50 protein-coding genes and 1 riboswitch (1 of these 51 cut by a window edge) are annotated in these 57,671 nt (G+C 60.6%); of the genes, 37 read left to right on the top strand and 13 right to left on the bottom strand.

The annotated features are described in order from the left end of the window. A protein-coding gene (gene aceE / locus HNQ83_RS04025) for a pyruvate dehydrogenase (acetyl-transferring), homodimeric type (RefSeq protein WP_175387778.1) crosses the window boundary here: on the bottom strand, positions 1-481 show its beginning. Its footprint begins 2,165 nt before the window's first position; only the first 481 of its 2,646 coding nucleotides appear in the window; its start codon is at positions 479-481; its stop codon lies off the left edge, out of view. 383 nt (positions 482-864) lie between these two features. Between aceE and glnE the strand changes: the two genes are divergently transcribed. The 16 genes from glnE to HNQ83_RS03945 all read left to right on the top strand — a co-directional run bounded on the left by glnE (position 865) and on the right by HNQ83_RS03945 (position 19,929). Continuing rightward, complete coding sequence (gene glnE / locus HNQ83_RS04020; protein WP_175387777.1) at positions 865-3,804, top strand: bifunctional [glutamate--ammonia ligase]-adenylyl-L-tyrosine phosphorylase/[glutamate--ammonia-ligase] adenylyltransferase; 2,940 nt, start codon at positions 865-867, stop codon at positions 3,802-3,804. A 308-nt stretch (positions 3,805-4,112) separates the two neighbouring features. Then, the gene (waaF, locus tag HNQ83_RS04015; RefSeq protein WP_175387776.1) at positions 4,113-5,147 is read left to right on the top strand and encodes a lipopolysaccharide heptosyltransferase II; all 1,035 of its coding nucleotides are present in this window, start codon (positions 4,113-4,115) and stop codon (positions 5,145-5,147) included. Between the two features lies 1 nt (position 5,148). Then, positions 5,149-6,210: a lipopolysaccharide heptosyltransferase I gene (gene waaC, locus HNQ83_RS04010; RefSeq protein ID WP_175387775.1), complete on the top strand. Its 1,062-nt coding sequence runs from the start codon at positions 5,149-5,151 to the stop codon at positions 6,208-6,210. Then, entirely contained in the window at positions 6,210-7,331 is a 1,122-nt protein-coding gene (locus HNQ83_RS04005; protein ID WP_175387774.1) for a glycosyltransferase family 4 protein, read from the top strand. The genes waaC and HNQ83_RS04005 overlap by 1 nt, the downstream gene beginning before the upstream one ends. Beyond that, positions 7,332-8,138: a lipopolysaccharide core heptose(I) kinase RfaP gene (gene rfaP, locus HNQ83_RS04000; RefSeq protein WP_175387773.1), complete on the top strand. Its 807-nt coding sequence runs from the start codon at positions 7,332-7,334 to the stop codon at positions 8,136-8,138. After that, complete coding sequence (locus HNQ83_RS03995; protein WP_175387772.1) at positions 8,138-8,872, top strand: lipopolysaccharide kinase InaA family protein; 735 nt, start codon at positions 8,138-8,140, stop codon at positions 8,870-8,872. The genes rfaP and HNQ83_RS03995 overlap by 1 nt, the downstream gene beginning before the upstream one ends. Further along, on the top strand, positions 8,869-9,621 hold the full coding sequence (locus HNQ83_RS03990; protein WP_175387771.1) for a lipopolysaccharide kinase InaA family protein: 753 nt from the start codon (positions 8,869-8,871) through the stop codon (positions 9,619-9,621). Before HNQ83_RS03995 ends, HNQ83_RS03990 begins: the two co-directional genes overlap by 4 nt. Then, entirely contained in the window at positions 9,621-11,072 is a 1,452-nt protein-coding gene (locus HNQ83_RS03985) for a lipopolysaccharide kinase InaA family protein (protein WP_175387770.1), read from the top strand. The genes HNQ83_RS03990 and HNQ83_RS03985 overlap by 1 nt, the downstream gene beginning before the upstream one ends. Positions 11,073-11,305: 233 nt before the next feature. Then, positions 11,306-11,641: a YceK/YidQ family lipoprotein gene (locus HNQ83_RS03980; RefSeq protein ID WP_175387769.1), complete on the top strand. Its 336-nt coding sequence runs from the start codon at positions 11,306-11,308 to the stop codon at positions 11,639-11,641. A gap of 165 nt (positions 11,642-11,806) precedes the next feature. Continuing rightward, entirely contained in the window at positions 11,807-13,564 is a 1,758-nt protein-coding gene (locus HNQ83_RS03975) for a carbamoyltransferase (RefSeq protein ID WP_175387768.1), read from the top strand. After that, positions 13,548-14,678 (top strand): glycosyltransferase, encoded by a 1,131-nt coding sequence (locus HNQ83_RS03970; protein ID WP_175387767.1) that lies wholly within the window; start codon positions 13,548-13,550, stop codon positions 14,676-14,678. The genes HNQ83_RS03975 and HNQ83_RS03970 overlap by 17 nt, the downstream gene beginning before the upstream one ends. Then, positions 14,678-15,574, top strand: a complete 897-nt coding sequence (locus HNQ83_RS03965) for an antimicrobial resistance protein Mig-14 (protein WP_175387766.1) — start codon at positions 14,678-14,680, stop codon at positions 15,572-15,574. Before HNQ83_RS03970 ends, HNQ83_RS03965 begins: the two co-directional genes overlap by 1 nt. An 8-nt stretch (positions 15,575-15,582) precedes the next feature. Beyond that, positions 15,583-17,013: a PIG-L deacetylase family protein gene (locus HNQ83_RS03960; protein ID WP_175387765.1), complete on the top strand. Its 1,431-nt coding sequence runs from the start codon at positions 15,583-15,585 to the stop codon at positions 17,011-17,013. After that, positions 17,010-17,966 (top strand): glycosyltransferase, encoded by a 957-nt coding sequence (locus HNQ83_RS03955; RefSeq protein ID WP_175387764.1) that lies wholly within the window; start codon positions 17,010-17,012, stop codon positions 17,964-17,966. Before HNQ83_RS03960 ends, HNQ83_RS03955 begins: the two co-directional genes overlap by 4 nt. A 39-nt stretch (positions 17,967-18,005) precedes the next feature. After that, positions 18,006-18,773, top strand: a complete 768-nt coding sequence (locus tag HNQ83_RS03950) for a glycosyltransferase family A protein (RefSeq protein ID WP_175387763.1) — start codon at positions 18,006-18,008, stop codon at positions 18,771-18,773. Continuing rightward, entirely contained in the window at positions 18,763-19,929 is a 1,167-nt protein-coding gene (locus tag HNQ83_RS03945; protein WP_175387762.1) for an O-antigen ligase domain-containing protein, read from the top strand. Before HNQ83_RS03950 ends, HNQ83_RS03945 begins: the two co-directional genes overlap by 11 nt. 41 nt (positions 19,930-19,970) lie before the next feature. On the opposite strand, the gene HNQ83_RS03940 is transcribed toward HNQ83_RS03945, so the two are convergent. Further along, entirely contained in the window at positions 19,971-20,612 is a 642-nt protein-coding gene (locus HNQ83_RS03940) for a toluene tolerance protein (protein WP_175387761.1), read from the bottom strand. A 116-nt stretch (positions 20,613-20,728) separates the two neighbouring features. On the opposite strand from HNQ83_RS03940, the gene msbA reads away from it, so the two are divergent. From msbA to hldE, 4 genes are all read left to right on the top strand, one after another. After that, a complete protein-coding gene (gene msbA, locus HNQ83_RS03935) occupies positions 20,729-22,528 on the top strand; it encodes a lipid A export permease/ATP-binding protein MsbA (RefSeq protein ID WP_218585526.1) in 1,800 nt (599 codons plus the stop codon). A gap of 189 nt (positions 22,529-22,717) precedes the next feature. Then, positions 22,718-23,422, top strand: coding sequence for a sulfotransferase family 2 domain-containing protein (locus tag HNQ83_RS03930; protein WP_175387759.1), 705 nt, complete (start codon positions 22,718-22,720; stop codon positions 23,420-23,422). Continuing rightward, positions 23,415-24,020 carry an adenylyl-sulfate kinase gene (gene cysC / locus HNQ83_RS03925; RefSeq protein ID WP_175387758.1) on the top strand — a complete coding sequence of 202 codons (606 nt, stop codon included), beginning with the start codon at positions 23,415-23,417 and terminating at the stop codon, positions 24,018-24,020. Before HNQ83_RS03930 ends, cysC begins: the two co-directional genes overlap by 8 nt. A gap of 102 nt (positions 24,021-24,122) precedes the next feature. Next, positions 24,123-25,547, top strand: coding sequence for a bifunctional D-glycero-beta-D-manno-heptose-7-phosphate kinase/D-glycero-beta-D-manno-heptose 1-phosphate adenylyltransferase HldE (hldE, locus tag HNQ83_RS03920; RefSeq protein WP_175387757.1), 1,425 nt, complete (start codon positions 24,123-24,125; stop codon positions 25,545-25,547). Between the two features lie 139 nt (positions 25,548-25,686). On the opposite strand, the gene HNQ83_RS03915 is transcribed toward hldE, so the two are convergent. The 4 genes from HNQ83_RS03915 to HNQ83_RS03900 all read right to left on the bottom strand — a co-directional run bounded on the left by HNQ83_RS03915 (position 25,687) and on the right by HNQ83_RS03900 (position 29,179). Then, positions 25,687-26,655 carry a metal ABC transporter ATPase gene (locus tag HNQ83_RS03915; protein ID WP_175387756.1) on the bottom strand — a complete coding sequence of 323 codons (969 nt, stop codon included), beginning with the start codon at positions 26,653-26,655 and terminating at the stop codon, positions 25,687-25,689. 33 nt (positions 26,656-26,688) lie between these two features. Continuing rightward, positions 26,689-27,501: an aldo/keto reductase gene (locus tag HNQ83_RS03910; RefSeq protein WP_175387755.1), complete on the bottom strand. Its 813-nt coding sequence runs from the start codon at positions 27,499-27,501 to the stop codon at positions 26,689-26,691. Beyond that, complete coding sequence (locus tag HNQ83_RS03905; protein ID WP_175387754.1) at positions 27,498-28,673, bottom strand: FAD-binding oxidoreductase; 1,176 nt, start codon at positions 28,671-28,673, stop codon at positions 27,498-27,500. Before HNQ83_RS03905 ends, HNQ83_RS03910 begins: the two co-directional genes overlap by 4 nt. Positions 28,674-28,846: 173 nt before the next feature. Continuing rightward, entirely contained in the window at positions 28,847-29,179 is a 333-nt protein-coding gene (locus tag HNQ83_RS03900) for a multidrug efflux SMR transporter (protein WP_175387753.1), read from the bottom strand. Between the two features lie 102 nt (positions 29,180-29,281). Here HNQ83_RS03900 and HNQ83_RS03895 point away from each other — a divergent pair, with 102 nt between their 5' ends. Further along, on the top strand, positions 29,282-30,202 hold the full coding sequence (locus tag HNQ83_RS03895; RefSeq protein ID WP_175387752.1) for a LysR family transcriptional regulator: 921 nt from the start codon (positions 29,282-29,284) through the stop codon (positions 30,200-30,202). Next, on the top strand, positions 30,195-31,472 hold the full coding sequence (gene waaA / locus HNQ83_RS03890) for a lipid IV(A) 3-deoxy-D-manno-octulosonic acid transferase (RefSeq protein WP_175387751.1): 1,278 nt from the start codon (positions 30,195-30,197) through the stop codon (positions 31,470-31,472). Before HNQ83_RS03895 ends, waaA begins: the two co-directional genes overlap by 8 nt. A gap of 108 nt (positions 31,473-31,580) precedes the next feature. Here waaA and HNQ83_RS03885 read toward each other — a convergent pair whose 3' ends face one another. Further along, on the bottom strand, positions 31,581-33,014 hold the full coding sequence (locus tag HNQ83_RS03885; RefSeq protein ID WP_175387750.1) for a TolC family outer membrane protein: 1,434 nt from the start codon (positions 33,012-33,014) through the stop codon (positions 31,581-31,583). A gap of 192 nt (positions 33,015-33,206) precedes the next feature. Then, positions 33,207-33,312: riboswitch (TPP riboswitch) on the top strand. Between the two features lie 163 nt (positions 33,313-33,475). Between HNQ83_RS03885 and thiC the strand changes: the two genes are divergently transcribed. Then, the gene (gene thiC, locus HNQ83_RS03880; RefSeq protein WP_175387749.1) at positions 33,476-35,365 is read left to right on the top strand and encodes a phosphomethylpyrimidine synthase ThiC; all 1,890 of its coding nucleotides are present in this window, start codon (positions 33,476-33,478) and stop codon (positions 35,363-35,365) included. 140 nt (positions 35,366-35,505) lie between these two features. Next, the gene (cytX, locus tag HNQ83_RS03875) at positions 35,506-36,798 is read left to right on the top strand and encodes a putative hydroxymethylpyrimidine transporter CytX (RefSeq protein WP_175387748.1); all 1,293 of its coding nucleotides are present in this window, start codon (positions 35,506-35,508) and stop codon (positions 36,796-36,798) included. Here cytX and HNQ83_RS03870 read toward each other — a convergent pair. Next, positions 36,767-37,513 (bottom strand): RsiV family protein, encoded by a 747-nt coding sequence (locus tag HNQ83_RS03870; protein WP_175387747.1) that lies wholly within the window; start codon positions 37,511-37,513, stop codon positions 36,767-36,769. The two genes, cytX and HNQ83_RS03870, sit on opposite strands and share 32 nt — an antisense overlap. A gap of 206 nt (positions 37,514-37,719) precedes the next feature. On the opposite strand from HNQ83_RS03870, the gene HNQ83_RS03865 reads away from it, so the two are divergent. The 9 genes from HNQ83_RS03865 (at position 37,720) to HNQ83_RS03825 (ending at position 47,146) form a co-directional block, all read left to right on the top strand. Further along, positions 37,720-38,337: an NUDIX domain-containing protein gene (locus tag HNQ83_RS03865; RefSeq protein ID WP_175387746.1), complete on the top strand. Its 618-nt coding sequence runs from the start codon at positions 37,720-37,722 to the stop codon at positions 38,335-38,337. Further along, on the top strand, positions 38,328-38,780 hold the full coding sequence (locus tag HNQ83_RS03860) for a DUF1249 domain-containing protein (RefSeq protein WP_008063540.1): 453 nt from the start codon (positions 38,328-38,330) through the stop codon (positions 38,778-38,780). The genes HNQ83_RS03865 and HNQ83_RS03860 overlap by 10 nt, the downstream gene beginning before the upstream one ends. 99 nt (positions 38,781-38,879) lie before the next feature. After that, the gene (gene cpdA / locus HNQ83_RS03855) at positions 38,880-39,695 is read left to right on the top strand and encodes a 3',5'-cyclic-AMP phosphodiesterase (RefSeq protein WP_175387827.1); all 816 of its coding nucleotides are present in this window, start codon (positions 38,880-38,882) and stop codon (positions 39,693-39,695) included. A 187-nt stretch (positions 39,696-39,882) separates the two neighbouring features. Next, complete coding sequence (locus HNQ83_RS03850) at positions 39,883-40,491, top strand: YqiA/YcfP family alpha/beta fold hydrolase (protein ID WP_175387745.1); 609 nt, start codon at positions 39,883-39,885, stop codon at positions 40,489-40,491. Positions 40,492-40,569: 78 nt separating this feature from the next. After that, positions 40,570-42,474 carry a DNA topoisomerase IV subunit B gene (gene parE, locus HNQ83_RS03845; protein WP_175387744.1) on the top strand — a complete coding sequence of 635 codons (1,905 nt, stop codon included), beginning with the start codon at positions 40,570-40,572 and terminating at the stop codon, positions 42,472-42,474. Beyond that, positions 42,474-43,463 carry an esterase-like activity of phytase family protein gene (locus HNQ83_RS03840; protein ID WP_175387743.1) on the top strand — a complete coding sequence of 330 codons (990 nt, stop codon included), beginning with the start codon at positions 42,474-42,476 and terminating at the stop codon, positions 43,461-43,463. The genes parE and HNQ83_RS03840 overlap by 1 nt, the downstream gene beginning before the upstream one ends. After that, a complete protein-coding gene (locus HNQ83_RS03835) occupies positions 43,460-43,984 on the top strand; it encodes a TIGR02281 family clan AA aspartic protease (protein ID WP_175387742.1) in 525 nt (174 codons plus the stop codon). Before HNQ83_RS03840 ends, HNQ83_RS03835 begins: the two co-directional genes overlap by 4 nt. A 7-nt stretch (positions 43,985-43,991) precedes the next feature. Continuing rightward, entirely contained in the window at positions 43,992-46,256 is a 2,265-nt protein-coding gene (gene parC / locus HNQ83_RS03830; protein ID WP_175387741.1) for a DNA topoisomerase IV subunit A, read from the top strand. A gap of 176 nt (positions 46,257-46,432) precedes the next feature. Further along, on the top strand, positions 46,433-47,146 hold the full coding sequence (locus HNQ83_RS03825; protein WP_175387740.1) for a membrane integrity-associated transporter subunit PqiC: 714 nt from the start codon (positions 46,433-46,435) through the stop codon (positions 47,144-47,146). Positions 47,147-47,399: 253 nt separating this feature from the next. Here HNQ83_RS03825 and HNQ83_RS03820 read toward each other — a convergent pair whose 3' ends face one another. Further along, complete coding sequence (locus tag HNQ83_RS03820) at positions 47,400-48,908, bottom strand: AhpA/YtjB family protein (RefSeq protein ID WP_175387739.1); 1,509 nt, start codon at positions 48,906-48,908, stop codon at positions 47,400-47,402. A 135-nt stretch (positions 48,909-49,043) separates the two neighbouring features. Between HNQ83_RS03820 and serB the strand changes: the two genes are divergently transcribed. Beyond that, on the top strand, positions 49,044-50,258 hold the full coding sequence (gene serB / locus HNQ83_RS03815; RefSeq protein ID WP_175387738.1) for a phosphoserine phosphatase SerB: 1,215 nt from the start codon (positions 49,044-49,046) through the stop codon (positions 50,256-50,258). Positions 50,259-50,388: 130 nt separating this feature from the next. Here the strand turns inward: serB and asd are convergent, their stop codons facing one another. From asd to HNQ83_RS03800, 3 genes are read right to left on the bottom strand one after another with little or no spacing between them, the layout of a single operon-like run. Beyond that, on the bottom strand, positions 50,389-51,249 hold the full coding sequence (asd, locus tag HNQ83_RS03810; protein ID WP_175387737.1) for an archaetidylserine decarboxylase: 861 nt from the start codon (positions 51,247-51,249) through the stop codon (positions 50,389-50,391). 18 nt (positions 51,250-51,267) lie between these two features. Beyond that, positions 51,268-52,083, bottom strand: coding sequence for a rhodanese-like domain-containing protein (locus HNQ83_RS03805; RefSeq protein WP_175387736.1), 816 nt, complete (start codon positions 52,081-52,083; stop codon positions 51,268-51,270). 42 nt (positions 52,084-52,125) lie between these two features. Beyond that, positions 52,126-53,664, bottom strand: a complete 1,539-nt coding sequence (locus HNQ83_RS03800; protein WP_175387735.1) for an HDOD domain-containing protein — start codon at positions 53,662-53,664, stop codon at positions 52,126-52,128. A gap of 166 nt (positions 53,665-53,830) precedes the next feature. Between HNQ83_RS03800 and motA the strand changes: the two genes are divergently transcribed. Together motA and motB are read left to right on the top strand one after the other, a co-directional pair. After that, positions 53,831-54,682, top strand: a complete 852-nt coding sequence (motA, locus tag HNQ83_RS03795) for a flagellar motor stator protein MotA (protein ID WP_175387734.1) — start codon at positions 53,831-53,833, stop codon at positions 54,680-54,682. A gap of 3 nt (positions 54,683-54,685) precedes the next feature. Next, positions 54,686-55,708: a flagellar motor protein MotB gene (gene motB, locus HNQ83_RS03790; RefSeq protein WP_175387733.1), complete on the top strand. Its 1,023-nt coding sequence runs from the start codon at positions 54,686-54,688 to the stop codon at positions 55,706-55,708. Between the two features lie 181 nt (positions 55,709-55,889). Here motB and rsgA read toward each other — a convergent pair whose 3' ends face one another. Beyond that, on the bottom strand, positions 55,890-56,921 hold the full coding sequence (gene rsgA, locus HNQ83_RS03785; RefSeq protein WP_175387732.1) for a small ribosomal subunit biogenesis GTPase RsgA: 1,032 nt from the start codon (positions 56,919-56,921) through the stop codon (positions 55,890-55,892). 107 nt (positions 56,922-57,028) lie between these two features. On the opposite strand from rsgA, the gene orn reads away from it, so the two are divergent. Next, on the top strand, positions 57,029-57,571 hold the full coding sequence (orn, locus tag HNQ83_RS03780; RefSeq protein WP_175387731.1) for an oligoribonuclease: 543 nt from the start codon (positions 57,029-57,031) through the stop codon (positions 57,569-57,571). Positions 57,572-57,671 lie beyond the last annotated feature (100 nt).

The following is a 57,671-nucleotide window of genomic DNA, read 5'->3' as shown; positions in this document are numbered from 1 at the left end:
GGAAGTTGTTCATCTGGTCTTCGGTGATGCGGCCTTCCATGAACGCACGGGCGTAGACGCCTGGCGAGGTGTGGCCCTGGAAGTAGATCAGGTCGCCGCCGTGTTCGTCGGTCGGGGCCTGGAAGAAGTAGTTGAAGCCGATGTCATACAGGGTCGCGCTGGAAGCGAAGCTGGAGATGTGACCACCCAGGTCAGAATCTTTCAGGTTCGTACGCATTACCATGGCCATCGCGTTCCAGCGTACCAGCGAGCGAATGCGGCGTTCCATGAACAGGTCGCCAGGCATGCGTGCTTCGTGGGTAACAGGGATGGTGTTGCGGTAAGGCGTGGTGATGGCGTAAGGCAACTGCGAGCCGCTGCGGGTCGCGAGTTCGCCCATACGGGTCATCAGATAGTGAGCACGGTCTTCGCCTTCTTTGTCGAGAACCGATTCCAGGGCGTCCAGCCATTCCTGGGTTTCGACGGGATCGAGGTCTTGCATGGCTTGCTCCAGGGCGGAAAGGCTACCAGAATCGGTTGCCTGAGTTAGCGACTGGCCTTGTGGGCAGACGTTATGAATTCTTGGATTGCCGATAGGTTGTTCCGGCGGTGTGTAGTTTTACTACAAATCATCCGGCATTTCAGCCTTACTAATGTATATACGAGTAGTAAAACTACAGATGAGCGGCTTGTGGCCCCCGGCTGCGTTGTGAGAATAATCGTTAAGGTTGGTCTTTTACCAACCCGAAAAGGTGAAAGTTTGATGTTGGCTGCCAAAAATGAAGAGATTACAGCTATTTCTAACTTTTGTTCGACAGTCCTCCAGGTAGTGCATTCCTGTAAATCACTACATTCGGCCCAATACACGCCGATCAAGGATAGACCATGAGCCTTCCTTCGCTTGCCGAACTGCCCTCCATCCTGCTGCCGTTTGTCACCCGCGCCGAACAGTCGTTCCGTGCCGCCGTTGCTGCCCTGGATGATGACCATGGCTTGTCCGCCTGGACCCCGGAGCGCTGGGCACAATTTGCCCGGGTGACGGCCGCCAGCGACTTCGTGACCGAGCAAAGCGTGCGCGATCCGGTGATGTTGCTGGAGCTGGTGCGATCCGGCGAACTGGACCGCGCCTTTGCTCCCGGTGAGTTGTGTGCGCAGATTGCGGCGGTGGCGACCATTGCCGAAACCGATGATTTGCTGGGCCGCGCCTTGCGTCGTCAGCGTGCCCGGCACCAGGTGCGCATCATCTGGCGTGACCTGACCCGCCAGGCCGATCTGATCCAGACTTGCCGCGACCTGTCGGACATGGCCGATGCGAGCATCGATCAGGCCTATCAGTGGTTGTACGCGCGGCATTGCCAGCAGTTCGGCGTGCCTACGGGGCGCCGCAGCGGCGAACCGCAACAGATGGTCATTCTCGGCATGGGCAAGCTGGGCGCGGTGGAGCTCAATCTGTCGTCGGACATCGACCTGATTTTCGCCTACCCCGAGGGCGGCGAAACGGTCGGTGCGAAACGCCCGTTGGATAACCAGGAGTTTTTCATCCGTCTCGGCCAGCGCCTGATCAAGGCGCTGGACCCGATGACCGTCGACGGATTCGTGTTCCGGGTCGACATGCGTCTGCGCCCCTATGGATCGTCGGGTGCGTTGGTCCTGAGTTTCAATGCGCTGGAGCAGTACTACCAGGACCAGGGCCGCGACTGGGAGCGCTACGCGATGATCAAGTCGCGGGTGGTCGCTGGCGATCAAGTGGCCGGCGCGCAACTGCAAGAGATGCTGCGGCCGTTCGTTTATCGACGTTATCTGGACTTCTCCGCCATCGAGGCGTTGCGGACCATGAAGCAGCTGATCCAGCAGGAAGTTCGGCGCAAGGGCATGGCCGACAACATCAAGCTCGGCTCGGGCGGCATTCGCGAGGTGGAGTTTATCGCCCAGGCCTTCCAGCTGATTCACGGCGGTCGCGACCTGAGCCTGCAACAACGTCCGCTGTTAAAGGTGTTGAGCACGCTGGAAGGGCAGGGCTATCTGCCGCCGGCGGTGGTCAGCGAGCTCCGTGAAGGTTACGAATTCCTGCGTTACACCGAACATGCGATCCAGACGATTGCCGATCGTCAGACCCAGATGTTGCCAGATGGCGCTCAGGATCAGGCGCGTATTGCATTCATGCTGGGTTTCGCCGATTGGTCGGCCTTTCATGAGCAGTTGATGTACTGGCGCGGGCGCGTGGCCTGGCACTTCGGTCAGGTGATCGCCGATCCCGACGAGGAGCAGGGCGCCGAGAGCGAAGTGGTGGTTGGCGGTGAGTGGCTGCCGTTGTGGGAAGAAGCCCAGGATGAAGAAGCTGCCTGCCGTCAGTTGCAGGAAGGCGGTTTCACCGATGCCCCCAAGGCGTTGAAAGCGCTGGCCAGCCTGCGCGGCAGTCCGCAGTTGCGTGCCATGCAGCGTCTGGGGCGCGAGCGTCTCGATGCCTTTATTCCGCGTTTGCTGGCCCAGGCGGTGGAGCACGCCAATCCGGATCTGGTGCTGGAGCGGGTGCTGCCACTGGTGGAAGCCGTGGCGCGTCGATCTGCGTACCTGGTGTTGCTGACCGAAAACCCCGGCGCGCTGCGACGCTTGCTGACCTTGTGCGCGGCCAGCCCATGGATCGCCGAACAGATCACGCGTTTTCCGTTGTTGCTTGACGAATTGCTCAATGAAGGCCGGTTGTTCAAGCCGCCCCTGGCCCCGGAACTGGCCGCCGAATTGCGCGAGCGCCTGACGCGGATTCCCGAGGACGACCTTGAGCAGCAAATGGAAGCCTTGCGCCATTTCAAGCTGGCGCACCGCTTGCGGGTAGCGGCCTCGGAAATCGCCGGCAGCCTGCCGCTGATGAAAGTCAGCGATTACCTGACCTGGCTGGCCGAGGCCATTCTGGAGCAAGTGCTTGCCCTGGCCTGGCGCCAGACCGTGGCCAAGTACGGTACGCCGCTGCGCACCGACGGCACCTTGTGCGATCCCGGCTTCATTATTGTCGGTTATGGGAAAGTCGGTGGCCTGGAGCTGGGGCATGGCTCAGACCTGGATCTGGTGTTCATCCATGATGGCGACCCGCAGGCGGAAACCGATGGGCCTAAACCTATCGATGGCGCGCAATTCTTCACCCGGCTCGGGCAGCGGATCATTCATTTGCTGACGGCCCAGACCAACTCCGGTCAGCTCTATGAAGTGGACATGCGCCTGCGGCCGTCGGGAGCGTCGGGGTTGCTGGTGAGTTCACTGGGGGCGTTTGCCCGTTATCAGGAGAACGAAGCCTGGACCTGGGAGCACCAGGCGCTGGTTCGGGCACGAGTGTTAGTGGGCAGCGAGGATGTTGGCCGGGCTTTCGAGCAGGTGCGTGCGGGGATTCTGGGCAAGGCGCGGGATTTGCCGACCTTGCGCCAGGAAGTGAGTGAGATGCGTGCCAAGATGCGCGATAACCTCGGCAGCAAGAGCACCGCGGCCGGCACCGGGGCGAATGCCTTCGAGGCCACGGCGCCATTCGATCTCAAGCAAGACGCCGGAGGTATCGTCGATATTGAATTTATGGTGCAATACGCGGCCCTGGCGTGGTCCGAATCACACCCGCCATTGCTGCGCTGGACTGACAATATCCGCATTCTGGAAGAGCTGGAACGCGAAGGGCTGATGCCCGCCGAAGATGCCAGCCTGTTGCGTGAAGCCTACAAAGCTTACCGCTCCGCCGCCCATCGGCAGGCCTTGCAGAAGGACGCCGGGGTGATACCAGGCGACCAATTCGCGGACGAGCGGCGACAGGTCATGCGAATCTGGCGTGAGCTGGGGCTAAGCTGAAACGCGCCAGTTCAAGCGATAAGATACAAATGTGGGAGCGAGCCTGCTCGCGAAGGCGAAGTGTCAGCCAGCATGAATGTTGGAAGTAATGGCCCCTTCGCGAGCAGGCTCGCTCCCACAATGGATTTGTGGTGATTTGTAGATTCAGGCAATACGAACAAACCATGTTGGAGCGAGCTTGCTCGCGATAGTGGAGTGACGATCGACAGAAATGTTGAAGGTGATGACCCATCGCGAGCATGCACGCCCCTACAGAGATTCTCGAGGCGGGGAGGCGTATGCCTCCCCGGTTCGTTTATGGAAACCACATGAAAATTCTGATCGTTGGGCCCAGTTGGGTCGGTGACATGGTGATGGCGCAGACACTGTTTCAGTGCCTCAAGCAGCGCCACCCGCAATGCGAGATCGACGTGCTGGCACCGGAGTGGAGCCGGCCGATTCTTGAGCGCATGCCCGAAGTACGCCAGGCCTTGAGCTTCCCGCTCGGCCACGGCGCACTGGAGCTGGCGACGCGTCGGCGCATCGGCAAATCCCTGGCCGGCCAATACGACCAGGCAATCCTCTTGCCCAATTCCCTGAAATCGGCGCTGGTGCCGTTTTTTGCCAGCATTCCCAAGCGCACCGGTTGGCGTGGCGAGTTTCGCTATGGCCTGCTCAACGATGTGCGCACGCTGGACAAAGAACGTTATCCGCTGATGATCGAGCGCTTCATGGCATTGGCGTACGAGCCTGGCTTCGAAATGCCCAAACCGTATCCGCGACCGAGCTTGCAGATCGATCCGGTGACCCGAGAGGCGGCACTTGCCAAGTTCGGACTGGTCCTCGATCGTCCGGTGCTGGCGCTCTGCCCCGGCGCTGAATTCGGCGAATCCAAGCGCTGGCCGTCGGAGCACTACGCCAAGGTCGCCGAAGCGAAGATTCGTGAAGGTTGGCAAGTCTGGTTGTTCGGTTCGAAAAACGACCATGCCGTGGGCGAAGACATCCGTTCGCGGCTGATTCCCGGCTTGCGTGAAGAGTCGGTGAACCTCAGTGGCGGCACCTCGCTGGCCGAGGCGATTGATTTGATGTCGTGTGCCGATTCGGTGGTGTCCAACGATTCCGGCCTGATGCATGTCGCCGCCGCGCTTAACCGCCCGCTGGTGGCGGTTTATGGCTCAACGTCGCCGGGCTTCACGCCGCCGCTGGCCGAGCATGTGGAGATCGTGCGCCTGGGCATCGAGTGCAGCCCATGCTTCGACCGCACGTGCCGTTTCGGTCATTACAACTGCCTGCGCCAGCTGATGCCGCAAGCGGTGAACGAAGCCTTGCAGCGTTTGCAGGGCACTGTGGTCGAGGTCAAATAGTTTGCGGGTACTGCTGATCAAGACTTCATCGCTGGGCGACGTGATTCATGCGTTGCCGGCGCTGACCGACGCGGCGCGGGCGATTCCCGGCATCACCTTCGACTGGGTGGTGGAAGAAGGCTTCGCCGAAATCCCCACCTGGCACCCGGCGGTAGGCAAGGTGATTCCGGTGGCGATCCGTCGCTGGCGCAAGAACATCTGGCAAACCATCAAGAGCGGCGAGTGGAAGCGCTTCAAGCAAAGCCTTCGCGCCACGAAATATGACCTGGTCATCGATGCCCAGGGCCTGCTGAAAAGTGCGCTGCTGACCCGCTATGTCAAAGCCCCGGTTGCCGGGCTCGACAAAGACTCTGCCCGCGAACCGATTGCCTCACGCTTCTATTCCCGACGCCTTGCCGTGGCCCGTGGGCAACATGCGGTGGAACGGGTGCGCCAGCTGTTCGCCGTGGCCCTGGGGTATGACTTGCCCAAAGGCTTGGGCGACTATGGTCTGAACGTCGAGCGCCTGGTGGAGTTGCCGCGCAAGAATCCGTACGTGTTGTTCCTGCACGGCACCACTTGGGACACCAAGCACTGGCCCGAAGCCTACTGGCGCGAGCTGGCCGAGCGGGTCGGTTATCTGGGTGTCGGGGTGAAACTGCCCTGGGGCAATGCCATCGAGAAGGCCCGGGCCGAGCGCATCGCCAAGGACATGAAACACGTCGAGGTGCTGCCGAAATTGAATCTGGCCGGTGTCGGCAAAGTGCTGGCTGGCGCACAGGCCTGCGTGGCGGTGGACACCGGCCTCGGGCACCTGGCCGCCGCGCTGGACGTGCCAACCCTGTCGCTGTTCGGCCCGACCAATCCCGGCCTGACCGGCGCCTACGGCAAATCGCAGATTCATCTGGCCAGCGACTTCCCTTGCGCGCCGTGCCTGCAAAAGAAATGCACCTATCAACCGACGGCCGAAGATGCCCGTCTGTTCGACCTGAAGCGCGAGTGGCCTTTGTGCTTCACGCGCCTGAATCCCGAGCGTGTCGCGACTCGACTGAGCACGTTGTTACTGGCTGAGGAGCTGCGCTGATGCAATTGGCATTTGTCCTGTACAAGTATTTTCCCTTCGGTGGCTTGCAGCGCGACTTCATGCGCATTGCCCTGGAGTGCCAGAAGCGCGGCCACCAGATTCGCGTGTACACGTTGATCTGGGAGGGCGACGTGCCACCGGGTTTTGAAGTGTTGGTGGCGCCGGTCAAGGCGTTCTTTAACCATCGGCGCAACGAAAAGCTCAGCGAGTGGATGGAAGCGGATCTGGCCAAGCGTCCTGTCGACCGTTTGATCGGTTTCAACAAAATGCCTGGCCTGGACGTGTACTACGCCGCCGACGGCTGTTTCGAGGACAAGGCGCAGAACCTGCGCAACTCGCTGTACCGCCGCTGGGGTCGCTACCGCCATTTCGCCGAGTACGAGCGCGCGGTGTTCGCCAGGGATGCCAAGACCGAAGTACTGATGATTTCCGAAGTGCAGCAGCCGCTGTTCATCAAGCATTACGACACGCCGCTCGAACGCTTCCATCTGTTGCCGCCGGGTATCTCCCAGGACCGTCGTGCACCTGCTAATGCCGCCGAAATCCGGGCTGAATTCCGCCGCGAGTTCAACTTGAAAGACGATGATCTGCTGCTGGTTCAGATCGGCTCCGGCTTCAAGACCAAGGGCGTGGATCGCAGCCTCAAGGCACTGGCCGCGTTACATGCGGAATTAAAGGCACGTACCCGCCTGTTTGTAATTGGCCAGGATGACCCCAAATTATTCCAGATGCAGAGCGCCGCATTGGGGCTTGGCGACAACGTGACGTTCCTCAAGGGCCGCAGCGATATTCCGCGCTTCCTGTTGGGGGCCGATCTGTTGATCCACCCGGCGTACAACGAAAACACCGGCACCGTGCTGCTTGAAGCGCTGGTGGCCGGGTTACCTGTGCTGGTGAGTGCGGTCTGTGGTTATGCCCATTACATAGCGGAGGCCGATGCCGGCCTGGTGTTGGACGAACCCTTTGACCAGGCGCAACTGACGCAGTACCTGACCGGCATGTTGAACGACGCTCAAGCGCGGGCGGCCTGGAGCCGCAACGGTCTGGCCTTCGCCGAGACGGCCGACCTCTACAGCATGCCGCAGCACGCGGCCGATGTGATTCTGGCGGAGCACGCTTAAATGAAGGTGATGTTGGCTGAACCGTTCAAGAGCCTCTGGGCCGGTCGCGACCCGTTCGCCGAGGTCGAAGGGCTCAAGGGCGAGGTGTACCGCGAACTTGAAGCTCGCCGCACCCTGCGCACCGAGGTGAATGGCGACGGATTTTTCGTGAAAATCCACCGCGGCATCGGCTGGGGCGAGATCTTCAAGAATCTGCTGACGGCCAAGTTGCCGGTCCTCGGCGCTGGCCAGGAGTGGAAGGCCATCCAGCGCCTGCAGGAAGTCGGTGTGCCGACCATGACCGCCGTCGCGTATGGCGAGAAAGGCAGCAACCCGGCGGACCAGCATTCGTTCATCGTCACCCAGGAGCTGGCACCGACCGTCAGCCTCGAAGACTTCAGCATCAATTGGGTCAAGCAGCCGCCCGAGCCAAAACTCAAGCGGGCACTGATCGCTGAAGTGGCGCGTATGACCGGCATGATGCACCGCGCTGGGGTCAACCACCGCGACTGCTATATCTGCCACTTCCTGCTGCACACCGACAAGCCGGTGACCGCCGACGACTTCAAGCTCTCGGTGATCGACTTGCACCGTGCCCAGACCCGCCCGGCCATCACCCAGCGCTGGCGCAACAAGGATCTGGCGGCGTTGTATTTTTCGGCCCTGGACATCGGTCTGACTCGCCGCGACAAACTGCGCTTTCTCAAAGGTTACTTCCAGCAGCCGCTGCGGCAGATTCTCAGTGAAGAAGCCGGGCTGCTGAGCTGGCTCGAAGGCAAGGCCAATAAACTCTACGACCGCAAACAGCGATACGGGGACGCGCTCTGATGGCGGGTTGGACACTGGAACCGGCTTACAGCGATCTGGTCGAAGACTTCGGCAGTCTTGACGCTGTATTTGCGCTTCAGGGCGAGCGCCTGACCCACGACCCGCTGTCGGAAGTCATTCGCGTTCAGCGCAATGGTGTCAACTATTACGTCAAGCGCTACGTGGGCGCCGGCAAGGGCTTGCGTCGTTACATCGGCAAGCCACGGGTGAAAATGGAGTGGCAAAACCTCAAGCGCTTCGCCAAATGGGGCATTCCTACCGCCGAAGTGGTGGCCTGGGGCCTGGAGCGTCGAGGGGCGGCCTATGCTCGCGGGGCGATGATCACCCGTGAATTGCCGCATACCGAAGATTTGTCGGCCTTGGCCGAGCGGCACGACCCGAAGCTGACGGACCGCGCCTGGGTCGACAAGGTCAGCCGTCAGTTGGCCAGCCACACCCGGACCATGCACGAGCACCGTTTTACCCATAACGATTTGAAGTGGCGCAACCTGCTGATCGACGATCAGGCCAAATTGTTCCTGATCGACTGCCCCAACGGTGATTTCTGGAGCGGATTCTGGCTCAAGTACCGCATCACCAAGGACCTGGCGTGTCTGGACAAGGTCGCCAAGTATCAATTGTCGGCCACCCAGCGCCTGCGCTTTTACCTGCAATACCGCCAAAGGACCCGCCTTACGGCCGCTGACAAAAAACGGATCCGGCACGTGGTGAGATTTTTCGAGGGGCGCGAATGACTGATTTTCTGGCCGCTGAAGACCGCGCGCTGCTTGAGCGACACGGCCTTGGCACGTTCGACGCGCTCTGGGCCCGTCAGCTCGATGCCGTGGACGAGCCCAACACCCTTCGCGGTGGCTGGAGCAGCGTGTTTCGACTGGATCTGGAAGGTCGTGGCTTCTACCTCAAGCGCCAGAGCAACTACCAGATGCGTACCTTGCACGCCCCCTTTGGCGAGCCGAGTTTTGCCCGGGAGTTTCGCAATATCAGCCGCTATGAAGCGCTTGGCATTCCGGCGCTGAAAGCTGCATTTTTCGGTGAGCGCAAGGTCGACGGCGAAGTCCGGGCGATTTTGCTGACCCGTGCCCTGGATGGTTGCGACGATCTGGATTCGTTGTTGCAGCGCTGGTCGGACCTGAGCGAAGCGCAACACACCGCGATTCTGCAGGCCTGCGGAAAACTGGCGCAGCGTCTGCACGGCAAGCGACAGGTACATGGCTGCTTTTATCCCAAGCACATTTTTCTGTGCGCCACCGGCGATGGCTATCAGGCTCAACTGATCGACCTGGAAAAGACCCGGCCTTTGCTTTTCGGTCAGCGCGACCGGGTCAAGGATCTGGAGCCACTGTTGCGTCGTGCGCCTGAATGGAGCGAGACGCAGCTGCGCATTTTGTTGGCCGCCTACCTGGATCAGCCGCAGGACAGTTCGTTGATCGACAGCTGGCTCGATCGCTTGACCTCGCGGCGCAGCTACAAGGAGAAGCGCTGATGCGTTTATCCGAACTGAAGAACGCAGGTCGTAGTCCGACATTGCCGTTGAGCTTTTCGCTGGCCGATGCCGCAGGCCCGGCCGATTTACAGTTGCTGAGCCTGTTGCGGGTGCTGCCCGGGCAGCGTTATGTCGGTGCCGGTGTCTGGCGGGGTCGCCCGGTGCTGGCCAAATTGCTGGTTGGCAGCAAGGCGGCGCGACATTTCAAGCGCGAGCTGGACGGCGTGCGCCTCCTTGCGGCGCAAGGCTTGACCACGCCATTGCTGCTGGCCGATGGGCTCAAGGACGGCGAGGGCGGCTGGCTGCTGTTCGAGTTTCTGGAAGGCGCTGCAAGCCTGGGCGATGACTGGAAGCAGGTCGAACACTTGCCGGCGTTGGCCGATGAGCAAGTGGCGGTTCTGGCCGAAGCCTTGGGCGCGATCGGTCAGATGCACCGCAAAGGCTTGTGGCAGGAAGACCTGCACCTGGACAACCTGCTGCGCCAAGGCAGTCGACTGTATTTGATCGATGGCGCCGGCATCTGTGCCGAAACGCCTGGCCAGCCACTGTCGCGGCAAAAAGTCCTGGAAAACCTCGGGGTGTTTTTCGCTCAATTGCCCAAGGCGCTGGAGCCGTTCACCGAAGAGTTGCTGGTGTACTACCTGCTGAGCAATGGCGAGCATGCCTTGCCCATGGAAGCGTTGCAGAAGCAGATCGACAAGGTACGCAGCTGGCGGCTCAAGGACTTCCTGGTCAAGGTCGGCCGCGAGTGCACGCTGTTCAGCGTCCAGCGCGGCGCGTTCGGTCTGCGGGCCATTCGTCGCGAGGAAGAAGCGGCGATGCTGCCGGTGTTGGCGCAGGCCGACGCCTTGCTCGATCAGGGCCACCTGTACAAGACCGGTGGCGCGGCCAGCGTCGGCAAGGTCGAGGTGGACGGTCGTACGCTGGTGATCAAGCGCTACAACATCAAGGGTTTTGCCCACTGGCTCAAACGCTTCTGGCGCCCGAGCCGGGCCTGGCACTCCTGGCGTGAAGGCAATCGCCTGGCATTCCTCGGCATTGCCACGCCCAAACCCTTGGCGTTGCTGGAGAAGCGTTTCCTCTGGTTGCGCAGTCGGGCTTATCTGATTACCGAGCATTTGCCGGGGCCGGACATCATCGAACGTTTTGCGCCGTACGTAGAAAGCGGCAATGCGCCAGAAGCCGAATTGCTGGCACTGGATCACCTGTTCGCAGAACTGATTCACGAGCGAATCAGCCATGGCGATTTCAAGGGGCACAATCTGTTCTGGCAGGATGATCGCTGGGCGTTGATCGATCTGGATTCGATGTGCCAGCACCACTCTCCGGGCAGCTTTGCCCCGGCCTATAAGCGGGATCGGGCGCGGTTCATGCGCAACTGGCCGGAGAGCAGTGCGCTGTACCAGGTCATTGATCAGCGTCTGCCCAAAGACATTTCCAGCGCTGCCTGAATCGTTTTCGCGAGCAGGCTCGCTCCCTCATGGGATTTATTTCGCGCACATATTTTGTGAGCGAGCGCCGTCTTCTGTGGGGGGGGGCGAGCTTGCTCGCGAAGAGGCCGGAACAGTCGATCGAGTGAAAGAGACAAGATCTTGTGATCCGTCCTACACGATCTTGGGAAGCCATGAACTGTGGCCTGAATGATCGCAATGCTAGTTTGCCTGACGTTCTCGGAGGGCAGACTTTGACAATCAGAATGGCCGTCGCATCAGGGGTAATCTCGCTGGCTTTGATCGGCTGCGGGACCGTCGCAACCGTGTTGCAGGACGATGCCGATGCCGCTCAGGGGCTTCGCCGGCAAAAAACCTACTGTCAGTCCATCCCTCGGGTCTACAGCGGCCTGGCCTACGATTTTTGTGTATTGAACGCGCCGCCGGATCCCACGGGAATTCTCGTGCCACTCGTTTTGCTGGACCTGGCCCTGTCTGGCGCACTGGATACCGTGGTCTTGCCGTACACGGTTTATCGGCAGGGAGCGGATGGCAATATCCGTATTTACTGGCGGTCTGCGCGAGGATAAACAGGCCCGCATCAACGCCGTGCGCGCTTGCCGCTTGCAGCTAGAGGCTTGAAGCTGCTTTTAAGCTATAATCCCGCCCTTTAGCTGCCTCGCGCTCCTTGCGAAGGCACATCATTTTTTGAGGCGCCACTGCGCCTGCATGCAGACTAAAGAGGCTAGACCCCTGTGGCATTGACGATTCTTGGCCTGTCCGGCGCCCTTAGCCATGATCCTTCCGCAGCCTTGTACATCGACGGCAAGCTGGTCGCGGCAGCTGAAGAAGAGCGCTTCGTACGCGATAAACATGCAAAGAACCGCATGCCCTACGAATCGGCGAAGTTCTGCCTGGAACAGGCCGGTATCAAACCTTCCGACGTTGACGTGGTAGCGATTCCTTTCGCTCCGATCAGCCTGTTCGGCAAGGCTCGCTGGCAGTACGCCAAGCGTTACTGGTACGCCCCGGACCGTGCACTCGACGCGATCCTGATGGGCAACCGTCGCTACAAGCGCTATCGCAACAAGATCGTCTGGTGCCTGGAACAACTGGGTTTTGATCCTAAGAAGATCAAGATCGAACCGGTCGAACATCACTTGGCCCATGCCTCCAGCGCTTATCACTGCTCCGGTTTCAAAGAGAAAACCGCGATCCTCGGGATCGACGGCAAGGGTGAGTACGCCACGACCTTCTTCGGTTATGGCGTAAACGGCAAGATCCACAAGATCAAGGAATTTTTCGACCCGGACTCCCTCGGCGGCCTGTACGGCGCGATCACCGAGTTCCTCGGTTTCGATATGCTCGACGGTGAGTTCAAGGTCATGGGCATGGCGCCGTACGGCGACGCCAGCAAATACGATTTCTCACGCCTGGCTTCGTTCGAAAACGGCGAACTGGTGATCAACACCGATTACGCCAACGTCATCGGCCTGCGTCGCTACAAAGAGAAGGGCAAGGGTTACTACTTCTCGCCGAAGCTGATCGAGTGGCTGGGTCCAAAGCGCGAAGGCGACATCGCCGACGAGCCTTACATCCACTACGCCGCCAGCATTCAAGCGCTGTTCGAAAAAATTGCGCTGCAGATGATCGATTACTACCTGGGCGACGTGCTCAAGGAAACCGGCAAACTGGCCTATGCCGGTGGCTGTGCGTTGAACGTCAAGCTGAACCAGAAAATCATCGCTCGCGATGACGTCAAAGAGCTGTTCGTACAGCCTGCATCCGGCGACGCCGGCACTGCGGTCGGTGCTGCGGCCTATGTGTCCCACGCCCGTGGCGTACCGGTCGAGAAGATGGAACACGTCTACCTCGGCCCGTCGTACAGCAACGAAGACGTGATCGCGGCCTGTGCCCGTCACGAGAACAAGCCAACGTGGCGCAAGCTCGACAACATGCCGGAGCAGATCGCCAAGATCATGGTCGATGGTAACCCGGTAGCCTGGTTCCAGGGCCGCATGGAATTCGGTCCGCGCGCGCTGGGCGGTCGTTCGATCATCGGTTGCCCGAGCGTGGCCGGTGTGGCTGACCGCATCAACCACCAGATCAAGTTCCGCGAGCGCTGGAGGCCTTTCTGCCCGTCGATGCTCGACACCGTCGCGCCACAGATGATCAAGATCGATCACCCGGCCCCCTTCATGACGTTCACCTTCGAAGTGGCTGAAGAGTGGAAAACCCGCGTGCCGGAAGTCGTTCACGAAGACGGCACGTCCCGCGCCCAGGTGCTCAAGCGCGAATACAACCCGCGCTACTACGACATGATGAAGGCACTGGAAGTCCTGACCGGAAACGGCGTGTCGCTGAACACCTCGCTCAACCGTCGTGGTGAGCCGATGATCTGCTCGCCGACGGACGCCCTGAACATGTTCTTCGGTTCCGACCTACAGTATCTGATCATGGAAGACATCCTGGTGGTCAAAGAGGGTGCCAACGCTTATGACACGCTCGGCTGAACGCCATGTGCTGCAGTTCTGTCACGGCTATGACGGGCCGTTCCTGGACTGTGCCCGGCAGTACGCCAGCCTGTTCGCGGGGACCGGTTATCGAGTGACCACGGTGTTTTTGACCGGGGTCGCCGATGCCGAAGTCGCCGCGCAATGCGCTAGCGATGAAGTGCTGTTCATGGAGTACAGCTCCAAGGCCATTCGTGGCCTGAAACTGGGTGCCATTGGCGATCTGCGCAAGATCGCCGCCTCGCGCAATTTCAGTTTCTGCATCGCTAATCGCTCCAAACCCATCTACATCGCCTTGCTGGCCACCTCGCTACCGGTGATTGGCGTGCACCATGCGTTTGACGATTACAAGCGCGCCACCCGCAAACTGTTCGCGAATATCTTCCGCAAGCGCCTGAGTTTGCTCGGCGTGTCCGATGCCGTACGCGACGACATACGCCGCTGTTTGCCAAAATGGCCGGCTTCGCGGATTCAGACGCTGTACAACCGTATTGACGTCGATAGCTTGCAGGCTTCGCAGGTGTCGGTTCGTGAGGCTCGGGAAACCCTTGGCCTGGCGGAGGATGCCTGGATTGTCGGCAACGTCGGGCGGCTGCATCCGGACAAGGATCAGGCCACGCTGCTGGATGGATTTTCCGCGGCGTTGCCGGGGTTGCCGGCCAATAGCCAGCTGGTGATTCTCGGTAGCGGTCGCCTGGAGCAGGATCTCAAGGCGCAGGCTCGCGAACTGGGCATTGGCGACCGTGTGTTGTTTCTCGGTCAGGTGCCCGAAGCGCGGCGTTTTTTCCGTGCCTTCGACGTGTTTGCGCTGAGCTCCGATCACGAACCGTTTGGCATGGTGTTGCTCGAAGCCATGGCGGCGGGTGTGCCGTTGCTCGCTACCGCGTGTGGCGGGGCGAAGGAAGTGGTCGAAGGCGTTGGCATATTGTTCCCGCTGGGCGATGCCGAACACTTGGCTCAAGGGTTGCAACATCTGGCCGCGATGGACGCTCAGCAACGTCACCAATGTGCCGAGCTGATGCTCGACCGCTTGCGCGAACGTTTCTCCGACCGCGCGGTGCGTGATGCTTTCTGGCATTTGCCACACGTTATCGAACTGGCACCGAGGGGCTGATGCTCAACCGATTTCAAGGCTGGCGCGAACGTGGCTGGTCGGTAGCCGATGCCTCGACTTATGCCGATGCCTGGCAGCGTTATGGTGGCAGCGTCGCGACCCATCCGATGGTGGTCGAGCGGTTGGCGCAGTTGGCCGATATTCCGGTGCGTTACCTGGCCTGGGAGCAAAATGGCGAAGTCAAAGCGGCGATCCCGACCTGGGGCCGCGACCTCGCCTTGTCCAAGGACGTGCTCAAGCGCCGTGGCAAGAAGGGCCTCTACGATCTTGGCAACGCCGAGATCATCTTGCCGGCCGCAGACGATGCCCAGGCCCCCTTGCGCCATCGCGGTCGTTATTTGTCGGCGCTGAATGAACGCCGTTTCACCGGCATCAAATTGCAGGCCGAACAACTGGCCATGGCGCGCGCACCTGAAGACTTGTCCAAGAAATTTCGCTACAACCAGCGCCGCGAACTGCGGTTGCTGGAAGAAGCGGGTGGCGTGGTGCGACCGGTATCCGAGTTCTCCAGTGCTGAGTTGGCGGCAATTTACTGCGATCTGTTCCAGCGTCGCTGGGGGTTCCCGGCCACAGGTGCCGAGCGCATGGCCGAGGTCATCGAACTGTTGCGTGAGTTGCTGATCGGCTCAGTGATTTTCCTCAACGATGCGCCGATTGCCATTCAACTGGTATACCGGGTCGAAACACCGCGCTGGATCAGTGTCGAGTACATCAACGGTGGCGTCGATCCCGAAACCCGTGAATTCAGCCCCGGCAGCGTACTGAGCTTTCTCAACACCCAAAGCGCCTGGGAACATGCTCGGGCGCTGGACAAACCCTTGCGTTTCTCCTTCGGTCGCGCCGACCGTGAATACAAGGACCGCTGGTGCAATCCCGTTCCGGTCTTCACCGTATGAGGCAACCCATGAGTCGCAAGCAGCAATTGCTCAAGCGCCATCGGCGCAACAAACGAATCGGCCTGTTTATCGCGCTGGTGGTGCTGATTGGTATTGGCGTGATGGTGTCGTGGTGGATGCGCCTGGTGCTCGCGATACTGACTTGGGTTGCCCACGAAGCCTGGTTTGCCGACCATCTGTTCTACTCGCCCAAAGGCGATTACAAGTACAAATTCCCGCCCTACACCCCGCAACCCAAGGTTCATCTGAGCGGCGATCGCTTGCGTCTGGATGAGGGTGTCATGCTGGTTGACGACGCGACGCTGGTGTTGGCGTTGCAGATCAAAAGCACGTGGTTGGGGCGCTTCCTCGATCCGGTGGTCGAGTTGTCCGGGGGCGATAACCCGGATCGACAAACCTTCGAGCGTGGCGTGAACGGTCTGCGGTACCTCAACCTGAGTGGTCAGGCAGAGGTGCTGTCGCGAGGCGAGTTGCGTCTGCGTGGGCGTTTTTGCCGACTGCTCGGCGAGCCCGTGCTGTGGGCATTCGAGCATCCGGATTACAGTCGTCAGAGGGTGATGGTGATTGCACCGCATGCCGACGACGCGGAACTGGCTGCATTCGGGCTATACAGCAGTGCCAGTCAAAGCTGGATCGTGACCCTGACCGCCGGTGAGATCGAAGCCGAGCATTATCAGCAGATGGGACTTGCAGGTGTCGAGGCGTCGCGTTTGAAGGGTTCGCTTCGTGCCTGGGACAGTATCAGCGTGCCGTTGTGGGGCGGCGTTCCTCAGGAGCGTTGCATCCAACTGGGTTATTTCTGTCTGCAATTGCCTACGATGCAGGGTGCACCGGACGAAGCCGTGGCGTCCCGCGAGGCCCAGCTTGACGATACCCGGTATTTCCGCAAGTTCAATCCATTTGCCCTGGGCAGTGACGCCGATGGAGTGCCGTCCTGGAACAATCTGCTGGCCGATCTGCGTGAGCTGATCGATCGCATTCAGCCCCAGGTTATCGTTTTGCCCCATCCGCACTTCGATCCGCATCCGGACCATCTATGCTCCCAGCAGGCGGTGATGCAGGCGCTGACGGGCACAGCCTGGCAACCCGAAATCCTGCTGCATTACGCCAATCACTTGCACGATAACGATCGCTGGCCAATGGGCGATGCAGGGACGGGTGTCGCGCTGCCACCGCAGTTCGATGCGGTTGAGCCCTTGCGGCCCTGGACGCCTTCTCTGTCGACTGAAGTGCAGTGGCGCAAGGCAATGTCATTGGGCATGATGCACGACCTTCAGCCGCGGCTTCCCCTCAAGCGCCTGGTTCGTCGGGGAATTCAACGTTTTCTCGCCGCCAGGCGCTGGCCGGCTTTTGGTCAAAATGAGTTCTTCCGTAAAACAGTGCGACGCCACGAATTGTTCTGGGTCCAAGAGTTGACTGGCAAGAGAGAGCCCAATTGAAAGTTCTGTTTCTGGTGCAGAAAGAGCAGCGAGCGATCCTCGATCGGCTGTATGACGGAATCGCCGAACAGTGCGACTGCGATAAGCGTGAGCTGACCAGTGCCGAGCAGGACGACTTGCGAGGGTATTTCCGCAAGCATGTCGATGTGACCCGTTACGACCGGATCGTGTTCTTCCTGCGCTTCAAAAAAGAAATCAGACAGGTGCGGTTCATACAGACGCTGCCCAATCTGGTTATTCTGGAGCACGATGCCTATCAGAATTACATCCCGTGCAAATACACCGGAAAATTCAGTGCTCATTACCGAAAATTACCGTGGGCGCGGGTGATCAGCTCGGGCTATATCGTCAGCCAGCGTTTGCGTGACGAGGGATTTGACGCCCATTTCGTGCCCAAGGGCTACGACCAGGCTCTGTTGCAAAACCGTCAGCGTGAACGTGACATCGAGCTGGGTTTTGTCGGCAGTCTCAACAGCGTGGCGTATGCCGGGCGCAAGGCCATGCTTGAATCCGTGGCTGAAGTCGAAAACCTGCTGGTCACGCGCACCAAGTCGGGCGAGGAATACTGTGAAACGCTGAGCCGGATCCGTTATTTCGTCAGTGCCGACGTCGGCATGGGCGAGTACATGATCAAGAATTTCGAGGCCATGGCCTGCGGTTGTGTGCTGTTTGCGTACGATCAAGGAGAAGAAGAGAATCGCGCCCTGGGCTTTGTCGACATGCACAACATTGTGCTCTATCGAACGCGCGACGAGCTTCGGGAAAAACTGGCCGTGTTACGTGAGTCACCGCAGATGACCGAGGCCATTTCCCTGGCCGGTCAAGCGCTGGTAGAGCAACGTTACACCTTCCGTGCGGTGGGGCATGCGATTGTCGAGGCGATGCAGGCGCCGTTGCGCGAACGGGCTCCACTGAGCTGGAAGGAAAAACTACGCATGTCGCTGGGGCTGTGAAGCCGGGCGATTCAACAATCAAGGGTGCGGTGTAAATACATGCTGTTCAGCGAGACTAGCGATATTTCGGTTGTCATCACCAGTTGCGGTCGCTTCGATTTGTTGAAGCGAACCCTCGAAACGTTTGACCGGTTCAATACGGCTCCCATTCGTAAAGTGTTCATTACCGAGGACTCCGGCGACCGTGCCGTAGAGGCCTGTATTCCGGAACACTGGAGGGCGCATACCCAGTTCTTCATCAACAACCCGCGCCTGGGTCAGTTGAAGTCCATCGATGCCGCCTATGCTCAGGTGGAGACGTCGTGGATTTTCCACTGCGAAGACGACTGGGATTTCTATCGTGAAGGATTTATCGAAGAGTCCCAGTACCTGCTGGAGGAAGATCCGCAGGCGCTTCAGGTGTGGCTGCGCAGCTTCAATCACGACCTGTTGGTTCACAGTCCGTATGTATTCCTGAACGAGCGCAAAGTCAGCCACGGCATTCCATTTTATGTGCTGGGCTCGCAAAAGGCTGACTGGCAGGGCTTTTCCTTTAATCCGGGGCTACGGCGTCGTGCGGACTATCTGGCCCATGCGCCGTATTCCGCCTTTTCCGGAGAGAAAGACCTGTCGCGTCTGTACGCCGCGCAAAACCGCTATGCGTTGATTCTGGAGAACGACGCGGTATTGCACACCGGCTTCGGTGAGCACGTGGTGGTTCCGCAGGAGCGTGTGAACAAGCTGCGACGTAAACGTCTCGATCGGCTCAAACTGATCGCGGCCCTTGTTTTTGGTCTTGTAGCAGGTTGGGTACTCCATGGCATCTAGCGGCGTGAAGCCAGGAAAGATCACCGTCACGTCGTATTTCGGAATAGTACTCTGTCTGTTCTTGCTGAGCTTTGTGGTGGGCTGGTCCTCGAAGTGGACCAATAATCTGTTCTACGGCCTGATGGTGGTGCCGGGTTTAGTGTTCCTGATCAAGGAGAGAGGTGCAGGCTTATTCAGGCAACCGCTGGCGTTGGCTTGGCTGGTGTTCATCCTGTGGTTTCTGGTGCCGGCAGCCATAGCCGGGCAGATGCAGTTTTTCAAGCACGTGTTCTACGTGATGATGTTCATCATGGTCGTAGGTGCATTCGGTGATCCCCGGTTTTTCCGCAGCCCTGGGTTTGTCCGTGCGCAGTTCTGGGTCCTGGCGTTGTATATCTTCTGTTGTGCCCTCTACAGCTGGGCCACCAATGAATATGCAATCGGCAGCCGGGTGGCGCTGTTGCCGGCACGCTTGCAGAACGTCATCTATGCCAGTATCTGGCTGCTGTGCGCGCTGGCGCTGGCATTGCCATTCTGGGTGAGGGAGCGTCGCTGGATCGAGGGTGCGCTGGCCATCGTGTTTTCCATCTTCGCGGTGACCTTTGTGCTGCAAACGCGTACTGCGCTTGTCGGGGTCGCATTCCTGTTGGGCGTGTGGCTGCTTTACGGGCTCTACCACAGGCCGCGGCTGGTTGGCAGTGTGGTGACGATCAGTCTGGTGGCGGTCGGCCTCCTGTACCTGATCGTGCATGACGAGGCCTGGTTCCAGTCACTCTGGACCCGAGGTGATTCGTATCGCATCGAACTTTTTCACATCATGGTCGGCGAGTGGCGGAACTGCGGCTGGATGCTGGGCTGCGGCGTTTATTTCCACACCGATCAGTTGCTGGAAGGCTGGATGCCGATTCAGCATCCGCACAACATCTATGTGGCGCTGGGGTTGTATAGCGGTGCGGTGGCACTGGTGTTGTTCATCGGGCTGATGGCAGCCACGCTTTGGCAGGCCTGGCGGCTGCGTGACGCTTGGGGAATGTACCTGGCGTGTGCATTGGTCATGTTGAACTTCGATGGCAGCCTGCTGATCGGCAACCCTGACGAGTTGTGGCCGCTGGTGCTGTTGCCGGGGGCAATGATTCTCGGGCGAGTGCTCAAGGCGCAACGTATCGCGCTGGCATGAACCTGACCTTCGCCTCCTCCCCGGAGGCGAAGGTGGCCAGATCATTTTTGCAGGGCGCTGTTCAGTTCTTCCCGAGAACAGATGCTCTGGGTCTGGCCGTAGTGCTGCATGAAGACTTCTCCACGCTTGTCGAGCAACCATTGCCGATCCTGCGGATAGCGCACCATATGCTTGAAATTGCGCAGCCGCAGTGTCTTGCGTAGCGGGCGGCGATACACCCGCAGGTCGGCAATGTCGATCAAGCCCAGTTGGTGTTCAGGTGTGAGCACGATGTTGCCCAGGTGAGCCGAGCGAAAATAGATCCCGCGCTCATGCAAGGTGGCCATGAAAACCCCAAGCTGACCACGCAGCGGATCGGCATCGTCCTGAACATCCAGCAGTTGGCGCAGGGTTTGACCGGGTAGCGGATCGTAGTGCACGGCATCACGCTCAATACTCGGTATGCGGTAGACCTGGCGGATCGACGGGCAGGGGATCTGTCGCTCACGCAGCGCATCGCAATTGTCGGCAAACCGTTTGGCGTAGGGATACCAGGCCGCCGATGTCAGCAGGCGCTTGCGACGGAACAGCTTGAGAATCGAGCCATCTGTCAGGCGCAAGACCTTATCCCCCGAACCATCCGCTTCAAGGACTTGTGCTCCCTCGCGCAGGGCAAGGTATCGGGTGTGATCAAGCGCTTGCATCAATACTCCGGGGGTCGACGCCATGAGGCATGGATAGCCGGCCATGTTACCGCAGCTCAGCGACTAAAATGGCCTGTGTTACACTCGCGGGCTCTTTTCTCATACAACGGGTTCTCATGACTAGCCCTGATTCGCCTGCGCCGTCGAGCTTGAAGATTTACTTGCGCCTGCTGTCGTATGTGCGTCCGTACTGGGGCATGTTTGCGCTCAGTATCGTTGGCTTCGTGATTTTCGCCTCGACGCAGCCGATGCTGGCCGGCATTCTCAAATATTTCGTCGATGGCTTGAGCAACCCTGAAGCGGTGCTCTTCCCCAATGTGCCCTATTTGAAAGACTTGCAGCTGCTGATGGCCGTGCCATTGCTGATCATTCTGATCGCTGCGTGGCAGGGGCTCGGTTCGTTTCTTGGCAACTACTACCTGGCGAAGGTTTCGCTGGGGCTGGTCCATGACCTGCGAGTCGAGCTGTTCAACAAGTTGCTGGTGCTGCCCAATCGCTATTTCGACACCCATAACTCCGGCCACCTGATTTCGCGAATCACTTTTAACGTGACCATGGTGACCGGTGCAGCAACGGACGCTATCAAGGTGGTGATCCGTGAAGGCCTGACGGTTGTGTTCCTGTTTGCCTATCTGTTGTGGATGAACTGGAAGCTGACTCTGGTGATGCTGGCGATCTTGCCACTCATTGCGCTCATGGTGAGTAGCACCAGCAAGAAATTCCGCAAGCAGAGCAAGAAAATCCAGGTGGCCATGGGGGATGTGACCCATGTGGCTTCCGAGACCATCCAGGGCTATCGCGTGGTACGCAGCTTCGGCGGTGAGAGCTATGAAGAGCGCCGCTTTGCTGCCGCAAGCCAAGGCAACACCGACAAGCAATTACGCATGACCAAGACCGGTGCGGTCTATACACCAATGCTGCAATTGGTGATCTACACCGCCATGGCGGTGTTGATGTTCCTGGTGCTGTTCCTGCGCGGTGATGCCACGGCAGGTGATCTGGTGGCCTACATTACTGCTGCGGGTTTGCTGCCCAAGCCGATCCGTCAGTTGTCGGAAGTCAGCTCGACGATCCAGAAAGGCGTTGCCGGTGCCGAAAGCATTTTCGAACAACTGGACGTTGAACCTGAAGTCGATAACGGTACCGTCGAACGTGATCGCATCAAAGGTCACCTGGAAGTGCGCAACCTCAGCTTCACTTACCCTGGAACCGATCGTGAAGTGCTGAAAAACATCAGCTTCACGGCGGCGCCTGGGCAAATGATTGCCCTGGTGGGGCGCTCCGGCAGTGGCAAGTCGACCCTGGCCAGCCTGATTCCGCGCTTCTATCATCACGACATCGGTGAAATCCTGCTTGATGACGTCGAAATCGAAGACTATCGGTTGCGCAACCTGCGTCGGCACGTGGCGCAAGTCACCCAGCATGTGACCTTGTTCAACGATTCCATCGCCAACAACATTGCCTACGGTGATCTGGCTGGCGCTCCTCGAGCCGATATCGAAAAAGCCGCCGCCGATGCCTATGCGATGGACTTTATTTCGCAAATGCCCGAAGGCCTGGATACCCAGGTCGGTGAAAATGGCGTGCTGCTGTCCGGTGGTCAGCGACAGCGCCTGGCGATTGCCCGGGCTCTTTTGAAGAATGCGCCGCTGCTGATCCTCGACGAAGCGACATCGGCACTCGATACCGAGTCCGAGCGTCACATTCAGGCGGCGCTTGATCAGGTCATGAAGGGGCGTACGACATTGGTCATTGCTCACCGCTTGTCGACCATCGAAAAGGCCGACCTGATTCTCGTGATGGATCAGGGCCAGATCGTCGAGCGCGGCACTCACGCACAATTGCTGGCGCAGAATGGCTACTACTCGCGCCTGCATGCGATGGGCCTGGACGCTCCGGCCGAAGACATCGCCTGATCCCGGCGACAGGGTGGGCTCGACTCACCCTGTCGTACTCCCGGCGCGTGCAATGCGCCCGGTGATTTGTATCCAGATCCATACACGTCTTGACCAAACCTGAATAAATCCTGGCAGCGCGCTTGTTAAGGTTCCTGAACGAATTTTGACTTCAATCGTAAGGGCCATCCCTTTCGCGCGGGTGCTGCAATGTTGCAACGATATCTCTGGAAGCTGTTGCCCAAGACGCAACGGCATTTCTTGCTGGGCCGGCTGTCGGTGGTGGATCGTCAGGTGGTGAACAAGTCGATGTCGGCGAGTTCGCGTTACCCCCGGCCCTTCGCGCAGCATGCCTGCCTGTTCATCCATGTGCCCAAATGCGCCGGCAGCAGCATCTGTGCCGCGCTGTTCGATGGCTGGAGTCCGGGGCACCTGCCGTTGTACTGGTACGAAGAACAATTTCCCGAACAGTTTGCCAGCAGCTTCAAGTTTGCCTTTGTCCGCGATCCTCTGGAGAGGGCGTATTCGGCCTACGCTTTTCTGCGGGGAAACGCCTTGAGCCAGCGCGATCAGCCTGCGCAAAAACTGGTGAATCAGTACCGTGATTTCGATGATTTTGTTGCGCGTTGGTTGCATCCGGAAACGATCCAGCGGCAGGTGCATTTCGCCGCACAAACCGATTTTCTGACGGACTCTTTCGGGCACCTGGCTCTGGATTTCATCGGCTATCAGGAGCATCTGGAACGGGACTTCGGATTGGTTTGCGAGCGGTTGGGGCACGGGTCGCCGTTGCCCCGCATCAATAGTTCGGACCATAGAAGTCCACAGTCTGTCCGGGATTTCTGTTCGACGCGCACCCGTCGTCTGGTTCGTCGCGTGTACCAGCGTGATTACGAGTTGCTCGGTTATGAATGAAATGCTGCCGCTACCGGCCCTCCGGATCAGTCCCCATGCGTTATCGCTGTCGAGCGTCGATCGTGCCGCGCTCAAGTCGCAACGGCCGCGTTGCCTTTGGCTGACGGGGTTGTCCGGAGCGGGTAAATCGACCCTGGCAAATGCCCTGGAGGTGCAGCTCAATCAACGTGGGCTGCACACCTTTGTGCTCGATGGCGACAACCTGCGTGCGGGTCTTTGCCGTGATCTGGGAATGGGCGCCGACTGTCGACGGGAAAACATCCGGCGCATGGCGGAGGTGGCGCGACTGATGGTGGAGGCCGGACTGATTGTCATTGTGGCGGCCATCTCGCCATTCCGAGCCGAGCGTGAGGCGGCGCGCAGGCTGTTTGCCGAGGGGGATTTCATTGAAGTGTATGTGAGCACACCGCTTGCGGTTTGCGCACAGCGCGACCCCAAAGGTTTGTACCTGGCGGCCAGGCAAGGACGTATCAAGGATTTCACCGGCGTCGATAGCCCGTACGAAGCACCGCTGCACCCAGAGTGCGAGATTGATACACAGGTGCCGGATATGTCGCGGGCATGCCTGCGCTTGATGGAGTTTGTGCTCAAAAAATGATCAGAAAGCCACTCTGTATCATCCCGTTGCAGCGGTCACACAAGCTGGTGCCTGCCCTGTGTTAATATCGCGCCCCTGTTCATTTTGTATGTGGGTTGCTCCATGAAGTTGTCCATGCCGCGATTCGATCAAGCCCCTGTCTTGGTGGTCGGCGATGTCATGCTCGACCGTTACTGGCATGGTGGTACCTCACGGATTTCCCCTGAGGCGCCTGTACCGGTCGTCAAGGTCGATCACATCGAGGACCGCCCCGGCGGTGCCGCCAACGTTGCGTTGAACATTGCCGCCCTTGGCGCGCCAGCCTCGCTGGTCGGTGTCACCGGCGACGATGAAGCCGCCGATAGCCTGGCCAACAGCCTCAAGGGTGCCGGTGTGCGGGCGTTGTTCCAGCGCGTTGCGCACCAGCCGACCATCGTCAAGCTGCGGGTCATGAGCCGGCACCAGCAATTGCTGCGTATCGACTTCGAAGAACCGTTCGCCACTGACGCGATGGCGTTGTCAGTCCAGGTCGACGAATTGCTCGAAGGCATCAAGGTGCTGGTGCTGTCCGACTACGGCAAAGGCGCGCTGAAAAACCACCAGGTATTGATCCAGGCCGCCCGTGCCCGTGGCATTCCGGTACTGGCCGATCCCAAGGGCAAGGACTTCTCGATCTACCGCGGTGCGAGCCTGATCACGCCGAACCTCAGCGAATTCGAAACCATCGTCGGAGGTTGTGCCGATGAGCACGAATTGGTGAGCAAGGGCGCACAGTTGATGCACGACCTGGAACTCGGCGCCTTGCTGGTGACCCGCGGCGAGCACGGCATGACGCTGCTGCGCCCGGATCATCCGGCACTGCACCTGCCGGCCCGTGCCCGTGAAGTGTTCGATGTGACCGGTGCTGGCGACACGGTGATTTCCACCCTGGCGGCAGCGATTGCCGCGGGTGAAGAACTGCCTCACGCGGTAGGCCTCGCCAACCTGGCGGCGGGTATCGTGGTCGGCAAACTCGGTACGGCGGCCATCAGTGCGCCGGAATTGCGCCGCGCCATTCAGCGTGAAGAGGGATCGGAGCGCGGCGTGCTGGGGCTGGAGCAGTTGCTGCTGGCCGTCGACGATGCCCGGGCACACAACGAGAAAATCGTCTTCACCAATGGTTGCTTCGACATCCTGCATGCCGGCCATGTGACGTACCTTGAACAAGCGCGGGCCCAAGGCGATCGCTTGATCGTTGCGGTCAATGACGATGCGTCGGTCAGCCGCCTGAAAGGGCCGGGTCGGCCGATCAACAGTGTCGACCGGCGCATGGCCGTGCTGGCAGGTCTGGGTGCGGTGGACTGGGTGATCAGCTTCCCTGAAGGCACGCCGGAAAACCTGCTGCGCGAGGTCAAGCCGGATGTGCTGGTCAAGGGTGGGGACTATGGGATCGACCAGGTGGTCGGTGCGGACATCGTGACCGCTTACGGCGGGACGGTGAAAGTGCTGGGACTGGTGGAAAACAGTTCAACGACTGCGATCGTCGAGAAGATCCGCAAGTCCGAATAAGGCCTGTAGGAGCGAGCTCGGCTCCGGGCGGCGCTCCGACGATGGTCGACAACGATAACGCGGGGAACCTGATGCCCCGCGACGTTCTCGGGCTCATCGCGAGCAGACCTCGCTCCTACAGTGACTGCGATCTTTTGCGTTATGAGCTGACTTTTTTACGCGGCACCATTTTCTTCAGCAGAAGCTTCGCCTTTCCGCGCAACAGCGCCAGACCCGAATCCTTCCCGGAGGGGTTCAAGCCCTGCTGCCGAACCCAATCCTTCCAGCGAATCCGCTCATCCTTCACCAGCCAGCCTTCCTGTCGGGCAAAGCTTTCGGCCAGGTACAGCCCCCGCGTGCTCGCCGGGTACAGTTGATCTTTCTTCAACGTGTAGAGCTCGGCCAGAGGATGGCCGTCCTGCAAGGGCATCAGATACAGATCGGGGCGCTTGCGGTCCAGCCGGGCCACCAGTTGGTCGCCTTCCAGTCGCTCGTCGACGTGGAACAGGCTCAGGGATTTGGCTTCCTTGGGCACGTCCAGGCGCAAGTCGTAGATCAACTGCAGCGACGCTGTCGGCAAGTGCACATAGGCCCGTGGTCGCTCGATCAGCTGCAGATTGGCGCAACGTACCGGCCGCGCCGAGCCCGACAATGGCGACAGGCGAAAAGGCATGGCTTCGCGGTAATGCAAGGCCGAAGAGTAGGGTGCAGGCAGCCAGGTGTCGTTGAAGCGCCCACCGAGCCAACCTTCCGGCGTTTCCAGCAGGCACTCCTCGGCAATCTCCTGAATCGCCGTGTGCAGCGGCAGGTTCAGTTCATGGGCCGGCACGTAACCGGAGATCAGCTTGAGGACCACATCGCCACGGTCCTGCCGGCGTTGCCGCACCAACACCCAGTAATCGCGATTCTGCCAGTGCAGTGTCAAGCGCACCGACACCCCGAGGTTGGCCAGTTCAAGGGCAAACCGCTCAGTGTTGGCGACCGTGACCGGGCGGCGACGTTGCAGGATCTGGGAGAAATTGAGCGGCCTCCCGACGCTCTGATAACTCAGGCCTTCGGGAGTCGCTTCGACGAATAACGGCAGGGTCTTGAAGTTGCTCGGGTTCTTTCTTATGAGCGTACGCGGCATGTCGGCTCCTGCTTAAGGCCGCGTGAGGCGGCATCAGTTGCTACGTAGGACCTGGGCAACGGTCGCGACGTTGTGGGCGAGGTGCAGCGGATTAATGGTCCCGACAATAGCACTGGCAACACCCGGATGTTCGAACAGCAGCTCGAAACTGGCGCGCACCGGATCCACCCCTGGACTCAGGCACACGTGACCGCTGGCGAGGGCTTTTTTAACCAGAATGGCTTTGCCGTGAGCAGCAGCATAGTCAATCACGGGCTTTTCGGTCTGTTCATTCAGATTGTAGGTGACCATCGCGCAGTCGCCTTGCTCCAGCGCCTTCAATCCGCCCTCGACGGTTTTTCCGGAAAAACCGAATCCGCGAATCTTGCCTTCGGCCTTGAGCGCGGCGAGGGTTGCATAGACTTCGCACTCGTTGAGGATCGCCAGGTCGTTGCCATCGGAATGCACCAGCACCAGATCGATGAAATCGGTTTCCAGGCGTTGCAGGCTGCGTTCCACTGACAGCCGGGTGTGCGCCGCCGTGAAATCGTGGCGGGACTGACCATCGGTAAACTCTTCGCCGACCTTGCTGACAATCACCCAATCCTGACGCTGACCGCGCAGCAACGGGCCGAGGCGTTCTTCGCTGCGACCATAGGCCGGTGCGGTATCGATCAGGTTGATGCCCAGGTCGCGCGTGAGCTTGAGCAGTCTGCGTGCGTCGTCGTCATCGGGGATCTGGAAGCCGTTGGGGTATTTCACCCCTTGATCGCGGCCAAGCTTTACCGTGCCCAGGCCCAAGGGCGATACCAGCAGGCCGGTGCTGCCCAGGGGGCGATGCAGGTCGTGCAAGGTTGGTTGGCTCATGGCAGCAGTTGCTCCCAGGCCGGGACGCCCATCGGTGGTTTTGGCAGGGGTGGCAGCGGGGTTGCCGGGCCCGGTTGAATGCCATCGCGCTCAAGGCTTGCGATGACCCGGTCGGCAAAGTCCGGTGCCAGTGCCAGTTTGGTTGGCCAGCCCACCAGCAACCGACCTTCCTCGGCGAGAAACGCATTGTCAGGGCGGGTCAGCCCCGATTGCAGCGGCTCGGCGCGATCCACGCGCAAGGTGGCCCATTGCGCGGTGCTCAGGTCGATCCAGGGCAGCAACTGCCCGAGTTCTTTTTGCGCGGTGGCGATTTGCTCGGCGGGCTCACGGGCCACGCCGTCGGTTTCGGCGATATCGCCGCCCAGATACCAGACCCACTGGCCATCGGCAGCCGGGTGGGTGGTCACGGTAATGCGCGGTTTGGTGCCGCCACCCAGGCAGTGGGCGTACAGCGGTTTGAGGCCCGGGCCCTTGGCGATGATCATATGCAATGGACGGCGTTGCATGGCCGGCTGGCTCAGGCCCAGCGCTTCGAGCAGCGCTGCTGTCCCGGCGCCGGCGCTCAAGACAATGCGTTGGGCGCGGATTTCGCGTTCGTCCACCTTCAGGCCGACCAGTACGCCGCCTTCCAGCAGCGGTTCGATGTGCTGACCGGAGAGCAAGCCGTCACCCGCCAGGTCGGCCAGGCGCTGAATCAGGCTCGGCACGTCGATCACCAGTTCGGCCAAGCGATAGACCTTGCCCTTGAAGCGCTTGTCTTGCAGCGCCGGTGGCAGTTGATCGCCCTTGACCTGATCGACGCGACCGCGCACGGCTTTGCTGGCGAAGAAACTGGTGAGGTTGCCGGCAATCGTGCCGGGGGACCAAAGGTAGTGGGCTTCGGACAGCAGGCGAACGCCGGACAGGTCCAGCTCACCGTCCCCGGCCAGGGCTTCGCGCCAGCGTCTCGGCATGTCGGCGATGGCTTCCGAAGCACCGGTCAGGGCGCCGTGCAGCGCGTACTTGGCGCCACCGTGGATGATGCCCTGGGACTTCACGCTCTGTCCGCCGCCGAGGGTGGCGCTTTCCACCAGCACGGTCGAAAACCCCTGGCGGCGCAGGCGCGCATTCAGCCAGAGACCGGCGACACCAGCGCCGACAATCAGAACGTCGGTGGAAATAACGGATGGCATGCGACGACCTCAGTGTTCAAGACGAGGGCGCAGTATACAGGCTCGAAGATTGGAGGGGCTGCTGTACTGTGGGAGCGAGCCTGCTCGCGAAGGGGGCGTGTCAGGTGAAATTCAGTGGCTGACACACCGCTTTCGCGAGCCGGCTCGCCCCCACAGGGCGGGTGGTTCGGGTATTAGTGCCCTGCAGTTTTGGAGAAGAGCTGGATCACCACGACGCCCAATACGATGAGCGCCATCCCCAGCATTGCCGGGATATCCAGCTTCTGCCCGTAGATAAACAGTGCCGCGACACTGACCATCACGATCCCCATGCCGGCCCACACGGCGTAGGCCACGCCCACCGGCACGCTGCGCACCACCAGGGTCAACATCCAGAAGGCAATGCCGTAACCGACGATCACCAACAGCAGTGGCAGCGGGGTGCTGATGCCTTTGACCGCTTTCATCGAAACAGTGGCAATCACTTCGGCGCAGATGGCTATGGCCAGGTAGTAGTAAGCGGTCATGGTTCAATCCTCGTGTGAAGTGTTGCTCTCTGAGGTCGGCATTCTAGAGATTCTCCAGATGCGGTAAAGTCATTACCTATCTGTTCTGAAGATGGGTTGACCATGAACATTCAATGGAATCTGGAGCAGCTGCGCTTATTTGTGAGCGTCGCGGAGCAACGCTCGTTTTCCGCCGTGGCACGGGACCAGCGCAAGGCGCAGTCGGCGATCAGCACCGCAATCGCGCTGCTGGAGGACGACTTGGGCGTGAGCCTGTTCGACCGCAGCAGTGGCCGTCAGCCGAAACTCACCGAGGCCGGCAATGCCTTGCTGGACGAGGCGCGGGAAGTACTGCGTCAGTGTGAACGCCTCAATGGCCGGGCGCTGGCGATGATGCGTGGGCAGGAGGCTCGCCTGCGTCTGGCCCAGGATGAGGCGATGCCTTATCAACCGATCATTGAAAGCTTCGAGGCGCTGGCCGAGCGTTTTCCCAGTCTTGAAGTGCAGTTGACCAGCGCCGCCCAGGGCGAAGTGGCACGTAAACTGGTGGAGCGCCGCGCCGATCTGGGCTTGCTGTTTTTTCATGATCAGATTCCCGAAGCGCTGGAGCGGCGGGTGCTCGGCAGTGTGGAAATGGTCACTGTGTGTGGTGTCGACCATCCGTTGGCAAAGCAGGCGCAGGTCGATTGCCAGCAACTGGCGCAGCATCGGCAACTGCTGATGTCGACTCAGTCCAGCGTTTATCCCGGCAGCGAACCGGCCAGCCCGCAAGTCTGGCGAGCTGACAGTTTCTACGTGATGGCTGAATGGCTGGTGCGCGGCCTCGGTTGGGCCTGGTTGCCGCGCCATGTGGTGCAGTACCCGACCTATCACGGGCAGATGGTCGAGCTGAGCAGTGAATGGACCCCGCCGGCCTTGGTGGTGGAGCTGGTCTGGCGTCGTGATGAGCCGCTCGGGCCGGCAGCGCGCTGGTTGGCAGAACGATTCGCCGTGCATTTGCAGGCGATCGCCGAAAAAACCGATAAACTCCGCCGCCATGAATAGAACTCTCTACACCGCGCTGTTTTACCTGGGGCTGCCATTGGTGGCGATTCGACTGTGGCTGCGGGCGCGCAAGGCGCCGGCTTATGCCAAGCGCATCGGCGAGCGCTTCTCCTACGGGATGCCGGCGATGAAGCCTGGCGGTATCTGGGTTCACGCGGTGTCGGTGGGCGAAAGCATTGCCGCTGCGCCGATGATTCGCGCTTTGCTGCAACGTTATCCACAGCTACCGATTACCGTGACCTGCATGACCCCGACAGGATCGGAGCGCATCCAGGCATTGTTCGCCAATGAGCCGCGCATCCAGCACTGCTACCTGCCTTATGACTTGCCGTGTGCGGCGAAGCGCTTCCTTGATCGGGTCCGGCCAAAACTGGCGGTGATCATGGAAACCGAGCTCTGGCCCAACCATATCCATCAATGTGCCAAGCGCGGGATTCCCGTGGCGCTGGCCAATGCGCGATTGTCCGAGCGCTCGGCCAAAGGCTATGGCCGCTTCGGTAAGCTGACCGGGCCTATGCTTGCCGAAATGAGCCTGTTCGCGGTGCAGACCGACGCCGAGGCCCAGCGCTTTCGTGCGTTGGGCGCTCGGGATGAAGCCGTTGAGGTCACCGGTTCAATCAAGTTCGACCTGACTATCGACCCGCAACTGTTACTGCGTGCCGCTGAGTTGCGCGGGCAATGGCAGGCGCAGGAGCGCCCGGTGTGGATTGCTGCCAGTACTCACGATGGCGAGGACGAGGTGGTTTTGGCGGCCCATCGTCAGTTGCTGGAGAGCCATCCCGATGCCTTGCTGATTCTGGTGCCGCGCCATCCGGAGCGTTTCAATCCGGTGTTCGAGTTGTGCCGCCAGCAAGGGTTTGCCACGGTCCGTCGCTCCACGGGCGAGTCGGTTACCCCCGGCACTTCGGTGCTGCTGGGCGACACCATGGGCGAACTGCTGTTTCTGTATGCCTTGGCCGACAGTGCCTTCGTCGGCGGCAGCCTGGTGCCCAATGGCGGGCATAACCTGCTGGAGCCTGCAGCGCTGGCCAAGCCGGTGCTCAGTGGTCCGCACCTGTTCAACTTCCTCGAAATCGCCGCACAGTTGCGCAGTGCCGGGGCGTTGCAGGAAGTGGAGGATGCCGAAGGATTGGCGTTGGCGGTGCAGCGGCTGTTCGAATTGCCGCGGGATGCGAAGCGCATGGCGGAAGCCGGATTGAAGGTGATGCGCACCAATCAGGGCGCGTTGCAGCGGTTGCTGGATGGGTTGGGGCGGTTGATCGAGCGTTAGACCGCGTCGTATTCATTCGCGAGCAAGCCCGCTCCCACATTCGACGGCATTCCTTCTGGAGGGACTCCGTTAAATGTGGGGGCGGGCTTGCTCGCGAAGCTTTTGCTTTTAAGGTCTGGCTTTGAGCTGTTCAGCCGCAGCCTTGGCCAGATCCGGCGGCAGGAAGTCCTTGTCCGGGTTGTAATCGGGCTTGAGCCAGCGTGCCAGATCCTGCAAATCCCCCGGATTCAGCGTGCCGGCCTGTTGCTTTAAACGCAGGTTGTCGAGGATGTAGTCGTAACGGGTGTTGTTGTAGTCACGGACCGAGGTGTACAGCGAACGCTGCGCATCCAGCACGTCGACGATGTTTCGCGTCCCCACCTGATAGCCGATCTCGGTCGCTTCCACCGCACTCTGGTTGGAGATGATCGACTGTTTGCGCGCCTGCACCTGCTCGACATCGGTGTTCACCGCACGATGCAGGTCACGGGTGTTTTCCACGATCTGCCGGCGCAGGGATTCGCGTTGCTGCTCGGTCTGGTCCAGTTGGGCGTAAGACTGCCGCACCTGGGAATTGATCAGTCCGCCGCTGTAGATCGGAATGTTCAGTTGCAGTCCGATCGACGATTGCTCGACGTCACCCTTGTACGGTTGGGGGAAGGCGCTCGGGTTGCTGAAGCCCAGTGCATCGTTGTCGCCCTTCTCGTACTTGGCTACTGCGTCGACGGTCGGCGCATGGCCGGCCTTACGCTGTTTGAGGGTTTGCTCGGCGGCGCTGACCGCGTAGTTGCTGGCCAACAGATTGAGGTTCTGTTGGGCTGCCGTTTCGACCCAGGCCTTGGCGTCGTTCGGTACCGGCGGCAGGATCGGTAGGCTGTGCTTGATGCCCTGGATCGAGTTGTACCGGCGGTTGGTCAGGGTGACCAGGGCTTCGAAGGCATCATCCACCTGGCGCTGCGCGACGATGCGGTTGGCCCGTGCGGTGTCATAGCTGGCTTGCGAGTTCAGTACGTCGGTCTTGTCCGACAGGCCGACATCGAAGCGTTCGTTGGACTGATCCAGCTGGCGCTTGAACGCCGCTTCCTCGGCCTTGGTCGAGGCCAGGTTGTCCTGGCTGCGCAGCACGTTGAAATAGCTGTCAGCAGTTTGCAGGATCAGGTTCTGTTGGGTCGCCGACAGTTGCAGGGCGGCCTGTTCGTTTACATCCTTGGCCGCCTGGAACTGGAACCAGCGATCGGCACGGAACAGCGGTTGCGCCAGGGTGGCCTGATACGAATGGGCGTTGCGGTTGGCGGTGGCAGCAGGCTGGTCGATCGAGGTGCGCACGCTGGTGACATCGGCGCCGCCCGACAGATTGGGCAGCAGCCCGGCACGGGCCTGAGGCACGACTTCTTTCTGCGCGCCATATTGGGCGATGGCGGCCGCGAGATCGGCGTTGTTGTCGACCGCTTCCTGGTAGACGCTGACCAGATCGGTTTTGGTCGATAAGGGCGCTTCTTCTGCCCAGGCCATTCCGTTGGACGCACAAGACACGGCAAGGGCCAGTGAGAGTTTGCGCAGCATGAGGCGATCCCTGAAAATTACACTGATAATTTGAGCGCCAAGGCTACGGCGCGGCACCCGCAGCGTCAATGCACGGCATGGCCGTTGCGAGTGTAGTTGTGCGTTCGTCCGGCAACAATCCTGCAAATGCGCCATTCATCACGGTGTTTATCGCGGTGTTGGCGTTCTTGATCAGTTGTGTCTAGACTGGCCACGTTCTTGTCGGGGTGCCTTGCTATGAGGCTGAGATCGAATAATTTCGGATCCCGTTGAACCTGATCAGGTTAGCGCCTGCGTAGGGAACAAGATTTCTCGTCACCCGGCGAGTCCTCTTGTGCTTCGTCCGGGATGTTGTTCGACAATCGAACACCCCTTGAGCACTGAGCACAGCACAGCTGGTTTTCCAGCGCCCGTGCGTCCATTCGTTTACAGGTTCGCTCCGACAAAAATCCACTGCCTGGATGCTGTCTGGAGAGCCCGTGATGACCATAAAAGCAAAAATCGCCACCAACCTGAGTGACTCGGCCAAGGTCGACCAGCAATCGGTTCAACCGTTTACCCGCTCGCAAAAAATCTACGTTCAGGGCAGCCGTCCCGACATCCTCGTGCCGATGCGCGAAATCAGCCTGGACGTGACGCCGACCGACTTTGGTGGCGAGGTCAACGCACCTGTCACGGTCTATGACACTTCCGGCCCGTACACCGACCCCAATGTGATCATCGACGTACGCAAGGGCCTGGCCGATGTGCGTTCGCCGTGGATCGAAGCCCGTGGCGATACCGAACGCCTGAGCGGTCTGAGTTCGAATTTCGGCCAGGAGCGCCTCGCCGATCCGGAACTGACCAAGCTGCGTTTTGCCCACGTCAACAACCCGCGTCGCGCCAAGGCCGGTGCCAACGTCACCCAGATGCACTACGCCCGCCAAGGCATCATCACCGCCGAGATGGAATACGTCGCCATCCGCGAAAACATGAAGCTGGAAGTGGCCCGCGCTGCCGGCCTGCTGGACCAGCAACACGCCGGCCACAGCTTCGGTGCCAGCGTGCCGAAAATCATCACCCCCGAGTTCGTCCGTGACGAGATCGCCCGCGGCCGCGCAATCATTCCGGCCAACATCAACCACACCGAACTGGAACCGATGATCATCGGCCGTAACTTCCTGGTGAAGATCAACGGCAACATCGGCAACAGCGCCCTGGGTTCGTCCATCGAAGAAGAAGTGGCGAAACTGACCTGGGGCATTCGCTGGGGTTCGGACACGGTCATGGACCTGTCCACCGGCAAGCACATTCACGAAACCCGCGAGTGGATCATCCGCAACTCGCCGGTTCCGATCGGCACCGTGCCGATCTACCAGGCCCTGGAAAAGGTCGGCGGTGTGGCCGAAGACCTGACCTGGGAGCTGTTCCGCGACACGCTGATCGAACAGGCCGAGCAGGGCGTCGACTACTTCACCATCCACGCCGGTGTGTTGCTGCGCTACGTGCCGATGACCGCCAAGCGCGTGACCGGTATCGTTTCCCGTGGCGGCTCGATCATGGCCAAGTGGTGCCTGGCGCATCACAAGGAAAACTTCCTCTACACCCATTTCGAAGACATCTGCGAAATCATGAAGGCCTACGATGTCAGCTTCTCGCTGGGCGATGGCCTGCGTCCGGGTTCGATTGCCGACGCCAACGACGAAGCGCAGTTCGGCGAGCTGGAAACCCTCGGCGAACTGACCAAAATCGCCTGGAAACATGACGTGCAGTGCATGATCGAAGGCCCTGGCCACGTGCCGATGCAGTTGATCAAAGAGAACATGGACAAGCAGCTCGAGTGCTGCGACGAGGCGCCGTTCTACACCCTCGGCCCGCTGACCACCGACATTGCGCCAGGTTACGACCACATCACCTCCGGTATCGGTGCGGCGATGATCGGCTGGTTCGGTTGCGCCATGCTCTGCTACGTGACGCCGAAGGAACACTTGGGCCTGCCGAACAAGGATGACGTGAAGACCGGGATCATCACCTACAAGATCGCCGCCCATGCCGCCGATCTGGCGAAGGGGCATCCGGGCGCGCAGATCCGCGACAATGCCTTGAGCAAGGCGCGCTTCGAGTTCCGTTGGGAAGACCAGTTCAACCTGGGCCTTGATCCGGACACCGCTCGTTCGTATCACGATGAAACCCTGCCGAAGGATTCGGCCAAGGTCGCGCACTTCTGCTCCATGTGCGGGCCGAAGTTCTGCTCGATGAAAATCACCCAGGAAGTCCGTGAGTACGCGGCCAACCAACGGATCGAAGCGGTCGACGTGGACGTCGCCCAAGGCATGGCCGAACAGGCCGAGCGCTTCAAGCAGGAAGGCAGTCAGCTGTACCAGAAAGTTTGATCTGACCTGAAAAGGTGGGGCCTTAAAGGGCCTCTTCGCGAGCAGGCTCGCTCCCACAGGAGAATGCATTCCAATGTGGGAGCGAGCCTGCTCGCGAAGGCGATCTACACAACAACAAATGTCCCTCTGAGATAACACCCTTGAGCATTCAACCCAGCACTTACTCCCCCGACATCGCGGTGCCGATCGACAAACGTGTGTTCGGCGGCCGCGATCTGTTTTCCCTGTGGTTCTCCCTCGGCATCGGCCTGATGGTCCTGCAGACCGGCGCATTGCTCGCGCCGGGTCTGGGGTTGTCGGGCTCCTTGCTGGCGATTTTCCTCGGCACGCTGGTCGGCGTGCTGTTGCTGGCCTCGGTCGGTGTGATTGGCAGCGACACCGGCCTGTCGTCGATGGCCGCACTCAAGCTCAGCCTCGGTGCCAAAGGCGCGAGCCTGCCGGCGGTGCTGAACCTGCTGCAACTGATCGGTTGGGGCTCGTTCGAAATCATCGTGATGCGCGATGCGGCCAGTCTGTTGGGCGCGCGTGCCTTCAGCGAAGGCAGCTTGATGTCCAATCCGGTGCTGTGGACGCTGTTCTTCGGCGCATTGGCGACCCTGTTGGCCGTCAGCGGTCCGTTGACCTTCGTGCGGCAGATCCTGCGCAAATGGGGCATCTGGCTGCTGCTGGCCGCGTGCATCTGGCTGACCTGGAACCTGTTCGCCAAGGCTGACCTGGCGGCTCTTTGGGCGCAGGCCGGCGACGGTTCGATGCCGTTTGCCGTGGGTTTTGACATCGCCATCGCCATGCCACTGTCGTGGCTACCGCTGATTGCCGACTATTCGCGTTTCGGCAAACGTGCGAAAAACGTCTTCGGTGGCACCGCCATCGGTTTCTTTATCGGCAATTTCTGGCTGATGAGCCTGGGCGTCGCCTACACCCTGGCGTTCGCGCCGAGCGGTGAAGTCAATGCCTTGCTGTTGGCGCTGGCGGGTGCCGGTCTGGGGATTCCGCTGCTGTTGATTCTGCTGGATGAGTCGGAAAACGCCTTTGCCGATATTCACTCGGCGGCGGTGTCCAGCGGGATTTTGCTGCGTTTGAAAGTCGAGCACCTGGCGCTGGCCATCGGCGTGGTCTGCACCTTGATCGCCCTGCTGGCGCCCTTGGCCCAGTACCAGAACTTCCTGCTGCTGATCGGTTCGGTGTTCGCGCCGCTGTTCGGCGTGGTGCTGGTGGATCACTTCATCCTGCGCAAGCGCAGTGGCCAGGTGGCGTCAGCCGCATTGCGTTGGCCGGCACTGCTCGCCTGGCTGGGCGGGATCAGCACGTATCACCTGCTGGCCAATCTGTATCCGGATATCGGCGCCACCCTGCCGGCACTGGTCCTGGCAGGGCTATTGCAACTGGTGTTGGGTCGCGCCTTTAGTTACGGCCGGGAAACAGCTCAGGCTTGATGATGCCGTTCAGGCGAGGGTAGGGGATCTTCAGTTCGACATGGCCCAGCGCGTAAGGCGCGATGCTGCTGGTTTCGTACTTGAGGATCACCCCGCCATAGGTCAGCGCCACGTTCTGGGTTTTCTGGAAGGGCCAGTTCTTCACGAATTCCGGTTCCTGATCGAGCTTGGTGCTGATCAGCCAGCTGTTGTGCGCCACTTGTGCGGCTTTCCAGAAGGCTTCTTCCTGTCCCGGCACCAGCATGTCCGACAGTGTCAGGACTTTATGTTGCTGGCGTGAATAGTTGATGAAGCCTCGCCCCGGCGTGCCATGGGCGCCGCCGGTGTCCAGATAACTGGACAGTTCGATGATCACCAGTCCGTCATGCTGCTCGCGTACCTTGGCTTGCAGGTAGCTGCTGTAGCGCGGTCCGGCGTTGCGCAAAAACTGTTCACGGTAGGCCGCCAGCGTCGGCGCCGCCGGGGCGTCAGGCGAGGTGCGGGTCATTTGCAGCAGGCGTTTTTCGATGATGCCGTCCAGCTGTGGCTCGTCGGGGAAATGCACGGTGTCGATGTTGACCAGCGGACAGTCCTGGTCCTTGCAGCCTGGCTTGAGTTGCTCGGTGGCATCGCGGGTGGTTTCCAGCGGCGCTCGATAGTTCGGCTGGAACAGGCTTTGGCAGGCGCCCAGGGTCAGGGCGATTGCAGCCATGGAGGCGATTTTAAAAAGCGACATGGGCGTCCTTCATAAAACAGGGAAAGGCAAAAAGTTACCCGCTTCGACTCTCAACGGGGCAGTCAGTTCGCCACTAAGCTAATTAGAGTGGGTTTCGCCCTCACCGTCTATCTCGCTGACGGGAAAGGGGCTGCATCAAATGTCGCGGGCGCGTTAGGATGGCGCGAAGTCGAGGCTGGAGCCTCGTTGTAGACACGAGGATTGTCATGTCAGATTTTGCCAACACCATTCCGACCGCCGTCGATATCGTTCGGCGCGAAAAGTGTTTCGAGGGCTTCTACAAGCTCGATCGCGTGCACTTGCGTCACGAATTGTTCGCTGGCGGCATGAGTCGTGAAATCAATCGGGAATTGTTTGTCCGTCACGATGCCGTGTGTGTGCTGCCTTACGATCCGCAGCGCGACGAAGTGGTGCTGATCGAGCAGTTTCGCGTCGGCGCCATGGGCAAGACTGACAATCCATGGTTGATCGAACTGGTCGCTGGTCTGATCGACAAGGACGAGCAACCGGAAGAAGTTGCTCACCGCGAAGCGCAGGAGGAAGCTGGGCTTGTGATCGGGGCGCTATGGCCGATGACCAAATATTTTCCATCGCCGGGCGGCAGCAACGAGTTCGTCCATCTGTACCTGGGGCGCTGCGACAGTAATGGGGTTGGCGGCCTGCATGGGCTGGAGGAAGAAGCAGAAGATATCCGCGTCACGGTGTGGGCCTTTGAAGATGCTCTGCAAGCCGTACGCGACGGACGTATTGCCAACGCGGCCAGCATCATTGCCTTGCAGTGGCTGGCTTTGAATCGCGTTGAAGTGAGGGGGTTATGGTCGTAAACAAGCTGCGCGATCGCTATCGGGTGGACCTGGTGGGGCTGCAAGCGTCCTGCGAGGCGAATTACGCGCGCCTGATGCGACTGCTGCCGGACATGCGCAGCGAGCCGGCGGCGCGGCGCATTGCCGTGACCCATGGCGACCAGATGCTCGGTGTGCTGGCGCTGGAAGTGCTGCAAGTCTGTCCGTACACCACGACTCTGCAGGTACGGCAGGAACACAGCCTGCCGTGGCTGCCGGTGCCGCAACTGGAAGTGCAGGTCTATCACGATGCCTGCATGGCCGAAGTGGTCAGCGCCGAACATGCGCGGCGTTTTCGCGGTATATACCCTTACCCGAATGCTTCCATGCATCAGCCCGACGAAAAGGCCCAACTGAACATGTTTCTGGGTGAATGGCTGAGCCATTGCCTGGCGCTGGGTCATGAGTACGAAGTCGTACGCTAGTTGTGAACTGCGTCAGGTTCACGGGTTTCCCCTTTCGAGCGTCCCCCAGCATAATTGCGCCACTGACCCCCTTCCGTGATCACGCCCTGGGAGAACGCCTTGCCGAGCGTATCCACTTTGACCGCCGCCGATCCGGCGTTGCTGGTGCAACTGTCCGATAGTCACCTGTTTGCCGAGGCGGACGGCACGTTGCTGGGCATGAATACCCGCGACAGCCTGCAAAAAGTCATCGAGCAGGTGCGCGCGCAGCAGCCCCGGATCGATCTGATCCTGGCCACTGGCGACCTGTCCCAGGACGGCACGCTGGAGTCTTATCAGCTGTTTCGCGATTTGACCCGTCAGCTCGATGCGCCAGCGCGCTGGATTCCCGGTAACCATGACGAGCCGCAGATCATGGCTGAGGCGGCGGTGCAGAGTGCCTTGCTGGAACCGGTGGTGGATATCGGCAACTGGCGGATCACGCTGCTCGATTCGGCGGTGCCGGGCTCGGTACCGGGGTATTTGCAGGACGAACAGTTGCAGTTGCTGGCCCGCTCATTGAGCGAGGCGCCTGAGCGGCATCATCTGGTGTGCTTGCACCATCACCCGGTGTCGATCGGCTGTGCGTGGATGGAGCCCATTGGATTGCGCAATCCAGAGGCTTTCTTCGAAGTACTGGATCGTTTTCCACAGGTACGTGCCGTGCTGTGGGGGCATGTGCATCAGGAAATCGATCAATTGCGAAACGATGTGCGTCTGATCGCTTCACCGTCGACCTGCATTCAGTTCGAGCCGGGTAGCGACGATTTCAAGGTCGGGGAGCAGGCGCCGGGCTATCGCTGGTTGCGACTGCTGCCGGATGGGCGGCTGGAAACCGGGGTGGAGCGGGTGGCCGGGTTCGATTTTACGGTGGATTACGGTTCCGACGGCTACTGAGAGACCGAGTCGCTGCTTTCGCGAGCAGGCTCGCTCCCACAGGGATTTGTGAGCGACGCAGAACCCATGTGGGAGCGAGCCTGCTCGCGAAAGCGTCCGCCCGGACGACTCAATTTCTGCATATATCCCCGATTCCCCGACACCCTGTAAACTCCGCCTTCCTCAACCCGACGCACAGGGAGTTCAAATGTCCGGCTCGATCCTTTATATCCACGGTTTCAACAGCGCGCCTGCATCAAAAAAGGCCACTCAGTTGAGCCAGGTGATGGAGCGGCTGGGCTTGAGCGAACATTTGCGCGTGCCCGCCTTGCATCACCATCCCCGCGAGGCCATCGGTCAGCTGGAACAGGCGATTGCCGAGCTCGGTCGGCCATTGCTGGTCGGCAGCTCGCTCGGCGGCTACTATGCGACTCACCTGGCCGAGCGCCATGGTCTGAAGGCCCTGTTGATCAACCCCGCTGTCAGTCCGCACCGGATGTTCGACGGATTTCTGGGGACACAGAAAAACCTGTATACCGACGAGGCCTGGGAACTGACCCACGACCACGTGACGGCGCTGGCCGAGCTGGAAGTGCCGGCCCCCCGGGACCCGCATCGCTATCAGGTATGGCTGCAGACCGGGGATGAAACGCTGGACTATCGCCTCGCCCAGCAGTATTACCGAGCCTGCGCCTTGCGTATCCAGGCGGGCGGCGACCATAGTTTCCAGGGGTTCGCCACCCACATTCCGGCGATGCTGAGTTTTGCCGGTATCGGTGCGGATGTGTATCAGGCCATTGATTTCGCGGCGCTTTGATTTCACGGCAGACGTTGCCCGGTTGTGTACTGAACCTTTTTTACTGAACAGCTTTTTACTGAAGGACGACGAGACCCCATGGCCACTCCCAGCGCTAGCTCTTATAACGCCGACGCCATCGAAGTCCTCTCGGGCCTCGACCCGGTGCGCAAGCGCCCCGGCATGTACACCGACACCAGTCGACCGAACCACCTGGCCCAGGAAGTCATCGACAACAGCGTCGACGAAGCCTTGGCCGGGCACGCCAAATCGGTGCAGGTCATCCTGCACGCCGATCACTCGCTGGAAGTCAGCGATGACGGCCGTGGCATGCCGGTGGACATTCACCCCGAAGAAGGCGTGTCGGGCGTCGAACTGATCCTCACCAAGCTCCACGCGGGCGGCAAGTTTTCCAACAAGAACTACCAGTTCTCCGGCGGTCTGCACGGGGTGGGTATTTCGGTGGTCAACGCGTTGTCGACTGAAGTCCGGGTGCGCGTAAAGCGTGACGGCAACGAGTACCAGATGACCTTCGCCGACGGCTTCAAGGCCAGCGAACTGGAAATCGTCGGTACCGTCGGCAAGCGCAACACCGGTACCAGCGTGTTCTTCTCCCCGGACCCGAAATACTTCGATTCACCGAAATTCTCCATCAGCCGCCTCAAGCACGTGCTCAAGGCCAAAGCCGTACTGTGCCCGGGGCTGCTGGTCAGCTTTGAAGACAAGGCCACCGGCGAGAAAGTCGAATGGCATTACGAAGACGGCCTGCGTTCCTACCTGGTTGACGCGGTCAGCGGTTTCGAGCGCCTGCCGGACGAGCCGTTCTGCGGCAGCCTGGCCGGTAACAAGGAAGCAGTGGACTGGGCGCTGCTGTGGCTGCCGGAAGGTGGCGACGCGGTGCAGGAAAGCTACGTCAACCTGATCCCGACCGCCCAGGGTGGTACTCACGTCAACGGGCTGCGCCAGGGCTTGCTCGACGCCATGCGCGAATTCTGCGAATTCCGCAGCCTGCTGCCGCGTGGCGTGAAGCTGGCACCGGAAGACGTCTGGGAGCGCATCGCCTTCGTACTGTCGATGAAGATGCAGGAGCCGCAATTCTCCGGCCAGACCAAGGAGCGCCTGTCGTCCCGCGAAGCGGCGGCGTTCGTTTCCGGTGTGGTCAAGGACGCCTTCAGCCTATGGCTCAACGCGCACCCGGAAACCGGCCTGATGCTGGCTGAGCTGGCGATCAACAACGCCGGTCGTCGTCTGAAGGCCAGCAAGAAAGTCGAACGCAAGCGCATTACCCAAGGGCCGGCGTTGCCGGGCAAACTCGCCGATTGTGCCGGGCAGGACCCGATGCGTTCCGAGCTGTTCCTGGTGGAAGGTGATTCCGCCGGCGGTTCGGCCAAGCAGGCGCGGGATAAAGAGTTCCAGGCGATCCTGCCGTTGCGCGGCAAGATCCTCAACACCTGGGAAGTCGATGGCAGCGAAGTGCTGGCCAGTCAGGAAGTGCACAACATCGCGGTGGCCATCGGTGTCGATCCGGGCGCCGCGGACATGAGCCAGCTGCGTTACGGCAAGATCTGCATCCTCGCCGACGCCGACTCCGACGGTCTGCACATCGCAACCTTGCTCTGTGCCTTGTTCGTCCAGCACTTCCGAGCGCTGGTCGATGCCGGTCACGTTTATGTCGCCATGCCGCCGCTGTACCGCATCGACCTGGGCAAGGAGATCTACTATGCCCTGGACGAAGCCGAACGCGACGGGATTCTCGATCGCCTGGTGGCCGAGAAGAAGCGCGGCAAGCCGCAGGTCACCCGATTCAAAGGCCTGGGTGAAATGAACCCGCCGCAGCTGCGCGAAACCACCATGGACCCGAACACCCGGCGCCTGGTGCAACTGACGCTGGATGATTTCGAGGCGACCTCGGAAATCATGGACATGCTGCTGGCGAAAAAGCGCGCCGGCGACCGCAAGAACTGGTTGGAGTCCAAGGGCAACCTGGCCGAGGTTCTGGGCTGATGCGTCTGGGCTTTGCCCTGGCGTGTGCGTTGCTGCTGACCTCGATGACGGTGTCTGCCGAGCCGACACCGCAGCTGCGCCTGTTGTCCGAGCATGCTGTCGATGGCATGCGCGGCGGCAACCTGTCCGGGCTGGCCCAGTGCGGCAAGGAGCTGTGGACGATCTCCGACCGCGACGACGATCAGATCTACCGTCTCGAAACCGGCCACGGCGTCTGGCACGCCGAAGCGGTAGGCATTGGCGTGCCGCCGGTGCCTGACAGCGGTTTGCCCTGGGGCTTGCGTTCGCGTGCCTGGGTTGCTTCCTTTGTGCGGGGCGGGGACCTGGATTTCGAAGGCATCACCTGCGACAGCGCCGGCAACCGCTATGTCGTCAGCGAAGCCCATGCGGCGGTGCTGCAAATTCCGCCAACGGGGCCGACATCCTGGCTGAAGATTTCGCCGATCATGGTTCGCGAGGCGCGGGCCAGTGGCATGCTGTTGCGCTTCAACGCCTTGTTCGAAGGTCTGGCGATCAGTCCGGAGGGTGACAAATTGTGGTTGGCTGCCGAACGCGAGAGTCGCGGCTTGCTGTTGATCAAGCGCAAGCAGACCGTCTGGGACTGCGACGGCGGCTGTGTGCTGCTCAGCGAAGCCGGAAAGGAAATGCAGCCTGAGCAATTTCCCCACGCCCGGGCGATGCCCCGGGATTTCGCCGATCTGTCGCTGTTCAACGGCAAGCTGTTTACCCTTGAGCGCAACGCGTTCGAGATTTGCCGCCGCGATGCAGTGACGGCCAAGGTCGAGCGCTGCTGGTCGTTTGCGCAGGAGGCGTTGCAGGAAAATCGTCGTTATCCACAGCCTTTCGGGTTGGCGGAAGCGTTGGTCGTGGACGCCGAGGGCGCCTGGATTGGCATCGACAACAATATCGGTGCCCGCACCGATGGCGAGGTCAGGCCGATCATCTGGCGCTTTGCCGCGCCGGAAGGCGGCTGGAGCGCCAAGCCATGAGCCAGCAGGCACCGGGTAAACGCGCCGGTCGGGTATTGATGGTGCTGGCCTGGTGCGCGGCGCTGTTTCTGGCGACGCGGTTTTTTGGTCAATGGGAAGAACGCCGGCAAAATCCCAATGCCATGGTCAGTTCGCAACAAGGCGACGGTTTCGTCGAGGTGAAACTGATCGGCAACGCCCAGGGGCATTTTGTCGCCAGCGGCCAGATCAACGGCCAACCGGTGGATTTCATGCTCGACACGGGTGCGACCGATGTGGCGATCCCGGCAGAGTTGGCCAAACGCTTGAAGCTGGAAGAAGGTTTCGGTGTGACCCTGAGCACGGCCAATGGCCTGAGCCAGGGCTATCGCACCCGTATTGAGCGCCTGCAGCTGGGCGACATCGTGCTGCGGGATGTCCGCGCGCTGGTGGCGCCCGGCCTGCATGGCGACCAGGTGCTGCTCGGCATGAGCGCGCTGAACAAACTTGAATTTACCCAGCGCGGTGGCACCATGCTGCTGCGCCAGACAATGAACCGATGAGGCCCGCATGAGCGACATCCTTGCAGACAGCTTAGATGGCGTAGAACGCCGATCGCTGGCTGACTTCACCGAAAATGCCTACCTCAACTACTCCATGTACGTGATCATGGACCGCGCCTTGCCGCATATCGGCGACGGCCTGAAGCCGGTACAGCGGCGCATCATTTACGCCATGAGCGAGTTGGGGCTGGATGCCGATTCCAAGCACAAGAAATCGGCGCGTACCGTCGGTGACGTGCTCGGTAAATTCCACCCCCACGGCGACTCGGCCTGCTATGAAGCCATGGTGCTGATGGCCCAGCCGTTCAGCTATCGCTACACGCTGGTGGACGGTCAGGGTAACTGGGGTGCGCCGGACGATCCCAAGTCCTTCGCCGCCATGCGATACACCGAGGCGCGGCTGTCACGCTATTCCGAAGTGCTGCTCAGCGAACTGGGCCAGGGCACTGCGGATTGGGGGCCGAACTTTGACGGTACTCTCGACGAACCGCTGGTGTTGCCCGCGCGTTTGCCGAACATCCTGCTCAACGGCACCACCGGTATCGCCGTGGGCATGGCCACCGACGTACCGCCGCACAACCTGCGCGAAGTCGCCAGCGCCTGCGTGCGTTTGCTCGATGAGCCCAAGGCCACGGTGGAGCAGCTCTGCGAACACATCCAGGGCCCGGACTATCCGACCGAAGCGGAAATCATTACGCCGCGCGCCGATCTGCTGAAAATGTACGAAACCGGCAAGGGCTCGGTGCGCATGCGCGCCGTGTACCACATCGAAGACGGCGACATCGTCGTCACTGCTTTGCCGCATCAGGTATCCGGGGCCAAGGTCCTGGAACAGATTGCCGCGATGATGCAGGCCAAGCCGTCGAAAGCGCCGCAGGTCGCGGACTTGCGCGACGAGTCGGACCACGAGAACCCGTGCCGCATCGTGATCATTCCGGTCAACAGCCGCGTTGATCACGAAGCGCTGATGCAGCACCTGTTCGCCACCACTGACCTGGAGTCCAGCTACCGGGTCAACGTCAACATCATCGGCCTCGACGGCAAGCCGCAGCTGAAGAACCTGCGCGCCTTGCTGGTGGAATGGCTGGAATTCCGGGTGCAGACCGTTCGTCGCCGCCTGCAGTTCCGCCTCGATAAGGTCGAGCGCCGCCTGCACCTGTTGGACGGTTTGCTGATTGCCTACCTCAACCTGGATGAAGTGATTCACATCATCCGCACCGAGGAGCATCCACGGGCCAAGCTGATCGAGCGCTTCGCCCTGAGCGAAATCCAGGCCGACTACATCCTCGACACCCGGTTGCGTCAGTTGGCGCGTCTGGAAGAAATGAAGTTGCGTGCCGAGCAGGATGAACTGCTCAAGGAACAAGCCAAGCTGCAAGCCTTGCTGAGCAGCGAAACCAAGTTGAAGAAACTGGTGCGCAGCGAGCTGATCAAGGACGCCGAAACCTATGGCGACGACCGTCGCTCGCCAATCGTCGAGCGCGCCGAAGCCAAGGCGCTGACGGAAACCGAGCTGCTGCCCAACGAGAAAGTCACCGTTGTGCTGTCGGAAAAAGGCTGGGTTCGTTCCGCCAAGGGTCACGAGATCGACGCCACGGGCCTTTCTTATAAAGCCGGCGATGGATTCAAGGCGTTGGCGGCGGGGCGTTCCAACCAGTTTGCAGTGTTTATCGACTCCACTGGCCGCAGCTACTCGGTGGCCGCGCATACCTTGCCATCGGCCCGTGGCCAGGGCGAACCGCTGACCGGTCGTCTGACGCCGCCGCCGGGCGCGAGCTTCGAATGCGTGCTGATGCCGGACGACGACGCGCTGTATGTCATCGCGTCCGATGCCGGTTACGGTTTCGTGGTCAAGGGCGAAGACCTGCAGGCCAAGAACAAGGCGGGCAAGGCGCTTTTGAGTCTGCCCAACAACGCCAAGGTCATCCTGCCGCGTCCGGTGGCCGATCGTGAACAGAACTGGCTGGCTTCGGTGACCACCGAAGGTCGCCTGCTGATCTTCAAAATCAGCGATCTGCCACAATTAGGTAAGGGCAAAGGCAACAAGATCATCGGGATTTCCGGTGAGCGAGTGGCCAGTCGCGAAGAATATGTCACGGACATCGCCGTCATTCCGGAGGGCGCCACCTTGGTGCTACAGGCCGGAAAACGTACCTTGTCACTGAAAGCGGACGACCTCGAACACTACAAAGGTGAGCGTGGGCGTCGTGGTAACAAGTTGCCACGTGGCTTCCAGAGGGTAGATGCGCTGCTCGTCGAAAACCTCAATTAAGCGTACTAGAGGCGTTGGTCCACGATTTAACGCGTGGATCGACGCTTTCGCGCTGGAGTCGGAACGCATATTCACGGATGATATGGCCTTTCAAGCGCCGGCGTGGCCGAGCGTTCTTCATATTTATTGAGTATTTTCACTGTGATCAGCCTTGTGGCGATCACCTGGATGGGACGATGACTGCTCTGCGCCTTCCTTTTATTTTGATGCTCGCTGGCGTTCTTGGCCTGGCGGGTTGCAGCGTTCACCAGCCGGTGTCGCTGTATCAACTGGACAGCGGAAGTCCGGTCCAGCCTGCGCAAAGCGCGGGCATGGCGGTATTGCTTGGCCCGGTAACCGTTGCTGACTACCTGCAGCGCGAAACCCTGTTGCAGCGCCAACCCGATGGCAGCCTGCAAGCCTCGGTCGACGGCCGTTGGGCGGGGAGCCTGTCTTCGGACATCGATCAGTTGCTGCTGCGTCAGGTCGCCGGGCACCTGGACAGCCAGCGCGTGGTACTGGCGCCGGCAACCGTAGGCTTCACCCCGGATGTTCAGGTGCTTTTGACCATCACCCGTCTGGATTCGGGTGAAAAACAACCGGCGATCCTCGATGCCCAGTGGCGCCTGATCGACCGCCGTGGCCAGGTGCGCGACAACCGCATCATTCATCTTCAGGAGCAACACGCCGGCACCACGGCAGCCCAGGTTCAGGCCCAGGGTGTGTTGTTGCAGAAGCTCGCCGAGCAGTTGTCGGTTGCGCTCAAGCCGCTGGCCAACCAGCCGCCGATCGCCGAAGCGCCTCGCAAACCGGCACCGAAACCGGCAGCACCTGCGGCGGAAGCGGAAAAGCAGCCGAAGATTCCGATGGCTGCGCCGATTCGTACGGATATGGAAGTGTTCCGCTTCTAAGTCTGGACCGATACAACACAAAGCCCGCATCGATGCGGGCTTTGTTGTTTTTGCAGGTTATAAATCTTTAGTGCCTGTTCCGACCCCTTCGCGAGCAGGCTCGCTCCCACAGTTGATCCAGGTTGCCCACAAAAGGTGTTCTCGCTGAAGAGCCATTGTGGGAGCGAGCCTGCTCGCGAAGGCGTCCGGACAGGCAACAAAAAGCCCGCAGACGATCACTCATCTGCGGGCTTCTTCGTAGCGGCGTTAGTGGTTACGCCCGACGCTCATGCATCCGCGCCAGTTGCCGCTCCAGCATCGACGGATAAGGCTCCATCAGGCGTTCCACGCAGCACGCACCCTCAGGGCTGGCAATCGGCCGGATTCGTGCGCGTTGGCGGATCAGCGCATCATCACTGATCTTGCGCTCCACCAGCAGCAGGTTGCGGCTGTGCTGCGACAGGGCGAGGGCGTCCTGGGCAGGGTCGGTCAGCAGCAGGTCGATCTGGCTCAGGCCGAACAACTCGTCGCCCAGTGTCAGGCCCAGCTGCAGTTGCAGGGTGATGCCGCTGTCGGCGACTTCAATCTGCAACTGATGGCCCAGTGCCCGCAACAACTCACCGCAGCAGATGGCGTTGGTCAGGTAGTCGTCGCCGCTGTCCTCGGTGTGGAACAGCATCAGCGTGCTGCCATCGTTCAGGGTGTGCAGCTCGCTCTGGTAGAGCGACGCAGCCTGGTCGAGGCAGTCGCGATAGCGTTTGAGCAGTTCTTCCAGGCGAGCGCGGGGCAGGCGACGCAGTTGCTCCTGAGAGCCCAGCTGTACGGCCAGAACCGCGCTGTGTTGCGGTACGCTGGATTTGGTCAGCGTTTTTGCCGGGCTGTCCTCGGAATCATCGAGCAGATCGGCGAAAGCGTCGTCATCATCATCGACGGTGCTGACCGCTCGCCGTGGCACAGCTTTCACCGCAGTCATCGGGCGACTTTCGTCGAAGCTCGGATCACGCAGGTTACGCACTTCGAAGCCCGGTTCGGCATCGTCGTAGTCGCTGTCGTCGAACTCGGGCTCCGGCACAGGTTCGGGTTCGGCCGGTTCCGGGGCGAAGTCGGCGTGTAGCTGGCGCGCCAGGTCGCCGATCTCGTCCTGACGTTCGGTACCCGGGGTGTGCTCGTCGATATGGCGCAGCCACACCCGCAATTGCAGGAGCGGCGTAGTGATGTGCCGGCCCAGGCGCAGACTCAAGGCCAGGGACAGGGCCAGCAGAATCGCACTCAGGATGCCCATGCTCTGCAGGCTGATGGTCATTGGCTGCTGGAACTGATCCATATCCAGGCTGATGCGCAACTGGCCGGCGGTCACGTCCTGGAAGGTGATCTTGCTCTGGTAGATGCCTTCGGCCTCGCCCAGCAGGCCGTGCTTGGGGCGCTGACCGGCTTCGGCAAGGATGCGGTTATCCATGCTGTAGATGGCGGCGTGGGCCACCAGCTTGTTCTTGGTCAGGTTGTTGAGCAGCACGTTGAGGCTGAGGATGTCGTTGGACACCAACAGCTCGGTGGCGGAGGTCGCGGTCTGCGTGGTCAGGCTTTCACCCAGTGCATCCGCCTGCTCGTGCATGGCCTGCTTGAACTGCAAGCCCATCACGCCGGCATAGATCACCAGGGCCAGGGCGACCAGGATCACGTTATGGCTGGCAATGCGCAATGCAATCGGTACACGGCGATGGCGCAGTGCCCGGAAGATCAGCAGAAAGAAGTTATCGGTTTTTACTGGCGTGGGCCGGTTCACTTGAGCTCGGCTCTTTTGTCCGTGAAGTTGACGCGCAGTATAGCGACAGGCCCTAGACCGGCAAAGCGCTCACGGTGCCCGATGGTCACTGAAAGTGGGTAGAATGCGGTTTTTTTCCACCTGCGGGGGTGCGCCTTGCGCGAAATCGTCCTGATAAACATCACTGGTGAGGACCGTCCCGGTCTGACCGCGGCCATTACCGGCGTTCTGGCCCAGGGTGGTGTAAACATTCTCGACATTGGTCAGGCGGTGATTCACGACACGCTGTCGTTTGGCATCCTGGTTGAAATTCCTGACACCGAACAGGGCAAGTCGGTCCTCAAGGACATCCTGTTCAAGGGCTATGAGCTCGATCAACAGGTGCGTTTCACGCCGGTGTCCGAAGAGGACTACCGGCAGTGGGTCGGCAACCAGGGCAAGAAGCGCCACATCGTGACCTTGTTGACCCGCAAAGTAACCGCCGGCCAACTGCAGGCCGTCAGCTCGATCACTGCCAAGTATGGCCTGAACATCGATCACATCGATCGTCTGTCCGGGCGCATGCCGCTGGATACGCCGGCCGACAAGGGCAAGGGCTGCATCGAGTTTTCCGTGCGCGGCGAAGCGGCTGATCCACAGGCCCTGCGGGCTGAGTTCCTCAGCGTCGCCCAGGCGCTGAACGTCGACATCGCCTTCCAGGAAGATTCGCTGTTCCGTCGCAACCGTCGCCTGGCGGTGTTCGACATGGATTCGACCCTGATCGAAGCCGAAGTCATCGACGAACTGGCCAAGGCGGCTGGTGTGGGCGACAAGGTGTCGGAAATCACCGAGCGGGCGATGGCCGGTGAACTGGATTTCCGCGCCAGCTTCAAGGAGCGCCTGGCGTTGCTCAAGGGGCTGGACGTCGGTGTGCTGGATTCGATCGGCGCATCGCTACGCCTGACCGAAGGCGCTGAAACCCTGTTCGCCGAACTCAAGCGTCTGGGCTATAAGACAGCGATTCTGTCGGGCGGCTTCACCTACTTCGCCAAGCAATTGCAAGCGAAGCTGGGTATCGACTATGTGTTTGCCAACGAGCTGGAAGTGGTCGACGGCAAGGTCACGGGTGTGGCGATCGAGCCGATTGTCGATGCGCAGCGCAAGGCTGATCTATTGAAGGAGTTGGCGCACAAGGAAGGCTTGCGTCTGGAACAGACCATTGCGGTCGGCGACGGCGCCAATGACTTGCCGATGCTGGCGATTGCCGGGTTGGGCGTGGCTTTCCGCGCCAAGCCGCTGGTCAAGCAGTCGGCGAAGCAGGCGATTTCAACGCTGGGGCTCGATGGCGTGCTGTACCTGCTGGGCTTCCGTGATCGCGACGGGCAGCTGTAACACCGTAAAAACACTGTAAATCCGTGTGGGAGCGAGCCTGCTCGCGAATGCGGTCGTTCAGTTAACGCGGATGTTGACTGTTACACCGCTTTCGCGAGCAGGCTCGCTCCCACATTAGATTTCATTCAGTTCAGGCTTTTCGCAGGCCCATGCCCTGACCCATCTGCACTGGCGAACCCGCCGCCAGCTCTTCAGCCCATTTCACCTGATCCGGCCCGAACAGCACGACAGCGGTCGAACCCAATTTGAAACGACCCAGCTCCGCACCTTTTTCCAGGTGAATCGGCGCGCGGGCGGCTTCGTCGTAGCGGAAGGTTTTCAGTTCGCGTTTCGGCGGCGTGACCAGGCCGGCCCATACGGTTTCGATCGAGGCTACGATCATTGCACCCACCAGCACCACGGCCATCGGCCCGCGCTCGGTGTCGAAAATGCACGCCACGCGCTCGTTGCGGGCAAACAGCTCCGGCACGTTTTCAGCGGTGGTCTGGTTGACCGAGAACAGGCGGCCCGGAATGTAGATCATCTCGCGCAGGGTGCCGGCCAGCGGCATGTGCACGCGGTGGTAGTCCTTGGGCGACAGGTAGATGGTGGCGAAATCACCGCCCATGAACGGCGCAGCATTCGCAGCATCGCCACCCAGCAGTTCCAGCACGCTGAAGCTGTGGCCCTTGGCCTGGAACACGCGACCGTGCTCGATCGGGCCGAGTTGGCTGACCGCACCGTCGGCCGGGCTGAGGATCGCCCCCGGTGTTTCGTCCAGTGGGCGGGCGCCGTCTTTCAGGGCGCGGGTAAAGAAGGCATTGAAGTGTTCGTAGGCGGTCAGGTCTTCGACCAGAGCCTCGGACATGTTCACCTGGTAACGCTGGGCGAACCAGGCGGTGAAGGCATTCTTGAACCAGCGCACGCGGCATTCGGCGATACAGCCGGCCAGTCGCGAGAGCAGGTTGTGGGGCAGCAGGTATTGGCTGAGGATAAACAGACGCTTGTTCATTAACTGTCCTTAAAAACCTTAATTCTCTACAGGGGTATCGGGATGATTGCCCCATTCGCCCCAGGAGCCGGCGTAGCCCTTGACCCGCGGATAACCGAGGGACTTGGCCACCAGATACGTGAAGCCGGACCGGTGATGGGTCTGGCAGTGGGTAATGATTTCTTTGTCAGGCGTGATGCCCAGTTTCTCGAGGATCTGCGGCATATCCGTGCGAATACGCAGCTGGCGCGCCTGATCCATGCCTGCGGTCCATTCGAAATTGACCGCGCCGGGAATGTGTCCGCCCTTGGCGGCCAGCACTTTCTCGCCAGAGAACTCCAGCGGACCGCGTGCATCCCAGATCGCCAGGTCAGCAGCCCCCAGACGGCTTTGCAGGTATTCGCGGGTGGCGGTGGGTTCGTCGTGCAGGGTCAGCGCAACCGGACCGCCCACGTGCGGCGGGATCTGGATCGACATGGGCAAGCCTGCTGCCAGCCAGGCGGTCAAGCCACCGTCAATATAGTGGTACTTGCGGTGGCCGATGACATCCAGAAGCCAGATAAAGCGTCCGGCCCAACCGCCGCCTTCGTCGTCATAAACCACGTAGACCGCATCGGGATTGTGCCCCAGTTCACCGAACAAGGCCTCGAGTGCCGCTTGCGACGGCATCAGCCCCGGCGCAGGTGCCTGGCCGAGTTGCGTGCGTTTAGGATCGACGAACCGCGCACCGGGAATATGCCCTTCGGTGTAGCGAGCGCTGCTGGTCAGGTCCACCAGAATCAGTTCGCGAGCGTCGAGGCGAGGGAGCAAGTCGCTCGGTTCGATCACCAGCGGCAAGCCAGAGAAGTCAGACATGTGAGGTCTCCAGAGCACAAAAGGGAGGATTGTAACGCAGCGTCATTTGCCGCGCTGACTAAAGCTATGCAGGGCTTTCTCGATGCACTGCGCGGTTTTGCCGAAGGCTTGCACGGTGATCTCCGAAAGCGGACCGCCGCCCTGGTCCGCCACGACGATCATGATCACCCGGCCATTATTGACCAATGAGCGCAGCAACAGGTGTTCGCCGCTGAACTGCGAACGCAGGCTGTTGGGCAGCAGGGCGGAAAATTGTGCGTTGTTGTCCGGTGTCAGGCGCACCTGAGCCTGTTGCGCGAGCAAGCGTTGCAGGACGGTGCTCTGGCTGACCGCAAAATTCAGCCCTGCCGCTTCCTTCGGTAGCCCGGCGGTCTGGTGCACCCGCAGATTGGCGTGAGTGCGATCGGCCATCAGGATCATCACGCGGCGCATGCCGCACGCGACCAGTGCGTCACGGGCCGAGGTGGTCAAATGCATGGCGTTGGTGAAGGGGCTCGGCTCGTGCAGCAGCTCGGTACATTGTCTGCGCCACTTTGCCAGGTCTTCGGCGGTCGGAGCCGGGGCCGGCAACAGACCGGCGTGGATACGGTTCGTGCCCCATGGCCAGATCAGCGCGACGGCGGGGTGCCACAGGTCGGGCATGGCGTGTTGGCGCGCACTGTTGGCCGCCTGCTGATGCAGTTGCTGCTGTACGTCGTCCATCGGCATTTGCAGATAAAGACTGGTCAGGTACTGCCAGCGCTGACTGTGCGGACTGACCCAGGCTTGCTGTGCCGAGAGCGCCAGACCGTTGGCCAGCAGCACCGTGTTGGCCGGTTGATTGAGCCAGCGGCGCAGGGTCGGATCGTCATCAAGACGATTTTGCTGGCGCAAGGGGTGCTCGCTGTCGCGGGCAATGCGCAGGACTTTCACCAGTTCCCGTTGCTCGGTGAGCAGCAGCCGATAGCCTTGCTGCACCCAGATCGGCAGGCGCCAGGCTTGCACCAGGGCCAGGCCAATGTCCAGCAGGCGCACGCCAAACAATTGCTGTTCGACCTTGCGCGCCGACTCGCCTTTATGAATGACCCGCAACTCCCAGTCTTCGAGCAATTGCGGGTGGGTCAAGGCCATCGGCCACAGCGGCGACAGAAACAGCAGGCTGCCCCAATGAATGTCCTGCCACAGGCGCGCCAGGCGGCTGGCAAAAAAACCATTGGCCTGTTGAGTGGCGTGCTGACTGATCATCTGCAACTGGCGCAGGGCTTTAGGAATCTCGGCCATGGGCTCGGCGGGCAAGCGCTCAAGCAGTTCTTCGGTGCGTTTGAGGCCGAGGCGGTTGATCGCGACTTCCAGATTCTCCGCGGGTTCGCTCATGCTGCCATGGGTGTGCCGGTTGGCCTCGCGGATGACGCTCAAGGCCAGGGCCGGGCTGTCCTGCATCAACTCGGCGATGTCGCGCAACGAGCTGCGACTGTCGCGGATCGCCCGGCAAACACGGTCGTGACTGGCTTGCGGAACCGGCAGGCGCACGCCATCGAGAAGCTTGATCCAGCCTTCGAGCGTGGTTGGTTTTGGAGTCGGGACGTTCGTTTCGTTAGCCATGTCTGGAGGCGATCATCGTCAGCATTACCCGGGCCCGGAGTGGGTCAAATTGGCTTTTCGCCTGAACTGGCTATAGTCTGGCGCAGTTTTGCCGATAAATAGAAGAAGAGATTTTTTAACTTCCGAATATGACCTTGAACCCGACTCAGTAAGTGCTCTCCTACCTATGGCTAAAATAATCGGCATCATCGTCGTATTCGCGAGCGTGCTCGGCGGATACGTGCTCTCCCACGGCAAAATTGCCGCCCTGATCCAACCCTTCGAGGTCATGATTATCGGGGGCGCGGCCCTCGGCGCATTTCTCCAGGCCAACCCCGGCTACATGACCATGCACGTGCTCAAGAAGTCCCTGAGTATGTTCGGTACGCGCTTCAATCATGGCTTCTATCTTGAAGTCCTTGGCCTGATCTACGAGATCCTCAACAAGAGCCGCCGCGAAGGCATGATGGCCATCGAAGGTGACATCGAGGATGCTGCCGCGAGCCCGATCTTCGCCAAGTACCCTTCGGTTCTCAAGGACGAGCGCATGACCGCGTTCATTTGCGATTACCTGCGCATCATGTCCTCCGGCAACATGGCCCCCCATGAGCTTGAAGGCCTGTTCGATATGGAGCTGTACAGCCTCAAGGAAGACCTGGAGCGCCCGTCCCACGCGGTGAACGGCATCGCCGACGCCATGCCCGGCTTCGGTATCGTTGCGGCGGTACTGGGTATCGTGGTGACCATGGCTTCCCTGGGTGAAGGCGATCAGAAGTCCATCGGCCTGCACGTGGGTGCAGCACTGGTCGGTACCTTCTTCGGTATTCTCGCTGCCTATGGCTTCTTCGGTCCGCTGGCGCATTCCCTGGCGCACGACGCCAAGGAAGAACTGAATATCTATGAAGCCATCAAGGCTTCCCTGGTGGCCTCGGCTTCCGGCATGCCGCCATCGCTCGCCGTGGAGTTCGGTCGCAAGGTTCTGTACCCGGCGCACCGTCCTAGCTTCGCCGAGCTGGAACAAGCGGTTCGCGGTCGCTAAGTCATGGAAAATAACCAGCCGATAATCATCAAGCGCGTCAAGCGCATCGCCGGCGGGCATCACGGGGGCGCCTGGAAAATCGCCTTCGCCGACTTCGCCACGGCGATGATGGCGTTCTTCCTGGTGTTGTGGCTGTTGTCCACCGCTACACCAGAACAGAAGCTTGCCATCGCCGGTTACTTCAAGGACCCGATCGGCTTCACTGAAAGCGGCACGCCGTACATCATCGATCTGGGCGGCACGCCAGAATTGGCGCCGGAAAACACCCTCAACCCCGAGGTGAAATCCCAGCCGCAGCCGGACAAGGTCACTGTCGACGCCGAGCAGGTTGAAGGCATGGCCGAGATGGTGGAGAAGGAACGTCTCGAACTGTTGCTGCAAGAACTGCAGAACAAGGTCGAAGAAAATCCGCAGCTGCAGAAATTCAAAGACCAGATCATGTTCGAGATTACGCCTGACGGCTTGCGCATCCAGATCGTGGATGCCGAGAACCGGCCGATGTTCGACTCCGGCAGTGCTCGTCTGAAACCGTATTTTGAAGACATCCTGCTGGCCATGGCCGACACCATCAAGGCGGTGCCGAACAAGATCAGCATCAGTGGACACACCGATGCCAAGCCGTATAGCGGCCAGGGTGATTTCGGTAACTGGGAGCTTTCGGCCAACCGAGCCAACGCCGCTCGCCGCGCGCTGGTCGCGGGCAGCTATCCGGATCAGCAGGTTGCGCGGGTTGTCGGTTATGCCTCGTCGGCCCTGTTTGACCGCGAGCATCCGTTCAACCCGGTCAACCGCCGTATCGATATCGTCGTGCTGACCAAGAAAGCCCAGCGTGCCATCGAAGGTTCGCAAGGCGCGGAACCTGCTCCGGATGCCCCGCCAGCGGCTCCGGGTCAGGCACCGGGCACGCCCGCTGATCCGAACGCGTTGCCGGCGGACAAGGAGCCGCTGCCGGCCCATGAATTGCGCGAACGGCTGAATCTGTTCGATGACCCGGCGCCAAAACCGGCCGAAGCACCGAAACAATGATCTAGATGATTGGGTGGTGGCTATCCAGCCGCCTTCGCGAGCAGGCTCGCTCCCACAGGGGAATGCGTTGTCCTTGTGGGAGCGAGCCTGCTCGCGAAGGCAATGCCCGAGTCAGTACAAAATCCCAAGCGAAAAAAAGCCGCGAACATCTCGCGGCTTTTTTGTCTCTGCGGTAAAAGGCTCAGTAGCCGTTTTCCGGCAGGCTGGCGATGATCGAGCGGTAGCTGTTCATCCGTTGTTGCTGCACGCGGCCATCTTCCAGGGCCTTGAGCAGGGCGCAACCCGGCTCGCGGTCGTGCTTGCAGTCGCGGAAACGGCAGGTGCCCAGCAGATCGTTGAACTCGATGAAGCCGGCTTCGACATCGGCACGACTGACGTGGCCAAGACCGAATTCGCGGATGCCCGGGGAGTCGATCAACTCGCCGCCACCGGGAAAGTGGAACAAGCGCGCGGTGGTTGTAGTGTGCGTGCCCTGGCCGGACAGCTCGGACAACGGACCAACGCGGGTCTCGACGTCCGGTAGCAGGCTGTTGACCAGCGACGACTTGCCCACACCGGACTGGCCGACAAATACGCTGATGCGCCCGTCCAGTTGCTTCTGCAGTTGCTCCATGCCATTGCCGTGATGGGCCGACACTTCGAGCACCGGATAGCCCAGGGTGCGGTAAACCCCGAGCAAGGCATTCAGCGCTGGGGCGTTCTGCTCGTCGATCAGGTCGAACTTGTTTAGCAACAGCAACGGCTTGATACCCGCGTGTTCGGCGGCTACCAGGTAGCGATCGATCAGGTTGGCATGGGGTTCGGGCAATGGCGCGAACACGATGACAATCATGTCGACGTTGGCCGCAACAGGCTTGAGTTGGCCGCGGCTGTCCGGGCGGCACAGTTCGGTGTTTCGCGGCGATTGCGCCACGATCACGCCGATGCCCTGGTTGCCGGCGCGCCAGACGACCTGGTCGCCGGTCACCAGCGCCGGCAGGTTGGCCCGCAAGTGGCAACGGAACACCTGGCCAGCATGCTCGCCGTCGAGGGCTTCGACTTCGACCTGCACACCGAAGTGCGCGATCACCAGACCGTGCTGTTCCGGGCCCAGATCGCCGCCCTCAAGTGCCTCGACAGCCGAGGACTCGCGTTTGGCGGCGCGGGCAGCGCGTTCGCCCTGAATCTTTTCGATGCGCCAGTTTTGGCGACGATTGAGTTGGCGTTTGGCCATGGGTGTTCCGTATAAAGAATGTAGCGATTAGGTAAAACGGCCGCGAGTTTAGCACGCCCGGCCACCGGCCTAGGCTAAACTGCGCAGCATTGCCTAGGAGCCGACACATGCAAAACCCACAGAATCTGATCTGGATCGACCTGGAAATGACCGGTCTGAACCCGGATACCGACGTCATCATCGAAATGGCCACCATCGTGACCGACAGTGACCTCAACACCCTGGCCGAAGGCCCGGTGATCGCCATCCACCACAGCGACGAAGTCCTCGCCGGCATGGATGAGTGGAACACTCGCACCCACGGCAACTCGGGCCTGACCCAGCGCGTGCGTGAAAGCCGCGTCAGCATGGCCGAAGCCGAAGCAGAAACCATCGCCTTCCTGGAGAAGTGGGTACCGAAGGGCAAGTCGCCGATCTGCGGCAACAGCATCTGCCAGGACCGTCGCTTCCTTTATACCCACATGAAATCCCTGGAAAGCTATTTCCACTACCGCAACCTCGATGTCTCGACCCTCAAGGAATTGGCGGCGCGTTGGGCACCGGACGTGCGTGACAGCTTCAAGAAGGGCAGCACCCACCTGGCCCTGGACGACATCCGCGAATCCATCGCCGAGTTGCAGCACTACCGCCAGCATTTCATCAAGTTCTGAAGGGCGGTGTCAGCGCTGGCCTCATCGCGGGCAAGCCCGCTCCCACAAGGACAGCGATAACCCTGTGGGAGCGGGCTTGCCCGCGATAGCGTCCGTCCAG

It is taken from the genome of Pseudomonas sp. C2B4 (genome assembly GCF_013359695.1).
GTDB lineage: Bacteria > Pseudomonadota > Gammaproteobacteria > Pseudomonadales > Pseudomonadaceae > Aquipseudomonas.
This window is presented reverse-complemented; position numbering and strand designations above follow the sequence as displayed.

Coding starts and splice junctions, on each gene's coding strand:
- HNQ83_RS03800 (WP_175387735.1), bottom strand. CDS start 53,664: ATGGCTAACGAAACGAACGTCCCGACTCCAAAACCAACCACGCTCGAA.
- glnE (WP_175387777.1), top strand. CDS start 865: ATGAGCCTTCCTTCGCTTGCCGAACTGCCCTCCATCCTGCTGCCGTTT.
- parC (WP_175387741.1), top strand. CDS start 43,992: ATGAGCGACATCCTTGCAGACAGCTTAGATGGCGTAGAACGCCGATCG.
- asd (WP_175387737.1), bottom strand. CDS start 51,249: ATGAACAAGCGTCTGTTTATCCTCAGCCAATACCTGCTGCCCCACAAC.
- HNQ83_RS03805 (WP_175387736.1), bottom strand. CDS start 52,083: ATGTCTGACTTCTCTGGCTTGCCGCTGGTGATCGAACCGAGCGACTTG.
- HNQ83_RS03860 (WP_008063540.1), top strand. CDS start 38,328: ATGGTCGTAAACAAGCTGCGCGATCGCTATCGGGTGGACCTGGTGGGG.
- msbA (WP_218585526.1), top strand. CDS start 20,729: ATGACTAGCCCTGATTCGCCTGCGCCGTCGAGCTTGAAGATTTACTTG.
- waaF (WP_175387776.1), top strand. CDS start 4,113: ATGAAAATTCTGATCGTTGGGCCCAGTTGGGTCGGTGACATGGTGATG.
- HNQ83_RS03960 (WP_175387765.1), top strand. CDS start 15,583: ATGAGTCGCAAGCAGCAATTGCTCAAGCGCCATCGGCGCAACAAACGA.
- HNQ83_RS03915 (WP_175387756.1), bottom strand. CDS start 26,655: ATGCCGCGTACGCTCATAAGAAAGAACCCGAGCAACTTCAAGACCCTG.
- thiC (WP_175387749.1), top strand. CDS start 33,476: ATGACCATAAAAGCAAAAATCGCCACCAACCTGAGTGACTCGGCCAAG.
- HNQ83_RS03905 (WP_175387754.1), bottom strand. CDS start 28,673: ATGCCATCCGTTATTTCCACCGACGTTCTGATTGTCGGCGCTGGTGTC.
- motA (WP_175387734.1), top strand. CDS start 53,831: ATGGCTAAAATAATCGGCATCATCGTCGTATTCGCGAGCGTGCTCGGC.
- HNQ83_RS03900 (WP_175387753.1), bottom strand. CDS start 29,179: ATGACCGCTTACTACTACCTGGCCATAGCCATCTGCGCCGAAGTGATT.
- parE (WP_175387744.1), top strand. CDS start 40,570: ATGGCCACTCCCAGCGCTAGCTCTTATAACGCCGACGCCATCGAAGTC.
- HNQ83_RS03835 (WP_175387742.1), top strand. CDS start 43,460: ATGAGCCAGCAGGCACCGGGTAAACGCGCCGGTCGGGTATTGATGGTG.
- motB (WP_175387733.1), top strand. CDS start 54,686: ATGGAAAATAACCAGCCGATAATCATCAAGCGCGTCAAGCGCATCGCC.
- HNQ83_RS03945 (WP_175387762.1), top strand. CDS start 18,763: ATGGCATCTAGCGGCGTGAAGCCAGGAAAGATCACCGTCACGTCGTAT.
- HNQ83_RS03870 (WP_175387747.1), bottom strand. CDS start 37,513: ATGTCGCTTTTTAAAATCGCCTCCATGGCTGCAATCGCCCTGACCCTG.
- HNQ83_RS03965 (WP_175387766.1), top strand. CDS start 14,678: ATGCTCAACCGATTTCAAGGCTGGCGCGAACGTGGCTGGTCGGTAGCC.
- HNQ83_RS03930 (WP_175387759.1), top strand. CDS start 22,718: ATGTTGCAACGATATCTCTGGAAGCTGTTGCCCAAGACGCAACGGCAT.
- HNQ83_RS03970 (WP_175387767.1), top strand. CDS start 13,548: ATGACACGCTCGGCTGAACGCCATGTGCTGCAGTTCTGTCACGGCTAT.
- HNQ83_RS03840 (WP_175387743.1), top strand. CDS start 42,474: ATGCGTCTGGGCTTTGCCCTGGCGTGTGCGTTGCTGCTGACCTCGATG.
- HNQ83_RS03995 (WP_175387772.1), top strand. CDS start 8,138: ATGGCGGGTTGGACACTGGAACCGGCTTACAGCGATCTGGTCGAAGAC.
- orn (WP_175387731.1), top strand. CDS start 57,029: ATGCAAAACCCACAGAATCTGATCTGGATCGACCTGGAAATGACCGGT.
- HNQ83_RS03990 (WP_175387771.1), top strand. CDS start 8,869: ATGACTGATTTTCTGGCCGCTGAAGACCGCGCGCTGCTTGAGCGACAC.
- cysC (WP_175387758.1), top strand. CDS start 23,415: ATGAATGAAATGCTGCCGCTACCGGCCCTCCGGATCAGTCCCCATGCG.
- rsgA (WP_175387732.1), bottom strand. CDS start 56,921: ATGGCCAAACGCCAACTCAATCGTCGCCAAAACTGGCGCATCGAAAAG.
- HNQ83_RS03910 (WP_175387755.1), bottom strand. CDS start 27,501: ATGAGCCAACCAACCTTGCACGACCTGCATCGCCCCCTGGGCAGCACC.
- HNQ83_RS03985 (WP_175387770.1), top strand. CDS start 9,621: ATGCGTTTATCCGAACTGAAGAACGCAGGTCGTAGTCCGACATTGCCG.
- HNQ83_RS03825 (WP_175387740.1), top strand. CDS start 46,433: ATGACTGCTCTGCGCCTTCCTTTTATTTTGATGCTCGCTGGCGTTCTT.
- HNQ83_RS03865 (WP_175387746.1), top strand. CDS start 37,720: ATGTCAGATTTTGCCAACACCATTCCGACCGCCGTCGATATCGTTCGG.
- HNQ83_RS04005 (WP_175387774.1), top strand. CDS start 6,210: ATGCAATTGGCATTTGTCCTGTACAAGTATTTTCCCTTCGGTGGCTTG.
- hldE (WP_175387757.1), top strand. CDS start 24,123: ATGAAGTTGTCCATGCCGCGATTCGATCAAGCCCCTGTCTTGGTGGTC.
- HNQ83_RS03940 (WP_175387761.1), bottom strand. CDS start 20,612: ATGCAAGCGCTTGATCACACCCGATACCTTGCCCTGCGCGAGGGAGCA.
- HNQ83_RS03950 (WP_175387763.1), top strand. CDS start 18,006: ATGCTGTTCAGCGAGACTAGCGATATTTCGGTTGTCATCACCAGTTGC.
- waaA (WP_175387751.1), top strand. CDS start 30,195: ATGAATAGAACTCTCTACACCGCGCTGTTTTACCTGGGGCTGCCATTG.
- HNQ83_RS03895 (WP_175387752.1), top strand. CDS start 29,282: ATGAACATTCAATGGAATCTGGAGCAGCTGCGCTTATTTGTGAGCGTC.
- HNQ83_RS03885 (WP_175387750.1), bottom strand. CDS start 33,014: ATGCTGCGCAAACTCTCACTGGCCCTTGCCGTGTCTTGTGCGTCCAAC.
- rfaP (WP_175387773.1), top strand. CDS start 7,332: ATGAAGGTGATGTTGGCTGAACCGTTCAAGAGCCTCTGGGCCGGTCGC.
- HNQ83_RS03850 (WP_175387745.1), top strand. CDS start 39,883: ATGTCCGGCTCGATCCTTTATATCCACGGTTTCAACAGCGCGCCTGCA.